Annotated in this window: 58 protein-coding genes and 2 riboswitches (1 of these 60 cut by a window edge); of the genes, 12 read left to right on the forward strand and 46 right to left on the reverse strand. The window is 39.4% G+C overall.

The features are described from left to right. Together C9J29_RS17235 and C9J29_RS17240 are read right to left on the reverse strand one after the other, a co-directional pair. Window positions 1-375, reverse strand: partial view of a D-arabinono-1,4-lactone oxidase gene (locus C9J29_RS17235; protein ID WP_089986327.1) — the beginning only. Its footprint begins 948 nt before the window's first position; the window shows 375 of its 1323 coding nt (coding positions 1-375); its start codon is at window positions 373-375; the stop codon falls past the left edge of the window. After that, the gene (locus C9J29_RS17240; protein WP_089986326.1) at window positions 363-1538 is read right to left on the reverse strand and encodes an amino acid deaminase/aldolase; all 1176 of its coding nucleotides are present in this window, start codon (window positions 1536-1538) and stop codon (window positions 363-365) included. Before C9J29_RS17240 ends, C9J29_RS17235 begins: the two co-directional genes overlap by 13 nt. 785 nt (window positions 1539-2323) lie before the next feature. Between C9J29_RS17240 and C9J29_RS17245 the strand changes: the two genes are divergently transcribed. Further along, on the forward strand, window positions 2324-2581 hold the full coding sequence (locus C9J29_RS17245) for a GlsB/YeaQ/YmgE family stress response membrane protein (protein ID WP_107922510.1): 258 nt from the start codon (window positions 2324-2326) through the stop codon (window positions 2579-2581). A 35-nt stretch (window positions 2582-2616) separates the two neighbouring features. Here the strand turns inward: C9J29_RS17245 and C9J29_RS17250 are convergent, their stop codons facing one another. Next, window positions 2617-3315, reverse strand: coding sequence for a lytic transglycosylase domain-containing protein (locus tag C9J29_RS17250; RefSeq protein ID WP_008180475.1), 699 nt, complete (start codon window positions 3313-3315; stop codon window positions 2617-2619). A gap of 193 nt (window positions 3316-3508) precedes the next feature. Here C9J29_RS17250 and mscL point away from each other — a divergent pair, with 193 nt between their 5' ends. From mscL to C9J29_RS17265, 3 genes are all read left to right on the forward strand, one after another. Then, window positions 3509-3898, forward strand: a complete 390-nt coding sequence (gene mscL, locus C9J29_RS17255; RefSeq protein ID WP_008180473.1) for a large conductance mechanosensitive channel protein MscL — start codon at window positions 3509-3511, stop codon at window positions 3896-3898. A 344-nt stretch (window positions 3899-4242) separates the two neighbouring features. Continuing rightward, entirely contained in the window at window positions 4243-5358 is a 1116-nt protein-coding gene (locus tag C9J29_RS17260; RefSeq protein ID WP_107922511.1) for a methionine biosynthesis PLP-dependent protein, read from the forward strand. Window positions 5359-5360: 2 nt separating this feature from the next. Further along, entirely contained in the window at window positions 5361-6521 is a 1161-nt protein-coding gene (locus C9J29_RS17265) for an aminotransferase class I/II-fold pyridoxal phosphate-dependent enzyme (RefSeq protein WP_089986325.1), read from the forward strand. A 50-nt stretch (window positions 6522-6571) separates the two neighbouring features. Here the strand turns inward: C9J29_RS17265 and C9J29_RS17270 are convergent, their stop codons facing one another. The 15 genes from C9J29_RS17270 to C9J29_RS17340 all read right to left on the reverse strand — a co-directional run bounded on the left by C9J29_RS17270 (window position 6572) and on the right by C9J29_RS17340 (window position 22737). Beyond that, window positions 6572-7003, reverse strand: a complete 432-nt coding sequence (locus C9J29_RS17270; RefSeq protein WP_089986324.1) for an NUDIX hydrolase — start codon at window positions 7001-7003, stop codon at window positions 6572-6574. 258 nt (window positions 7004-7261) lie between these two features. After that, window positions 7262-7600, reverse strand: coding sequence for a cupin domain-containing protein (locus C9J29_RS17275; protein WP_107922512.1), 339 nt, complete (start codon window positions 7598-7600; stop codon window positions 7262-7264). A gap of 20 nt (window positions 7601-7620) precedes the next feature. Then, on the reverse strand, window positions 7621-8157 hold the full coding sequence (locus C9J29_RS17280; protein WP_089986322.1) for a hypothetical protein: 537 nt from the start codon (window positions 8155-8157) through the stop codon (window positions 7621-7623). A gap of 120 nt (window positions 8158-8277) precedes the next feature. Further along, a complete protein-coding gene (locus C9J29_RS17285; protein WP_004231380.1) occupies window positions 8278-8430 on the reverse strand; it encodes a YpzG family protein in 153 nt (50 codons plus the stop codon). Between the two features lie 106 nt (window positions 8431-8536). Beyond that, on the reverse strand, window positions 8537-9715 hold the full coding sequence (locus C9J29_RS17290; protein WP_174804727.1) for an amidohydrolase: 1179 nt from the start codon (window positions 9713-9715) through the stop codon (window positions 8537-8539). 14 nt (window positions 9716-9729) lie between these two features. Beyond that, on the reverse strand, window positions 9730-10917 hold the full coding sequence (locus C9J29_RS17295; protein WP_089986320.1) for a hypothetical protein: 1188 nt from the start codon (window positions 10915-10917) through the stop codon (window positions 9730-9732). A gap of 354 nt (window positions 10918-11271) precedes the next feature. Then, window positions 11272-13245: an AraC family transcriptional regulator gene (locus C9J29_RS17300; RefSeq protein ID WP_164908725.1), complete on the reverse strand. Its 1974-nt coding sequence runs from the start codon at window positions 13243-13245 to the stop codon at window positions 11272-11274. 129 nt (window positions 13246-13374) lie between these two features. After that, window positions 13375-13689, reverse strand: a complete 315-nt coding sequence (locus C9J29_RS17305) for a DUF3784 domain-containing protein (RefSeq protein ID WP_008178323.1) — start codon at window positions 13687-13689, stop codon at window positions 13375-13377. An 11-nt stretch (window positions 13690-13700) separates the two neighbouring features. Next, the gene (locus tag C9J29_RS17310) at window positions 13701-14984 is read right to left on the reverse strand and encodes an alpha/beta hydrolase (RefSeq protein WP_170110036.1); all 1284 of its coding nucleotides are present in this window, start codon (window positions 14982-14984) and stop codon (window positions 13701-13703) included. A gap of 1178 nt (window positions 14985-16162) precedes the next feature. Next, window positions 16163-17545, reverse strand: a complete 1383-nt coding sequence (gene argH, locus C9J29_RS17315) for an argininosuccinate lyase (protein ID WP_008178319.1) — start codon at window positions 17543-17545, stop codon at window positions 16163-16165. An 80-nt stretch (window positions 17546-17625) separates the two neighbouring features. Further along, on the reverse strand, window positions 17626-18819 hold the full coding sequence (locus C9J29_RS17320; protein WP_107922514.1) for an argininosuccinate synthase: 1194 nt from the start codon (window positions 18817-18819) through the stop codon (window positions 17626-17628). A 412-nt stretch (window positions 18820-19231) separates the two neighbouring features. Further along, entirely contained in the window at window positions 19232-20035 is an 804-nt protein-coding gene (locus C9J29_RS17325; RefSeq protein ID WP_090002600.1) for a CPBP family intramembrane glutamic endopeptidase, read from the reverse strand. Between the two features lie 86 nt (window positions 20036-20121). Then, window positions 20122-20916 carry a MerR family transcriptional regulator gene (locus C9J29_RS17330; RefSeq protein WP_107922515.1) on the reverse strand — a complete coding sequence of 265 codons (795 nt, stop codon included), beginning with the start codon at window positions 20914-20916 and terminating at the stop codon, window positions 20122-20124. Between the two features lie 73 nt (window positions 20917-20989). Then, entirely contained in the window at window positions 20990-21739 is a 750-nt protein-coding gene (locus tag C9J29_RS17335) for an SDR family NAD(P)-dependent oxidoreductase (RefSeq protein WP_107922516.1), read from the reverse strand. Window positions 21740-21747: 8 nt separating this feature from the next. Then, window positions 21748-22737, reverse strand: coding sequence for an MBL fold metallo-hydrolase (locus C9J29_RS17340; protein WP_008178313.1), 990 nt, complete (start codon window positions 22735-22737; stop codon window positions 21748-21750). Between the two features lie 346 nt (window positions 22738-23083). On the opposite strand from C9J29_RS17340, the gene proC reads away from it, so the two are divergent. Both proC and namA read left to right on the forward strand, forming a co-directional pair. Beyond that, window positions 23084-23887: a pyrroline-5-carboxylate reductase gene (gene proC / locus C9J29_RS17345; protein WP_107922517.1), complete on the forward strand. Its 804-nt coding sequence runs from the start codon at window positions 23084-23086 to the stop codon at window positions 23885-23887. A gap of 48 nt (window positions 23888-23935) precedes the next feature. After that, window positions 23936-24946 carry an NADPH dehydrogenase NamA gene (gene namA / locus C9J29_RS17350; protein ID WP_008178311.1) on the forward strand — a complete coding sequence of 337 codons (1011 nt, stop codon included), beginning with the start codon at window positions 23936-23938 and terminating at the stop codon, window positions 24944-24946. 49 nt (window positions 24947-24995) lie between these two features. Here namA and C9J29_RS17355 read toward each other — a convergent pair whose 3' ends face one another. Together C9J29_RS17355 and C9J29_RS17360 are read right to left on the reverse strand one after the other, a co-directional pair. Next, a complete protein-coding gene (locus C9J29_RS17355; protein WP_107922518.1) occupies window positions 24996-25274 on the reverse strand; it encodes a YuzB family protein in 279 nt (92 codons plus the stop codon). A gap of 111 nt (window positions 25275-25385) precedes the next feature. Beyond that, window positions 25386-26267 (reverse strand): LysR family transcriptional regulator, encoded by an 882-nt coding sequence (locus tag C9J29_RS17360; RefSeq protein WP_164908726.1) that lies wholly within the window; start codon window positions 26265-26267, stop codon window positions 25386-25388. A 117-nt stretch (window positions 26268-26384) separates the two neighbouring features. Here C9J29_RS17360 and C9J29_RS17365 point away from each other — a divergent pair, with 117 nt between their 5' ends. After that, complete coding sequence (locus tag C9J29_RS17365; RefSeq protein ID WP_107922520.1) at window positions 26385-27410, forward strand: DUF2332 domain-containing protein; 1026 nt, start codon at window positions 26385-26387, stop codon at window positions 27408-27410. A gap of 57 nt (window positions 27411-27467) precedes the next feature. On the opposite strand, the gene C9J29_RS17370 is transcribed toward C9J29_RS17365, so the two are convergent. The 24 genes from C9J29_RS17370 to C9J29_RS17485 form a co-directional block, all read right to left on the reverse strand. Continuing rightward, a complete protein-coding gene (locus C9J29_RS17370) occupies window positions 27468-28034 on the reverse strand; it encodes an NADPH-dependent FMN reductase (RefSeq protein ID WP_008178303.1) in 567 nt (188 codons plus the stop codon). Between the two features lie 13 nt (window positions 28035-28047). Further along, entirely contained in the window at window positions 28048-29103 is a 1056-nt protein-coding gene (locus C9J29_RS17375; RefSeq protein WP_008178301.1) for an LLM class flavin-dependent oxidoreductase, read from the reverse strand. Window positions 29104-29119: 16 nt separating this feature from the next. Beyond that, complete coding sequence (locus C9J29_RS17380) at window positions 29120-30061, reverse strand: ring-cleaving dioxygenase (protein ID WP_089986311.1); 942 nt, start codon at window positions 30059-30061, stop codon at window positions 29120-29122. Window positions 30062-30115: 54 nt separating this feature from the next. Further along, window positions 30116-30520 carry a MarR family winged helix-turn-helix transcriptional regulator gene (locus C9J29_RS17385; RefSeq protein WP_216604582.1) on the reverse strand — a complete coding sequence of 135 codons (405 nt, stop codon included), beginning with the start codon at window positions 30518-30520 and terminating at the stop codon, window positions 30116-30118. Window positions 30521-30657: 137 nt separating this feature from the next. Next, window positions 30658-31278, reverse strand: coding sequence for a sporulation-specific diadenylate cyclase CdaS (cdaS, locus tag C9J29_RS17390; RefSeq protein ID WP_089986309.1), 621 nt, complete (start codon window positions 31276-31278; stop codon window positions 30658-30660). Between the two features lie 226 nt (window positions 31279-31504). Further along, window positions 31505-31735, reverse strand: a complete 231-nt coding sequence (locus C9J29_RS17395) for a hypothetical protein (RefSeq protein WP_008178293.1) — start codon at window positions 31733-31735, stop codon at window positions 31505-31507. Window positions 31736-31879: 144 nt separating this feature from the next. Further along, on the reverse strand, window positions 31880-32812 hold the full coding sequence (gene rnz, locus C9J29_RS17400; protein WP_089986308.1) for a ribonuclease Z: 933 nt from the start codon (window positions 32810-32812) through the stop codon (window positions 31880-31882). Window positions 32813-32909: 97 nt separating this feature from the next. Next, on the reverse strand, window positions 32910-33746 hold the full coding sequence (locus C9J29_RS17405; protein ID WP_008178289.1) for a class I SAM-dependent methyltransferase: 837 nt from the start codon (window positions 33744-33746) through the stop codon (window positions 32910-32912). Next, complete coding sequence (locus C9J29_RS17410) at window positions 33743-35242, reverse strand: cobyric acid synthase (RefSeq protein ID WP_107922521.1); 1500 nt, start codon at window positions 35240-35242, stop codon at window positions 33743-33745. The genes C9J29_RS17405 and C9J29_RS17410 overlap by 4 nt, the downstream gene beginning before the upstream one ends. Window positions 35243-35398: 156 nt before the next feature. Beyond that, window positions 35399-35935: a cob(I)yrinic acid a,c-diamide adenosyltransferase gene (locus C9J29_RS17415; RefSeq protein WP_043990458.1), complete on the reverse strand. Its 537-nt coding sequence runs from the start codon at window positions 35933-35935 to the stop codon at window positions 35399-35401. A 13-nt stretch (window positions 35936-35948) separates the two neighbouring features. Continuing rightward, window positions 35949-36509 (reverse strand): nitroreductase family protein, encoded by a 561-nt coding sequence (locus C9J29_RS17420; protein ID WP_043990457.1) that lies wholly within the window; start codon window positions 36507-36509, stop codon window positions 35949-35951. Between the two features lie 34 nt (window positions 36510-36543). After that, window positions 36544-37311 carry a uroporphyrinogen-III C-methyltransferase gene (cobA, locus tag C9J29_RS17425; RefSeq protein ID WP_107922522.1) on the reverse strand — a complete coding sequence of 256 codons (768 nt, stop codon included), beginning with the start codon at window positions 37309-37311 and terminating at the stop codon, window positions 36544-36546. Beyond that, complete coding sequence (locus C9J29_RS17430; RefSeq protein ID WP_107922523.1) at window positions 37308-37946, reverse strand: precorrin-2 dehydrogenase/sirohydrochlorin ferrochelatase family protein; 639 nt, start codon at window positions 37944-37946, stop codon at window positions 37308-37310. Before C9J29_RS17430 ends, cobA begins: the two co-directional genes overlap by 4 nt. Further along, a complete protein-coding gene (locus C9J29_RS17435) occupies window positions 37939-39306 on the reverse strand; it encodes a cobyrinic acid a,c-diamide synthase CobB (protein ID WP_107922524.1) in 1368 nt (455 codons plus the stop codon). The genes C9J29_RS17430 and C9J29_RS17435 overlap by 8 nt, the downstream gene beginning before the upstream one ends. Window positions 39307-39317: 11 nt before the next feature. Next, window positions 39318-40439 (reverse strand): cobalt-precorrin 5A hydrolase, encoded by a 1122-nt coding sequence (locus C9J29_RS17440; RefSeq protein ID WP_008178277.1) that lies wholly within the window; start codon window positions 40437-40439, stop codon window positions 39318-39320. Further along, the gene (gene cobM / locus C9J29_RS17445) at window positions 40432-41217 is read right to left on the reverse strand and encodes a precorrin-4 C(11)-methyltransferase (protein ID WP_090002593.1); all 786 of its coding nucleotides are present in this window, start codon (window positions 41215-41217) and stop codon (window positions 40432-40434) included. The genes C9J29_RS17440 and cobM overlap by 8 nt, the downstream gene beginning before the upstream one ends. Further along, the gene (gene cobI, locus C9J29_RS17450; RefSeq protein WP_008178274.1) at window positions 41217-41924 is read right to left on the reverse strand and encodes a precorrin-2 C(20)-methyltransferase; all 708 of its coding nucleotides are present in this window, start codon (window positions 41922-41924) and stop codon (window positions 41217-41219) included. The genes cobM and cobI overlap by 1 nt, the downstream gene beginning before the upstream one ends. Continuing rightward, entirely contained in the window at window positions 41917-43137 is a 1221-nt protein-coding gene (gene cbiE, locus C9J29_RS17455; protein WP_107922525.1) for a precorrin-6y C5,15-methyltransferase (decarboxylating) subunit CbiE, read from the reverse strand. Before cbiE ends, cobI begins: the two co-directional genes overlap by 8 nt. Further along, window positions 43094-44227, reverse strand: coding sequence for a cobalt-precorrin-5B (C(1))-methyltransferase (locus C9J29_RS17460; RefSeq protein WP_008178270.1), 1134 nt, complete (start codon window positions 44225-44227; stop codon window positions 43094-43096). Before C9J29_RS17460 ends, cbiE begins: the two co-directional genes overlap by 44 nt. Next, window positions 44227-44886 (reverse strand): precorrin-8X methylmutase, encoded by a 660-nt coding sequence (locus C9J29_RS17465; RefSeq protein WP_008178269.1) that lies wholly within the window; start codon window positions 44884-44886, stop codon window positions 44227-44229. Before C9J29_RS17465 ends, C9J29_RS17460 begins: the two co-directional genes overlap by 1 nt. A 12-nt stretch (window positions 44887-44898) precedes the next feature. Further along, window positions 44899-45660, reverse strand: coding sequence for a precorrin-6A reductase (gene cobK, locus C9J29_RS17470; RefSeq protein WP_089986301.1), 762 nt, complete (start codon window positions 45658-45660; stop codon window positions 44899-44901). Further along, complete coding sequence (locus C9J29_RS17475; RefSeq protein WP_107922526.1) at window positions 45657-46586, reverse strand: sirohydrochlorin chelatase; 930 nt, start codon at window positions 46584-46586, stop codon at window positions 45657-45659. The genes cobK and C9J29_RS17475 overlap by 4 nt, the downstream gene beginning before the upstream one ends. 14 nt (window positions 46587-46600) lie before the next feature. Continuing rightward, on the reverse strand, window positions 46601-48268 hold the full coding sequence (cobJ, locus tag C9J29_RS17480) for a precorrin-3B C(17)-methyltransferase (protein WP_008178263.1): 1668 nt from the start codon (window positions 48266-48268) through the stop codon (window positions 46601-46603). Between the two features lie 4 nt (window positions 48269-48272). Beyond that, window positions 48273-48644 (reverse strand): (2Fe-2S) ferredoxin domain-containing protein, encoded by a 372-nt coding sequence (locus C9J29_RS17485; RefSeq protein ID WP_008178261.1) that lies wholly within the window; start codon window positions 48642-48644, stop codon window positions 48273-48275. A 144-nt stretch (window positions 48645-48788) separates the two neighbouring features. Then, window positions 48789-48970: riboswitch (cobalamin riboswitch) on the reverse strand. Between the two features lie 261 nt (window positions 48971-49231). Continuing rightward, window positions 49232-49416: riboswitch (cobalamin riboswitch) on the forward strand. 144 nt (window positions 49417-49560) lie between these two features. Here C9J29_RS17485 and C9J29_RS17490 point away from each other — a divergent pair. The 5 genes from C9J29_RS17490 to C9J29_RS17510 all read left to right on the forward strand — a co-directional run bounded on the left by C9J29_RS17490 (window position 49561) and on the right by C9J29_RS17510 (window position 55862). Next, the gene (locus C9J29_RS17490; RefSeq protein ID WP_043990468.1) at window positions 49561-50307 is read left to right on the forward strand and encodes an energy-coupling factor ABC transporter permease; all 747 of its coding nucleotides are present in this window, start codon (window positions 49561-49563) and stop codon (window positions 50305-50307) included. Window position 50308: 1 nt separating this feature from the next. After that, window positions 50309-50581, forward strand: coding sequence for an energy-coupling factor ABC transporter substrate-binding protein (locus C9J29_RS17495; protein ID WP_008178258.1), 273 nt, complete (start codon window positions 50309-50311; stop codon window positions 50579-50581). A gap of 5 nt (window positions 50582-50586) precedes the next feature. Then, on the forward strand, window positions 50587-51360 hold the full coding sequence (gene cbiQ / locus C9J29_RS17500; protein ID WP_089986299.1) for a cobalt ECF transporter T component CbiQ: 774 nt from the start codon (window positions 50587-50589) through the stop codon (window positions 51358-51360). Continuing rightward, window positions 51357-52205, forward strand: a complete 849-nt coding sequence (locus C9J29_RS17505) for an energy-coupling factor ABC transporter ATP-binding protein (RefSeq protein WP_089986298.1) — start codon at window positions 51357-51359, stop codon at window positions 52203-52205. The genes cbiQ and C9J29_RS17505 overlap by 4 nt, the downstream gene beginning before the upstream one ends. Window positions 52206-52343: 138 nt before the next feature. After that, a complete protein-coding gene (locus C9J29_RS17510) occupies window positions 52344-55862 on the forward strand; it encodes a S8 family peptidase (RefSeq protein WP_107922527.1) in 3519 nt (1172 codons plus the stop codon). Window positions 55863-55944: 82 nt separating this feature from the next. Here C9J29_RS17510 and C9J29_RS17515 read toward each other — a convergent pair whose 3' ends face one another. Next, the gene (locus C9J29_RS17515; RefSeq protein WP_090002587.1) at window positions 55945-56385 is read right to left on the reverse strand and encodes a GNAT family N-acetyltransferase; all 441 of its coding nucleotides are present in this window, start codon (window positions 56383-56385) and stop codon (window positions 55945-55947) included. 113 nt (window positions 56386-56498) lie between these two features. Continuing rightward, window positions 56499-57593, reverse strand: a complete 1095-nt coding sequence (locus tag C9J29_RS17520) for a glycosyltransferase (protein ID WP_036221761.1) — start codon at window positions 57591-57593, stop codon at window positions 56499-56501. Window positions 57594-57671: the final 78 nt, after the last annotated feature.

Genomic DNA, 57671 nt, shown 5'->3' on the forward strand with positions numbered 1-57671 from the left:
TACGGCACCTGCAATAGTTTGCTCCTGAATATCTCCCATATTAATTAATGCAAATCCATGCTTTGCTAGCATTGGTCCAATTTCATATAAATAGGTTCCAGCCCATAATGTAGCCTCCTGCTTTTCCTCATTCACAGCGATTAACCCGCGCATATTATGTAAGGAAATAGCTATATGCTCCGGCATTGCCACAGCGCTAAACGAGTGTGCTGCACCTGTAACACGAATCGTCTTTGCAGATTCGCGTGCATGTTTAACAATCATTGAAACTTCTTCAATGGAATGCGGTAAATACATTTCACTTGGATAGGAAATAACATTCCCAGCCCAGTTAGTCCATTTTTCTCCATTCTTCCATTTTTCTATAGAAAACATTGTCCATCCCCCCTGTATGTTGTATAAGATCCTACATACTTGTCCCCTCGAACACCATGTAATAATTGGAATCGTTCACAAAGCTCCCCAGCCTTGGCATGTCGAAAATAAATGGTATCGCCAATTTCAATGTTTTTCCCTTTGACCTTAATCGGCGTTTGCACCTCTCCTGCCCCTTCTAAGCTAAGATATGCAAAATTGGTAGGTTCATAGAATACAGGTAACCGATCACTACCGATCGCACCAGAAGCTGTATATCCCCCTCCATGACAAACAACGATATTTTTTTCAGGCTGTCTCGTGACACGTAAGGCGAATCCGGCTGCTTTTTCAAGCTGCAAATGGGTAAATTGATCGAACAGAGCAGGGGCATAAAACGCAGAACCAACCGTAATTTCAGTCACTTCTTTCTGCTGAGTTGTGTAAGTCATACTACCTGAGCCTCCTCCATTAACAAAACGTAAATTTGGAAAATAGGCTTTAATATGAGCGATAGCTAATCGGCGAAATTGAGTGACCTGCTTTTTCGCCTGTGCTTGCATGGCTTCTATTACTCTACCCTTTAATACATTCGCTGGACGATTACCAACACCAGCGATTTGCGCCTCATAGCCCATGGCCCCTACTACTTCAATAGAAGGATTATTTTTTATGGCTTGCAAAAATGGAGTTAACGTCTCAAGGGAATATAATGATGAACGTTTCGTACCAAAGTACAATAATTTGAAATCATTTGATACATTAATATCGATGCAAATTGGGACACGCACACCCATTTCATTCCCTAACTTCGCTAATAGTTGGATATGTTCCTGTCGATCAACCATAAACGTAACGGTTTTCCCCTCTTGAACAAAGTGTAATAATTGACGTATAGCCGTCTCTTCCATCACTGGATAGCCCAGTAATACATCATCAAACTGCTGCTGTAGTAAAAAAATTGTCTCTGCTGCTGTAAAAGTCATAAACCCTACTACATTCACAAGCTGATGTTGAATATAGCGAAGCACCTCAACTGAACGAATCGATTTTGTTGCTAGACGAATTGGTTTTCCCCCACATGCACCCTGTACAATTTGAATATTTTTATCAAGTGCATCAAAATCCAACCACGCAAATGGCCGTTCCAAATGACCAAACGGTTGATCCCATCTTGTTGTCATTTAATCCCTCCCTTTTAAGTACTAAGTATTAGACATGTAATAGAATAATTCCTTTAATCAAAATAAAAACAACCGTGAGCAGTTAACTAACAATGCCTACACGGTTGTTTTTAAAATGGGACAAACATTTCATTCACCTTTCTATTAAATTGGTTACGATGCGTAGAGGAAATCCGCTGCTAGATTTAATAAAACTAACAAATGCAAGCCCGCAATTAGTAAACCTTGACGATTTAATCGTTTCATTACAGCCATATTCATATATAACACGCTCCTTTTTCACATTATATTCTTTTTTAGTTCATTTTTCAAACTATTCAAATAATGGAAAATTACCCATTTAAAAAGACTACCTATTAGCAATGTGCTAAATAAATTTATGCATGGGCGATTGAGGTGATGAATCAAAAAAATTTTTACGAATGAATAGGCTGTTTTTGCAAATAATTTTAGAAAAGGCTCATTCATTTCTTTCGAAAGTAGATGAATGTATTTTAGGTACGATTTGAATGCGCAAACATACTATAGAAGTAAGCGATAATCGGTGTATGTATCATATAAAAGCTGTTATATGTAATGTAGGCATTTTCACAACAATTTATGCAGATGATTTGGCTGTCACTCCAGCTAACGATCAATTGACATGGTGAAAGAGCTGCAAGGTTAAAGACAGCCGGATAAAATCATGTAATTATTACAAAAAAAGATGGCAACGTTTAATCTGCTTCATTCAGGGTATAACTAAGTAATCGCCATTATATCTTAACTTTAAGGAGATGAGAAATATGATTAGTTTCATTTGGTATTTAATCATCGGAGGGATTCTTGGATGGTTAGCAGGCGTAATTTTAGGTAAGGATGTACCTGGTGGTATCATTGGAAATATTATTGCGGGGATTGTCGGTTCTTGGGTCGGTAGTATGGTTTTAGGGAACTGGGGCTGGAGAGTTAGTGATTTCTACGTATTCCCTGCGTTAATCGGTGCTATCGTGCTGATATTTATCGTAAGCCTTATTCTCAAAGGTATGCGTAAAGCAACTTAAATATGCGATGAAGAGCCATCCAATGTGATGGCTCTTTATTTTTCTTGATGTAAAAGAACTGCTGCTTTTAACTCATCGTGATAAGCGTTGTACAATTGATAGTAAGACAACACATCTTCCACATATTCCTCACTGTGATTATATTGAAAAACTGCCTTTTTAATTTCACCTTGTGCAGCACCATATTTCGACAAGTAATTAGCTGCACTAAAAACTGCATCCTCTATGTCATATGGATCAGCAACCCCATCGCCATTTGCATCAACTCCATATCCCCCGTATTTCGCAATGGTCTGCGGGCTCATTAGTTCAGTCTTGGATATATCGCCCTTCCCTAAACCTGAGCAAGTGGGATGCTTCCAGCCAACAAATGTGCAAGGCATAAATTGCATATGCCCCTCTGCACCTGCTGACGATACCATCGTTTTCACTGTCGAAAAACGAGTCTCAATGCGATGATGTGCAGCAAGTAAGGTCCAAGGTACGCCATACTTCTCCTCCGCCGCTATGTATACAGGAATAAATTTTTCAGGAATGCTTATATCAAAATGCTCCTGAATTTCTTCTATCGCCTTTTCCTGAGCAAGCTTTTCAAAAATCGGTAAGGTTTGAAGCTCCTTCCAAGCAAAAAAAGTAAGGACGTATACAGTTATTGCAATTGGAATCAATAATGCTATCATACCCAATTTTGTCGCGGGTGATAACATCGGTTTGTTATTCTTTTTTTTAGCCATAAGTCACACCTAATCTAGTAGTCTACTTCCATATTACCAAATTTTCCGAAATAAGTTGCGAAATTTTTTAAGTCATACAACCTAGCAGCATAGGACATCATTTCCACTACGAAAGCAGTTGAAAGACTTGGGAAAAATATAGTAAAATACAAATTGATTAATTTTATGGATCATAATAGGGAGGAATTTTATTTTGTGGAAAGACTTTAAAGAATTTGCGATGAAAGGCAATATTATCGATTTAGCAGTAGCAGTTGTCATTGGTGGTGCTTTCGGTAAAATTGTAACCTCCTTAGTTGAAAATATCATTATGCCATTAGTTGGTGTGTTAACAGGTGGTATTGATTTAACAGCAAGCTTTGTCTACGGCTCAGGTGACGCCCAAATCAAATTAGGCGTATTTTTACAATCAATTATTGATTTTTTAATTATTGCGTTTGCAATTTTTATGGCTTTACGAATTATGACGAAGCTTACCAATAAAAAGGAAGAAGCAGTCGTGGAAGAACCCACTCCTGAGCTGGATGCCAAGGAAGAGCTTCTAAAAGAAATCCGCGATTTATTAAAAAAGGAACAAGCCTAATATCTATCGCTACTTCGAATCTGTCTCATTTCAATGAGGCAGATTTTTTTTCATTAGCAGAAAAATACTTCCAATGGCTTTTCTTCAAATCCACACTGCTCCCTCAACGATTAATGAACTTACTTCCCAGGGAAGCCGCATTGTCAGACATAGAAATGATCCATCCCCCTTTATAACCTACTATTCCTACGTGATTAACATAAAATAATCTAGCTAATTTTCTGAAATCACCCTTGTTCTTCTTGAATATCCATGTTAAATTGGTAACAATTATTGAGATTACTACTATTAAATGAAAAGCGAATAGTCCCGCTTTACATAATATTGGAGAAAAGAGTGACGTCATGACATTAAACAGAAGCATTGAAACAAAACTTGTACAACTAGGTAATTTAAGTGACCCAACAACGGGAGCGGTTAGTCCACCTATTCATTTATCAACGGCTTATAAACATACTGGGATCGGGGAATCTACAGGCTTTGACTACACACGTACAAAAAATCCAACCCGTGCTCTTTTAGAAGCAGGCTTTGCTGATTTAGAGGGTGGCGATATGGGCTTTGCCTGTAGCTCTGGGATGGCTGCCATCCAATTAGTATTATCTATATTTAAACCAGGCGATGAATTAGTGGTGCCAGATGATTTATACGGCGGTACATATAGACTATTTAACTTCTTCCAAGAGACATATAATATTAAGCCTGTTTATTCAAAATTCGAATCAGTGGAGCAGGTAGAAGCATTAATAAATGAAAATACACGTGCATTATTCATCGAAACACCAACGAATCCGCTTATGCAGGAATTTGATTTACAAGTGTATGCTGAGCTTGCACATAAACACGGTGCTTTGTTAATTGTAGATAATACATTCTATACACCATACTTCCAACGTCCTATTGATTTGGGAGCAGACATTGTGCTTCACTCCGCAACAAAATATATTGGCGGACATAATGATGTCTTAGCTGGGATCGTAGTAGCTAAAGGCACAGAATTAGCTGAACGCATTGGCTTTATTCATAATGGTAGTGGCATGGTGCTTGGTGCTATGGATTCTTGGTTACTTATTCGTGGCTTAAAAACAATGCACCTTCGCTTAAAGCAACATGATGCCAATGCCAAAGCTATTGCTGCTTACTTAGAGGAAGAGGCACTAGTTACAGATGTCCTTTATACAGGAAAAGGTGGTATGCTGTCATTTCGTTTACAAAAACCAGAATGGATTGACCCATTCCTTCGTAACTTAAAGTTAATCACTTTTGCTGAAAGTCTTGGGGGTGTGGAAAGCTTTATTACATATCCAGCTACTCAAACACATGCAGATATGCCTTATGAAGAACGAGTTGAACGTGGCGTTTGTGATCGTTTACTACGCTTCTCAGTTGGTATTGAGGAAGCAGAAGATTTAATTGCAGACTTACAACAAGTATTTGATATCCTAAGAAAAGAGGCATAATGATGAAGCAACATATTGAAACTAGCCTCATTCATGCGGGTGTTCGTGATGGCTACTCAAATAAAAAAGGGGCAGTTAATGTTCCTATGTACCTTTCCTCTACTTTCCACCAAGAGAGTATAGATGAGTTTGGCGAATATGATTATGCGCGTTCCGGTAACCCTACGCGTGATGCTCTAGAAAAAGCGATAGCAGAGCTTGAAGGTGGAGTTCGTGCCCATGCCTTTTCTTCAGGGATTGCTGCGGTTTCAGCCGCCTTAATGCTGTTATCACAGGGCGACCATATCGTCATGACTGAAGATGTTTATGGTGGAACATATCGTTTTGTGACAAAGGTATTACCACGCTTTGGGATTTCCCACACTTTTGTAGATTTCACGGATTTAGCAGCCGTGGAAGCTGCAATAACGCCGGCTACAAAACTGCTTTATATGGAAACACCATCTAATCCAACGTTAGGCATTACCGATATTCGTGGTGTGGTAGAGCTGGCGAAACAACACCGATGTCTCACATTTTTGGATAATACATTTATGACGCCATTACATCAACGTCCGTTAGAACTAGGTGTTGATGTCGTTATTCATAGTGCGACGAAGTTTTTATCGGGGCATTCTGATATTATTGCAGGATTAACAGTCACAGCTGATGAAAAGCTAGGACAGGACTTATACTTTATCCAAAATTCATTTGGCAATATTTTGGGTGTACAGGATTCATTTACACTCTTGCAAAACATTAAAACGACAGATGTCCGTTTTAGCCGTTCTACACAATCTGCTCAAAAAATTGCTGAGTTTTTAGCAACTCATACACTGGTAGAACAAGTCTATTACCCTGGACTATCCTCACATCCAGGTCATGACATCCATCAGCGTCAAAGTACAAGCTCTGGAGCAGTTTTATCTTTCCGCTTACCAAGCTATGCTTCCGCAAAAGCATTAGTCGAGGCAATGAAAATCCCAGTTTTCGCTGTCTCACTTGGTGGTGTGGAATCCATTCTTTCCTATCCGGCAAAGATGAGCCATGCCGCTATGGAGCCTGAGGAACGTGCCAAACGTGGGATCACAGACGGACTTTTACGTTTTTCTGTAGGACTCGAGCATGTAGATGATTTAATAGACGATTTCGCACAGGCTTTAGAGGTCGCTGCAAAGGCTTAATCGAATAAACATTAAAACCGCGCCATTAATGACGCGGTTTTAATGTACGCTCAATTTTTCACCTTAGCCAATAGGCGATATAAATAATCGCCATGCCCCTTTGCTAACAAAGTATCCTGCTCAGCTGATATCCAGTAAAAAGAAAAAAGTAAATCTGCTTCATTCAACCCAGTAGGATAATGTTGCCAGGTTTCCATTGTTTCATCGGAGGTAGTTAAATGATAAAAATAACGTTTCTGTAAAACACCTGATGGATGGTTAAAGTAATCCTGTGCAATGAACCCTTGAACAACAAGTGTTGTTAGGCCTGTCTCCTCCAGCATCTCCCGCTTTACGGCCTCTAACGGTGTTTCCCCTTGTTCAATCGTACCTTTAGGAACTTGAATACCTGCCCCTACTGTATTTTGTTCAAATACGAGAACTTGAATTTGCTCCCCATGCTCTCTTGTAATATAGCCAAATGCTTTTTCAACTACTTCCATGAAGTCTTCCCCCTATCTAATTGTGCTTTACAATAAAGATAAAAATTGGAATTGCAGGTGAAAAGTGTTGACATCTATTATACGTCAGATGCAAGAAAATGACATTACTTTCGTACAAGAAATTACTATTCAAAGCCGGCTTCTAGTCACCTATTTTTGAGGGTCTTATTGGACTATTCTCATCAGAGCAGGAATTGGCATACATTTTTCAGTCTTATGCATTCTGCTATTTGCCCAGTACGCTACCACATGTTTTCTTTATGTAAGATTAATTTGTTCGGCCTGAATAACAAGCGCTGTTAATCCTGTTGTACTGCCAGATTCATGTGCTTGTCCTTGTTGCCAAAGAACGCCATCTCCTGTTTCAATATCGACTCTTTTTCCATCCTCACCACAAACCCAGCCTTCACCCTGAATAACAATCAATAATTGTGGTACAGGTGCTTCATGCATGCCTACCACACCATTTGGCTCAATATAGATAAAGCCTATATTCGTGGGAACTGCCGTTTTCATGATTTTTTGATAATACGCATTTATGGACTCATAAGAGTGAATTTGATTCGCTAAATCTTGAGAAAAATGAAATAGTTGCATTGAATTTAATTCCTTTCACGCTAAGCTAATTCTTCCTGGGCAAATGCTAATAATGTTCCATCCTCTTTTTTGTAATAAAAAACAAATGCATCATAGCCATTTCTTTTTACCGTCTCCCAATCTGTTGTTTCACCATTCATTAACTGTACATTTCCTTGTTCATCGACCTCATAGTCATCCACTTCTTCATCATAATCAATGTTATAAAAAAATGATAAGATAACCTCAGTGGCGGGCATATTATATAGCTGCAGAGGACGGTTGCCGCGTTGTTCTTCTGTATAGTCATCACAAAACAACGCATTATAACCGTGTAGAGTCGCATCAAAAAGCAAAATTTCCTCTGCTGTTAAAGGGTCCTTGGCAACGATTTTAGCAGTCGAACCTGAAATGAATGGTAAAACCTCCCCTTCTAAGGCTAATAAATCACCATAATACCAAATTTCAAATTGCGTATTATTTAAAGTAGAGCAAAGCTGTAATTGTGATTCGACCCCTTCTGGCTGTTGAATCCTTGTTGTGACATGCTGTAAATAAGTAGGAATAAGATTGTTCATAGTTGGCTTCACTCCCCTTTTTATTCAATTCCTTTTCAGTATTATCATACATTAAATTTTACACAAAAAGAAAAGCCCAGAAAATTTCTGGGCTTGATGACACTTACTTTTCTAGCATGATTAAAACTGACGGGCCTTTGCTTCGCTTCGCAAGAGACGGTTATGAAGAGTGATCTCCGTTTCCCCGTTTACTTGCGATTTTGATCGCTTAATCCTTGACCAGTTGCGGTGGATTTTTTGAGATTTGGGGTCTAATTGTTCGAACCTACTCATTTTTCATCCTCCTCATCATTATAGATTTCATAAGTGAAATCTTTTTTATTATGACCAGCTAGGATGGAATTATACAACGACGAAAATAACCGCTTACGTTTTCATATTATTTATTTTCTTGTAGCCAAGTTAACGCATATTGCACATATAATTCTGTTCCAATGCGCAAACCATCTTCGTCAATATCGAAATGGCCATTATGATGTGCCCAGCGTGTATCTTTTTCTGTATTTCCAGAACCTACTAATGCAAAACAGCCTGGCACTTCATCTAAATAAAAGCTGAAATCCTCGCCACCCATCGTTGGGTCGTCTAAATGATAAGCTTCAGTACCAAAATGCTCAATTGCTAAACGTTCAACTAAGTCGGCACTAGCTGTATCGTTGTTGACGGCTTGAGTACCGTATTCATAAATAACCTCAGCTGTTCCACCATAGAGTGTTGCAACTTGATCAGCATAATGGCGAATTTGTGCTTCCATATGCGTACGAACGTCTTGATCGAAGCAACGCACAGTTCCTTCCAAAATAGCGTCTTCGGCAATTACATTGAAACGGGTACCGACATCCATTTTACCAATGGTTAAGACAGCTGGTCGAAGTGGATTGACCGTACGCGATACAACCGTTTGAACATTCAACGCAAAGGTCGAAGCAATCATCACTGCATCGATAGCATCATGTGGCGCTGCAGCATGACCACCCTGACCTTTGAAAGTTACTTTAAAAATATCAGCAGAGGCAAACGCAGGTCCTTTATTGCACTGGATATTTCCTGTGTCTATTTGTGACCAAATATGAATACCGAATGCGTTATCTACACCTTCCATAGCGCCTTGCTCAACCATTGCTTTTGCCCCTGTAGCAACTTCTTCAGCAGGCTGGAAAATAAATCGAACTGTCCCTTCTATTTCGTCACGGACTGCATGTAAAGTTTTAGCGGCAATTAATAGCATGGCTGTATGGGCATCATGACCACATGCATGCATCTTTCCATTTGTTTTAGATCGATATGGAATATCCTCTCGAATTTCATAAACGGATAAGGCATCCATATCCGCTCGTAGGGCAACTGTTTTTCCTTCCTTGTTCCCTTTTAATTCAGCAATAATACCTGTGGGTTCTGTTCGTCTATAAGGAATACCTAGCTTATCTAAATAAGCTGCTACATAATTCGTTGTTTCATATTCCTCCCACGAAAGCTCAGGCTCACTATGTAATTTTTGACGAATTGCCACAAGCTCGCTGTTAAGATCAGCAATGATAGGTTTAATAGTAGTCATGATTACTCTCTCCTTTTTTATAACCAATTGACGAAAATACCCGCTAAAATAACCGATGTTATGGTTACACTAATGAAGCCTCCAACAAGCATAGGTGGCAGCATACGACTGAGCAGCATTTCACGCTCTTTTTCATCCGTCGTCGATGATTTCACCACTTCATTCGTTAAAATATAATCTGCGGGGAAACCATATAGCGCTGTTAAGGAAACTGCAAACGCTAAGTTCGGGCTAACTTTTAATATTTTCCCTGCGATGAACGAGAAAATATACATGCCGACTACAGCTAGGACAATCGAAACAACTAACGGTACAATAATGCGCATTAGCATTTCAGGGGTTGCCTGTTTTAAGCCGTCGAATATAAAGAGCATTAAGCCCATAATGGCAAAGCCAAAGCCATTTGCTTTTTGTAACGGTTGTTTTTCTAAAAAACCAATTGTTGAAGCGAGTACACCAAATACTAAGCACAGTACTAGTGCATTAACTGTCACAATTGGAGCTAATACGGTCGATGTACCGTAGGCCAATAAACCAACAAGCGCTAAACGGAAAAATTTAAAATATTCTGTATTGTAATTTGCAGGTATCTTCCTCAATAATTTAGGCTGTTCAGTAGCAGCGTTTTCTTCTTCCTGCACTTGTGAAATCGTATGTAGCTTACCTTGTTGGTGTTCTTTTAATAAACGTTTTGCTTCACGTTTTAATACAATTGAAGTAATCGGATAGCCTGCAAATCCTTGAATGACATAAATAACAATTGCAAAAACTGCTAAATCCTCTAAGCCAGCTGCCGAGGCACCTTCTGACATGACTAATGCAGCCACAACTCCTCCAACTAATGGTGGAACTGCCACAATCATTGTTTTCAAATCAAAAATCATGGCGCCAATAGTAAATAAAATAGCAATAATTCCTACAATACCGGCCAATGAAATGACAATTGCCTTCCACTGGTTTTTCAATTCCTTGAGTGACAGAAGTGTCCCCATATTGGTAATTAATAAATACATTAACATCGTGGCAACTACTGGACCGATCCCGGCAATACTAACAATATCTTTCGGGAAAAACGTCCAATAGCCAATTAAAAATAATACCGCACAGACGAACACAGATGGAATCCAAGCCTTTGTTCTTGTTGCGACAATATCTCCGATGTAAAGAATAGCAAGTACTATCGTCAGTGCTAACATTTGAGACATATTAAATAATTCTCCTTACCTATTAATTTTTTAATGTCCTCTATAATAATACTTATTATTCTAAAAATTCTATTTTTACAGAAAAGAAGAAAATTAGCCCTTTTTCGAGCATATTCGCGACATTAAATTTTTAATTTACTAAATATTCAGTTTTTTAAATATTGATAAAAAGTAGAACCATGCTTAATAGGCTCTACTTCATTTCATAAATTCTATGCTATTAATATATATAAAATAGTCATACAACATGCATAAATTATTGTCATTAGGACCAATCGCAGCATAGACCCTCCTCTAAAACAAGCCACCGAGGAGGGTTTATGTTTATGCTAAAACAAGTTCAGGTTATGTTGGTCACTGTTTCTTCTCTAATAAAACGTTGACAACTTTCTCTAGCTGAAGATCTAAAGAATATGGATCCTCCATGACGAATTCATCATCGAATTCACCATACATATAGACATTGCCATTTTTCACAGCAGGGGCTCCTTGCCAAATAGGGCTATTCAATATCTCCTCCGCATCTTCTTGCGAATTCACATAGACAAATACATGATCACCTAAATACTCGGGCAGCACCTCTAACGAAATATTTTCAAAGCCTTCTTTCATATTTAATGCTTGTTCTGTAGGAGGTAATTTCAACATCTGATAAATGGTATTACTACCATAATTCCCACCCTCAGCAGCTAACACAAACAAACCTGTAGGGCTTAATTGCACAATTGACACCGTTTCGCCTTCCTTAATGATACCTTCTATTTGTTCTCGAGCATCTTCTACCTTGCGTTCATATCCTTTTATCCATTCCTCCGCTTCTTGCTCTTTACCAAATACTTCAGCAATTCTTCTGAATTTTTCCAAAGGCCCTGCCGTTGAAAGTTCTTCCCAATACGGGATAAAAACTGTCGTTCCTATTTTTTCGTATTGTTCAATATTTTTTTCAATTGATCCAATAATTAAATCTGGCTCTAACATAATGAGTTTTTCCGGGTTCATTGGAAAATTACCTAAATTCTCAATTTTATCGAGTGTTTCTTGCGGAATACCAGATTTTTCTATCCACCCTTCCGTTAACATTCCTTCACGAACCCCGATTGGAATAATGCCTAGCTTTAATAGTTGTCCCATATATTGATCAGCCGCTACACGCTGTGGCTGTGCTGGAATTTCAACATCACCTCTTGGCGTAGAAACAATTCTTGTTTTCCCTTCCTGCATCACTTCTTGTCCACTATTCGCCTTTGTTTCTTGATTGGCAGCTGGTGTGGCTCCATTTGTAGTTGTTGCATTTGAGCATGCAGCTAATAATAATGATAGACACATAAACAACGTCATGGCCGTTACCTTCATGTTTTTAAACTTCGACATTTCGCTTGCTCCCTTTCGTTGATAATGATTTTCAATTTCATCATCAATATACCATTCGATATGATTGGGGAGAATAGCATATCTTCTTCTCCAAAGTGGCAATTCTTCATCTTGGCTTTTTTGTTTCCACGCTCTTTTAAATTGAGCTGGAGAAATGCCCTTATGTCGTTTAAAGCTTCGACTTAATGAATAGCCATCTGGATAACCAACATGATCCGCAATGTCCTGCAATGTCGCATCTGTTTGTACTAGCAATTTTGCTGCTTTATTTATACGTATTACACCCAAATAATGAATCGGGCTAGTATGCATTTTTTCTTTAAATAACTTAGATAAATAACCTACACTACAAGATAATTCCTGAGCCAGCTTTTCAAGTGTCAATGACCTCTGATAATGTTCCTCTATATAACGAACTGCTTCTGTAACTATATCTGGCTTTATAGGGTGAATTCCCTGGGCATGCATTTGTCGTAGTAATTCATAAATATATTGATAAAACAATGCTTTTATATGTAAACGTTTCAGCTCTTTTTCATTGGGTTGTAGCCAAACCGTATTCATTTGCTCCACTTTATCAAGCAGAGTAAGTGGATTAGCTGGTGCGAAAGCATACTGGTATTGAAACGGATTGTCGTTTTCCAACAAAGCTACAATTTCTTGTCGATTTGGTAACGGTAGAGTGGTTTTATAGAAAATAAGAAAATAATCAAATTCCTTCTCTGCTACAATCTGTATACAGACCCCTTTGCCTGCATGAAAGGCATGAAAGGATTGTACCAAATGCCTATTTTTATCGACCCATATTTGAGCATCGCCTCTTTTTGTATACAGAAAGGCATTCATAGGCAATGGATAAGGGCCGAATGCTTCTCCTTGTTCCATCATTGTAAAACGTATATCCATGATTTTAATGTACGCGTGATTCCACAAAAGTATATGGTCGTTTAATTTCATTTAGCTCAAGCACTCCTTCTAGTTTAACCATTGACATGGCTCTAGTTTAACAGAATTCTTGATAAATGATAATGATTCTCACACAAAAAGGACTTGTCATTGTTGCGATCAAGTCCTTCTTTGTATTGTTTATTTTTTGAATCGATTGCCTGTGTTCATATAGATCATTAAAAAAATCGTAAGCACTACAAAAAGAACAAGACCGACAATAAATAACCACTGTGTGTGAAATAGTTCATTTAGCACCCATAAAAGTACACAAAAACAGTAGCCATACATCATCTTCCCCATAAATTTTGCAAGTGCTATTTCGTCATACGTATCTTTTTCGTCTTGTGACATTGTGTTAAAGCCAGCAATTAAAAAAGTTCCTTTCCCCTGTGATAATACAAGGGCAAAGATGAGAAATGGAAGCATGATGATTAAATATACAAAAACACCCACAGTGACTCAGCCTACTTTCCATAAATAAATTGTTGAATCGCTGGTAGTAAATCCTCATGTAGTGGAAGTGTTGGGTCTGCATACGTTGCTAAATTTGCGGCATAGTCTTCTGGTGCCTTTTTCAACACATGGTTCATCCCTTCCATATAAAGAAGCGTTGCATCAGGGTTACCTTTCTTCAATGCCTCTGCATCGACTTCCTTCACTTGTAAATCAGTCGTTCCTTGCACAAGTAGTACAGGACTCTTTACTTTTCCAAGCTCTGTGGCTGGATTATACTTTAACACGGAAATAAGGAAGGGCTGTACAGAAGGACGGAAGACTGCTTGTAATTCGGGCGAAATATTTTCCACTTGCTTTCCTTGCTTTAGAGCTGTCAAAATGTCCTTTGATTCTTTGAATAAATTTGGCGCTAGCTGACTTTTTAATTGCTCCACTAATACTTCATCCATTGGACGTCCAGCACCTGCAATCGAAACAAAGGATGCTACTCCTGTTTTTTGAGCCGCTAATAAACCAATTAATGAGCCTTCACTATGTCCAATGACATGAACACTTGTATAGGCTTTATTAGCCTGCAATGATTGGATGATTTGCACTGCATCTTCAACAAATTGGTCAAACGTCACATCTTCTTCTTTCGTCAAGAGTGCTTGATTATCCCCAATACCCCGTTTATCATAGCGTACAGTTGTGATTCCCTCCTGAGCCAAGCCTTCAGCCATCATTTTTAAACTATTATTTTTACCAGCTAAAACTGAATTACCATCCTTATCTGTCGGTCCAGAGCCAGCGATAATAACTGCGACGGGTGATGGGGATGTCGCATTGGCTTTTTGAAGAGCCACTATGAGGTCACCTTGCTGAACGGGAATCTTTACTGTTTCATAAGTTACTGGTTCCTCTTTATATGCTTGTAAGATAAGTGGGAAGGTCCCACCATTTTGTTGAAATGTAGCTTCTATTTGTTCATTTTTGAAAGTACCATTAATAGCAATTACTGAGCCGTTTAAATGAATGGAAACGCTTACCTGATCACCTGTATAGTTCACACTCTTCAACGGGAAATTAGATATGCCCTGTGCTGGCACGGATAGAGTACCACTATTTTTCTGTAAATCAACAATGATGGGTAGCTGTCCATTCGGTGTTTCAATATTGCCTTCCCATTTTCCAATAAACTGTTCGCTCATGGCACTTTCCCCTTTGGTCTCTTTATTTTCTACAATCTCTTCCTTTTGCCCACAGCCAGCTAAAAGTAAAAGCGTACAGCATAACACAAACAATTTTTTCAATTTAATCTCCCTCTCTATGTTTGGCAGTACTGCCCTACTGATTGTCATGTAACACCATTTTGCAAAATTGACTATCCCACCAATGCCTTATTGTTCTTAGCTTACAAGGATGGATCGTATGTATTGGAATAAAAAATGCCCTTTTCCAAAGGTGAAATGGTGGTGCCAAAAATGCCTACTATTTATTAGCATAATACCCCTACTTCCATTGTTTTAAAATTCACTGGAATAATTTCGCTCTTTAGAGCAATTGCACAGCTATTCCATTAATTGATAGGCTAATGGACATCAAATAGAATCTGTTCTATATAGAGTAGTACAGATTGTTTTCATTGTCAAATGTAGGTATTATTGTAGTTTCTCCACCTCCCCCATTAAAAAGCAGCATAAAAAAGGATCCAGAAAAATTCTGGATCCATGGACACTTATTGCTTCTATTTGATTTTTTACTGGAATGGTTTACGCTTCACCTTAATCTACAGTGAAACAGAACTCTGCTTCACCTTTAGGCTTAAGCTTTAAGAAGCTTCAACCATCCACAGCTGTGGCGGACTTTCCTGAGATTCTTGGTCTTTGGGTGTTTGACTATTACTCATTCTGCATCCTCCCCATCAGGTTAGATTAATAAGTGTTTCCGCTCTTATTATGAACCATTGCCCATTTGTTTATGCATGATGATAATCTTTTCTTTGGCGTACAATCATTTCTTATAAAAATCCCTCTACCATTTTTGTTCATCCAGTATGCAAGCCACGTTGAATATCTATGTTGGTCTTGTGGTGTTACACCATGTACAATTGCTGAGAAGCGACAATTATTAAGTCCTGATCCTGCATAGACACCACCATTCGAAAATTCAATAATCATTTTACGTAAACGATTCTATATCTACTAAAGCTTTGGATACGACCATCCTTGTAGCATCTTCTGCTGTAATCTATTGCTTAATTGTATCAAGTCTTTTAAAAAACGCTCAAGCATTTTGTCCTCTTACCACGTTTTCATACAAAAACCCCAATTCCGCGTCTCCAGAATTGGGGATTGTCCTTCACGTATGTAAGGTACTCTTTTTCACGTCACCCTCTGGCTTTGTTGAAAAAGGATAAGGTTTTCATAGCGCCTCACAGGACAGCTTTAATGAATATCTATGCAAAAGTCACGAGGACATGCACGCAAAATTAATGTTGGACAACTAGACAAGCTTGGGCTTTTTCAATTTGAATTTTGACTTGGTCAAAGCCAGTTCCCCCAAGGGAGTGACGGCGTCGGACAGCTGCTTCTGGCGCTAATACATCATAAATATCCGAATCAATTAGCTCGCTTTCACGCTTCATCTCATCCAATGGTAAATCTAATAAGTAAATGCCTTTTTGAATACATGTGAACACAAGTTTACCTGTCACCTCATGTGCCTCACGGAAAGGCATACCTTTTGTAGCAAGGTAATCAGCTAGCTCTGTTGCGTTCGAGAAGTCAGCATGAACAGCTTGCTGTAAACGTTCCTTATTGACAGTCATCGTACGAACCATACCTTCAAAGATTTTCAGAGAACCAAGAATCGTATGCACTGTATCAAACATGCCTTCTTTATCTTCTTGCATATCTTTGTTGTACGTTAATGGTGTTCCCTTTAAAACCGTTAACAAGCCCATTAGATTTCCATAAACACGCCCTGTTTTGCCTCGAATGAGCTCAGCCATATCAGGATTTTTCTTTTGTGGCATAATGGAAGAACCTGTTGAAAAGGCATCATCCAATTCGATAAATTTAAATTCATCTGTAGACCATAAAATAATTTCCTCAGCAAAGCGCGATAAATGAGCCATTAACAAGGATGCATTGCTTAAAAATTCTACAATAAAGTCACGGTCACTTACAGCATCCATCGAGTTGGCATAAACATCATTAAATCCTAGTAATTCTGCTGATTTTAAACGGTCTATTGGGAATGTTGTCCCTGCCATCGCTCCTGCCCCTAATGGCAAAATATCAATGCGTTTCATGGATTCTGTGAAGCGTTGCTTATCACGCTCTAGCATCCAAAAATAGGCCATTAAATGATGGGCAAAAGAAATTGGCTGAGCTCGTTGTAAATGTGTATAGCCCGGTGCAATCGTTTCAATATGCTCCTCGGCTTGGACTAATAAAGTTTGTTGGAATATAGCAATTAAATCAATCGTTTCCTGGACACGCTTTTTCAAAAAGAGATGCATATCCGTCGCAACTTGGTCATTACGGCTACGTCCTGTATGTAGTTTGCCACCAACAGGACCAATTAAATCAATGAGCATCTTTTCTAAATTTAAGTGTATATCTTCATTAGCAATGCTAAATTCAAGCTCACCTGCTATTGCCTTTTCTTTCAGTTGGGCAAGACCACTAAGTATGGCCTCTACATCAGCTGTTGGTAAAATCCCTGTTGCGCCAAGCATTGTGACATGTGCAACACTACCTTCAAGATCCTCTAGCACAAGTTGTTGATCAAAGCCAATGGATGCACCGAATTCATCTACCCATGCTTCTGCTGATTTTTGGAAACGTCCACCCCAAAGTTTTGTCATGTCAGCTCACCTTTTCCTTTATTACTTTTCAAAAGGTGTAGGTCAAGCACAAATGCCTCACCCCACCCTGCTTATTACGATTACTTTTTATTAACAGCTGAGTTCACTACAGTCGGTAGACCCCATAGTTCGATAAAGCCAACAGCGGAAGCGTGGTTGAATTGATCTTCCTTCGAATATGTGGCTAATTTTTCATTGTATAGTGAATTTGGTGATTTACGTCCTTCTACAATGGCATGCCCTTTGAATAATTTCACACGCACTGTACCATTCACATATTGCTGTGATTGGGCAAGGAATGCCTCAAGTGCATCACGTAATGGAGAGAACCATAGACCATCATAAATTAATTCAGATAGTTTTTTCTCAATAACTGGCTTGAAGTGGGCTAATTCTTTGACAAGTGTTAAATCTTCAAGCTCCTTATGAGCCGTTAACAACACCTTAGCACCAGGAATTTCATAAACCTCACGAGATTTAATACCTACTAAACGATTTTCAACGTGATCGATACGTCCAATGCCATGTGCACCTGCAACTGCGTTTAATTCCTGAATTAAATCAGCAAGCTTCATTTCTTTTCCGTTTAAAGCAATTGGTTTACCAGCCACGAATTCGATTTCCACATACTCTGCTTCATTTGGTGCGTTTTCTACTGAAACCGTTAAGCCATAAGCTTCTTCTGGTGGAGATACCCATGGATCTTCCATAATGCCCGCTTCATTTGCACGACCCCATAAGTTTTGGTCAATTGAAAATGGAGAATCTAATGTTGCAGGAATAGGTACATTATGTTTCATCGCATATTCAATTTCCTCATCACGGCTCCAGCCCCACTCACGCACTGGTGCTAATACCTCTAGATCAGGATTTAATGCTTTAATAGAAACTTCAAAACGAACTTGGTCATTTCCTTTACCTGTGCAACCATGAGCTACAGCATCCGCACCTACTTGGTTCGCAATCTCAACCAATTTTTTCGCGATTAATGGACGAGAAAGAGCTGACACTAATGGATACTTTTGTTCATACCATGTGTGTGCTTGTAATGAAATTAATGCATAGTTTTCAGCAAATTCATCCTTTGCATCCACCATATAAGATTCAATCGCTCCTACTTGTAGAGCTTTGTTTTTTACAAACTCCAGATCTTTCCCTTCACCAACGTCAAGACATACTGCGATAACGTCCCAACCTTGTTCTTTTAACCATGGAATTGCTACCGAAGTATCAAGTCCACCTGAATATGCTAGTACAACCTTTTTATTTGCCATAAAAAATGCGCCTCCATTGCTCTACAGATATGTATTTTTATACATTCAATTAAAAGTTTATACACGAATAGTATCATGTTATAAAAATAAAAACAAGTGTATTTTTATAAATTAATAGTCTTTTATTTTTCTTATAAAAAGTCCGTTTACCCACACATTACTCTCAAGGAAATCAATGATAGATACTCGAAAAAACGCTTTTTCACTATAGACATAAATGTATACTGTATAAATTACAACAAAAAAGAATCCAATGTATAAACTGGATTCTTGTGACACTACTAATGGATAAATAAACGAACTATCCATTTTCATCTTAATCGGTCTTTGGGAGCCAATTGATTCATTGTTTACAAGCGAGAAGCGCTCACCCCCGCGGTAGTGTGGAAATCACCACATTGACTTTATGATGTCATTGGCTAGGTTTATTAGACCAAACCTTCTTTGGATTCATCAGTATAAGTAGAAAGGCTACTATTGAATACAGGATAGCGTTATACATCATTAAAATAATTAAATTCTCGTTTATAATGCCTATAAAAAAATTGAAGAATTGATGGATCATTATAGGAATGATTAAATTTTGATTAATTGTATAGAAGGCTGTCATAATAATGGTCGTAGAAATGATGGAAAGCATAAAGAATATGATGTATTTTAGTAGCTCCAGCCCTGTAAAACCTGTTGTGAACCAAATAGGTAAATGCCAAATTCCCCACCAAAATCCTATGATGATTGCAGATTGTAATGACCCATATTTCTTTTGGAGCTCAAGCAACGCAAAGCCTCTCCACCCTAATTCTTCTCCTATAGGTCCTGATAATAGATTTTTAAAGAAATAATAACTAAGCATTCCCCAGGAGGAAATAGTCAAAATAGCATCAGCTTTAGTATTCTTCATAACAACAAGTAAGATGATCATAAAGATGGTGGCTTGAATAAGCAGAACAGAAAGAATGACAGAAAATCGAAGTTGATTTTTAAATTTTTGTTTCACGAAATGTAAAAAATGCTGCCCTGGATAAATTTTTGAAAATAGTATGGCAAAGGCAAAAGTCGATGACCATGCAGATAGACAGCGTACTATATCGAATACCCATGTTGGAAAGCCTAACATTTTAACGGCTCCTACAAGGCAAAAAAGTGGCAAAAAGATGATATTAGTCAGGATAATGAAACTCGCTACTGGTCTTTTTAGCTTCTTTTTTTTGTTCATATAATAAATCCCCCGTTTCGTTCTGAATACTTTCAGCTTAAACCTGGGGGTTGCTCACAGGTCAATACATATTTCCATCTATCACTCTATTTTATGGGAACATATATTTCTAAAAATATTCGTTCTAGTCCTCCCTCGAAAGTAGCTAGTAATAAGTTAATATAAACGAGACCTAAAAGTTCATAGCCATTTTCTTTGGCTACTCTTCGAATTGTTGCTTCCACTTGGTCGTCTGTATTTTTGCCACCCGTCGACCATCTTCCATCTTCAATGACAGTATATAAACAGGTAGGATGATATAAAACTTGCTCTTGTAACGCTTTCTCGTTTTCTTCTAGCTTTCGCACAATCATAAATTTATCTTCCTGCATGCCTTGTTCATTAAACTGTATTACTCTTCTTAACGATGTCAGGATAACCGCTTTTTTTAAACTGTCTGTATTTTCTTTAAGTGCGTCATATTCTTCATAAGCTGTATAATGGTCTATTACGCCTAACATGGCTAGTGGTTTCATTTCTTTTATCGTAAAGGTACCTAAGTATTGTTGAATTTTTTGGCAATCCTCTTGTGCATTTTGGAGTTTTTTTAACAGTAGGTTTTTATAGGCTATCTCCTCTAACACCTGTTGTTCTTTCTCCTCTAATAGGAGTTGGATTCCCTCAATACTCATGCCTTTTCTTACTTCTTGTATTCGTTTAATTTCAAAATCCAATTCTCGATAAAAATTGACGGTTGTTAAATTATATATATCCAATTGATTGTATGTTCTATAGCCATTCTCACTATTTTGTTGAGGCTTAACCAATTCCTTTTCCTCATAATATTTGATCGTATCTCTAGAAATGCCTAAAAATTTTGCCACTTGTCCAATTGTATACATAATACCCCCCTTTTCTTAGCCAGTATGAAAAAACTGTAGACATGAAAAGTACATGCTTACAGTTAGATGTTCATTATTTTTTATGGAAAAATGATTTCCCTAACAACTCAATGGTTGCAGGTGCCAGTGCATACAGTTTACTTGATAGCCCCATGATTTTGGGGAGGTTGACCTCTCGAACTGGGCGCTCAATTGTTTTAATTGTCGCCTGTGCCACTTCATCAGCTGATAATAAAAATCTACCTAAAGATTCGCGATAGCCACTTTGATCATTGGCCTTGTCTAAAAATGGTGTATCAACCGGACCCGGGTGAATAGCCGTTACTTTTACATGATATGGCGCAAGCTCCATCCGTAGTCCATTTGTAAATCCTACAATCGCATGTTTGGTTGCTGCATAAACACTTGCTTTCGGAGTGGCGACCTTGCCAGCCTGAGACCCAATAAAAATCAAATGCCCTTGATTTTGCTCCATCATCTTGGAAGCTAACCGTTTCGCAAGGTAAATAGGTACACTAATATTCACTTCAATCATTTGTGCAATATCCTCATCCATTAACTTTGGAGCCTCAGCAAATTTTCCAACACCAGCTGATAGGATGGCGACATCAATGGGTGGAAGCTGGGCACAAACAGCGTCGAGTGTATGTAAATGGGTTAAATCAGCTTGAATGACTTTGGCTCCCAAACGTTCTAAAACTTTTAAAGCTACAGCATTGCGGCCTGTGGCATAAACGGTATGACCTTGCGCTACTAGTAACTCCGTTATTTTTAAGCCTACACCACTTGTTGCCCCTGTCACAAAGATCGTCTTACTATTCATATATAGTCCTACTTTCTTTTAAATAAATAGATGCCTTCTTCTGTCTTCGTTGAAGTAATATAATTATTTGCCTCTAAATAATCTAAATGCCCCAACGTTTTGGACAGTGTTAAACCAAGCATATGCTGGAAGATAGCTGGATACAATCGTTTCGTCACTTGCACAACCGTTAATTGATCTTCCCCTAGTAATTCACAAACTTTCATAGATTGCTGATGCTGTCTTTCTAGTCGTTTATCAATTAAGATCGGAATGTCTTGTAGTTCAGCCCCATGTCCTGTATACATCATTTTGACAGGCAATTGGCGTAAAATTTCTAGCGATTCATTATATTGTAATAATGATTTTGTGCGTCCCAATGAATGATCTAATGGTGGCTCAATTAAAGGGTTCGGCGTTATTTTTTCAAGTAATAAATCTCCGCCAATCACATGATGTGTTTGTTCATCCCAAAAAATAAAATGGCTTTGTGCATGCCCTAATGTTTCAATTGCCTTTAATCCTGGATGCCCAGGTACTTCATCTCCATCCGTCAAAATTTGTGTCAATGGACGTTCACCTACAAGCTCTAATTCGCGACGAACATGTACACTTTTAGCAATATACTCTTGTGGTACCCCATGTTCAAATAAACGTTCACTGTAAAATTGCTCGTGATAACGTAAAAACTCCTCGTCATGACGAAGCCACTTATCATTATAGGCATGACCTAAAATTTCAGCATGTGGAAATGCATCGACCCATCCCGCATGATCAGGGTGATGATGGGTGAGCACAACTTGTTCAATATCTCGCATATCGTAGCCTGCGGCGCGAATCCCCCATTTCAGAGCATCATAGGCTTCTACCGTTTTTGGTCCAACATCAAAAATGCTAAGTGCATCACCTTTCACAATAAATGCATTGACATCTCCTACTTCATAAGGTGTTGGTATTTCGATTTTGTATATAGACAAAGTTGTCTCCCCCTTTTTACTCGCTAGTGAATACTGATTCATTCTATTTTACAAGTTTTTTCTGTTTTCGTCATCTTCCTGTTGACAGGTTGCTTATCCATCACTATAATTTTGAATAATCTAATTATTAATGTGCGTTGAAGAAGCCGAGTACGTAATTGGTGAAGGTGTTAGAGAGTGTTACATTTGCTGAGAGTAACATCACCCACTCCCATTACCGAACCTATTTCTGAGCAGTTATGCAAACATAACCGTATCCCTTGCGATAAAAGGGCTAAGAGTTGTGCCAACATTGGCAAACAAAGGTGGTACCGCGGAAACAAAAGCGTTTTCGTCCTTCTAAATAAGGACGAGAGCGCTTTTTTATTTTGAACTGGAGGTTTTATTCATGAAAAAAATTTTATTTATCGGTGCGGGGTCAATGGCAGAGGCATTGATTCAAGGGTGGATAAAGCAAAAGGTATTTTCACCACAGGAAATTTACGTCACCAATCGCTCTGACAAAGAACGTCTACATTTTTTACAAGAAACATATGGCATTCACTGCATGTTTGATCAGGCCATTTTTCGTCAGGCAGATCTAATCATTTTGGCGATGAAGCCAAAAGACGCAATTTCAGCAATGCGTGAGTTAAAACCAAAAATCACAGCACAGTCTGCGATTCTGTCCATTCTAGCAGGTATTGGGATAGGGACGATTACTGAACTTTTAGGGAGCCGTCCAGTCGCACGAGTGATGCCTAACACGTCTGCCACTATCGGTATGTCCGCAAGCGGCATTGCATTTAATAACGAAGTATCTACTGCACAGCGTATTCTTTTTCTCCAGTTATTAGAGGCTGTTGGCTCCGTTATTGAAGTAGAAGAGGATCAATTACATGCAGTCACAGCCCTTTCAGGTAGTGGTCCTGCTTATATTTATTATTTAATGGAAGCGTTCGAGCGTGTAGGAACAGAGGTAGGTCTATCCAAAGATACAGTACGATTGTTGATGACACAAACACTTGCTGGTACTGCTGAAATGCTCAAGCAATCCGTAGATGAGCCGGATGTCCTACGCAAAAAAGTAACAAGCCCTGGCGGGACAACTGAGGCGGGGATTCAAGCGCTAGAGCAATATCAATTTAATGAGGCGATTGAAGCTTGTATTAAAGAAGCAGAAGCACGATCTCGTTCACTTGCAAATGGATAACATTAGGTGCAAAATAAAGTTTATCACTAGGAATTAGGGGGCTTTATTTTGAGTAAATTATTCGAACCTTATCAATTACAATCGATTTCCTTAAAAAACCGTGTTGTCATGGCACCAATGTGTATGTATTCAGCCGAGGATGATGGTATGGTCACACCTTTCCATCAAGTCCATTATGCGACACGGGCAGCTGGGCAAGTAGGATTAATCATTTTAGAAGCTACGGGTGTTGTACCAGAAGGTCGTATCTCCAACAAGGATTTAGGCATTTGGGATGACGCGCATATTGAAGGCTTACGTCAATTAGTAGAGGGCATGAAAGCATATGGGGCTAAAACAGGCATCCAGCTTGGTCATGCTGGACGTAAAGCAGCAATAGATGGCGAAATTTTTGCCCCATCAGCAATTGCCTTTAGTTCAGACTATCAAACACCAACAGCCATGTCTGAAGAGGACATTCATCATGTGATTGAAGCGTTTAAACAAGCGGCTATTCGTGCGGCAAAGGCAGGCTTTGACGTACTAGAAATTCATGGAGCACATGGCTATTTAATCAGTGAGTTTTTATCGCCTGCTACGAACAAACGTGAAGATCAATATGGTGGCTCACAGGAAAATCGCTATCGTATATTGCGCCAAATCATCGATGCTATTCGCAGTGTTTGGGATGGGCCATTATTGGTACGTGTTTCTGCAGAAGATTACGCAGAGGATGGCACTACAATGGAAGATTTCATCGTCTTTAGCCGCTGGATGAAGTCACAAGGAGTAGACCTAGTAGATGTATCAACAGGTGGCGTTGTCCCTGCTGCTATCAATGTTTTTCCAGGTTACCAAGTTTCTCATGCTGAAGCCATCAAACATGGGGCTGATATCCCTACTGGTGCAGTGGGCCTTATTACAACAGCCATTCAAGCCGAAGAAATTTTGCAAAATAATCGTGCAGATTTAATTTTCTTAGCTCGTGTTTTACTCCGTGAGCCGTACTGGCCCCTCCATGCAGCTAAAGAATTAAGCGAAGAACTGCAACCACCCGTACAATATGTTCGTGGTTGGTAATCCTCTTTCCATAACAAAACAGCTTGTGCGTTCACAAGCTGTTTTTTAATTAGAACAGTGGATTTTGTTTGATTTCTTCATCAATAGCCTGTACTAATGCCTCCGCATCATCCGCAGTGACGATTTCTCCGTTCACAATAGCAAAAATACCTTGCTCACAGATTTCACAATGCGATGTACAACCCGATTCCTCGATGTCAATATCATCACGTTCTAGTAAGACATCATATGCATCTGCCGCACCTAGCGATAAATTCGTGATGCAAAACTCAACTCTATTTTTTAATGGCTGTGAATCTTTCTTCTTTTTAAAAAGAGAAAATACCATGTTTATTCCCCCTTACAAACTATCATCTATCATACCATAATGGGACACTTTCTATGAAAACCCTTACAAACATTTCTCTCACATTTCCCTCATTTTTGAACATCATGTGAATTATAAATAATTTCTAGTTAGTAATAGCTCTAGTAAATCATTTGGAACATTTGTCGATTCTTTATAGAACAAGTATACGGGTACATTTGGCAATGAAAAGCCTTCAAACGGTACAATATTAAAACGTCCCTCCATACGTTCCTTTCTTACAATCATACGAGGTAGAAAAGACATCCCTAACCCGTCTTTGATTAGTCTTTTGACGACATAGGATTGGGAAATTGATACTTGCCTCGTCAATATATAGTTTTCTCTTAAATTATGTAAAAGCTCATCCCAAATAGTTGGATGATGATGCGTAAATAATGTATATGTTTGAAATAGCTCTTCATAATCGATGTAAGCCCCTGTTTCATCATCATAAGCATCTAATGGAATTACTAATTCTAACGGGCTTTCAATAAGCAGCTCTTGATGCCAATGGCGATAGCGAGTTGATAATAAAGAGATACCTATATGCGCTTGATGCTGTTGAACTAAATCTTCAATTTTAGCTGAATCCTCCACTAAAATCGAAATTTCCAATGCAGGGTGATCATTGATAAATTGATACAAAACATGCGGTAAAATGGTTTCCACCATTAAAGGAGTCATAGCGATAATAATCTTTTCGTGAATGCCTTTACTCACTAAACGAATACGTTCAATACTTTGCTCCCACTGAAGGACCATTTGCTTTGCCTCTAGTTGAAAAAGCTTCCCAGCTTCAGTTAATTGGACACGGTTTCTTTCACGCTTAAACAATTGAACATGCAAAAATTCTTCTAAATGTTGAATGTGAACGGTGATACTTGGCTGTGAAAGATGAAGTTGTTGTGCCGCTGTTCGAAAATTACAAGTTTGAGCAGCTACAATAAAGGACTGTAACCATTTATACTCCATGTTTCCTCCTCCTTGATTACTATTTTTGATTAAGTTCATTACATATATTTAATTTACTAAATTATACAATAATAATAAACTGACTATTAAATAGATGATGCAAAAGGAGAGATATACATGTCTTATGCCACATTAAGTCGTCAATTTCGAATATTTGCCGAACAGGAATGTGTAGACTCTAGCCCCCTGTATGAACATTTAGCTAATAAAATTGCTGCGGATGAGGAACTATTAGAGATTGCCTCCATGATTCCACCCAATCAACCAGCACCCAATTTATTGTTGGCGTCTGTTCAATATTTATTGGGCTCCTTAAAAGATCCTTTAGCAAAGTATTACACGTCTTTTACGGCAACTCCACATCCCATTCCAGAGGTTTACCCTGTCTTTAAGGCATTTGTAATGGCGCATACAGCACAATTAAAGTCATTGTTTCAAGAAAAACTTGTCCAAACCAATGAAATTCGACGTTGTGCCTATCTCTATCCTATAATGACTGACATTTATCACAAGCATCAACGACCATTAGCCTTCATAGAAATAGGTGCAAGTGCTGGACTCCAGCTTGGTATGGATCACTACAATTATTGCTACAATCATCAATTATCCATCATCAATACGGACAATGGATGTATCATACCTTCAGAAAACCGAGGGGAAACACTTCCTGTGTCTGTGTCTAAGCCACCTGTTGTTTGTCAAAGGATTGGCATTGATTTAAATCCTATTGATCTCCGACAAAAGGAAGACAGTCAATGGCTACAAGCTTTAATCTGGCCTGAACACCATGAACGTCGATTGTTGTTAAATGAAGCTCTCCCTATCTTCGGTCAATTAGATATTCAGTTAATAAAGGGTGATGCAATCCAACTAATAAAAGAGCTTAGTCAAACAATTGAGCAAGAGGCAATGTTAGTCGTTTATCATACACATGTCGCCAACCAACTGCCATTACCATTACGGCATGAATTAATGGAGCAATTAAAGGAGATAAGCATGGAACGACCTCTTTATCATTGCTATAATAATTTATTTGACTTACAGCTACATCAAGATTTTATGCATCTTGGCACCATCGAGCCGATTCGTACAATGGAACGACCAGATGGGCATGCACGCTGGTTTAAATGGGCCAACTGCTAGCATGTACAATAAAAAGAAACGCTGTGCCCTATTGCTACACAGCGTTTCTATTAATCTTTAAAAATCGTATTCAGCATCTTTTTTCGCACGAATTTCTGCAAATGCGTCTGTTACCATTACAGTATCCTCTGCTAACCGTTCAAGACGGAAAAGAACATCATCATTGACAATTTCTTTGCGTAAAAAGTCTTTTTCTTCTATAAATACATAGGTTGGCACAATATGGGCCTTCATGTAAGCAAGAATTGGCTTTAATTGCTGCTCCACCATTAAGTAGTGCTTCGACGTACCTGCTGTGACAACAACACTGACCACTTTGTCGCGAAAGGCATTGACTGGTAATAAGTCAAAGATATTTTTCAATGTTGCTGGAATGGATGCCTGAAATGTTGGCGTACCAATAACAATAGCATCCGCAGCCATGATGGTTTCTGTCACATATTTTGTATCGCCCTCATAGTCAAAATAATTACGTCCATCACTAAAAATTAGTTGATAGTCAGCGAGATCCAGAAGTGTCACTTCATGCTCCGGGTATTTTTTTTGGACCATTTCGACAAATTTATGCATAGCTGTTCTTGTTTTTGAGCCGATAATAGAACCGGCAAGTGCGACAATTTTCATGACTGTTCGCTCCTTATTTTGCTGTATATTTTTTCATTGCAGGAATAATATCATTACCGATCATTTCAATATTTTTCATAATTTTATCGAATGGCACGCCTCCAAAATCAATTTGAGCCATAAATCGTTGCATACCATAAAGCTCATATTGATAAAGTAATTTCTCAATAATTTGCTCCTTGCTTCCGACCATTAACGCATCCCGTGTATCTGTTGCTTGTGCAAATTGCTGCTTTGGATAGCCTCCCCCACGAATCGCTTGGAAACCACCATTTAAATGTGGATACATCCCTTGCAATGCCTCTTTTGTTGTATCGGCTACATAAAACAGGCTTGTTGTGGCAACCGGCAATTCATTTGGATCAAAGCCTTGTCGCTCTGCCGCTTCTCGATATGCATCAACTGATGGCTTAAAGTTTGTAGCCGGCCCACCAAGAGTCGTTAGCATCATGGGAATTCCCATATATCCTGCCTTGATGGCACTTGCAGGTGGACCTCCAACAGCACGCCAAATTGGTAAGGAGCCATTTTTGGGCTGTGGTAAAATTTGAGCGTGATGAAGTGGAGCACGGAACTGTCCTTCCCATGTTACAAGCTCCTCTGCATTGATTTTCATGAGTAGCTCTAATTTCTCTTCAAAAAGTTCTTCATAGTCATGTAAATCTACACCGAGTAAATGGTAGGCACCTACTCGAGAACCGCGACCTGCCACAATTTCTGCGCGACCATCGGATAATAAATCAATAGTTGCAAAATCCTCATATACACGTACAGGATCGGAGACACTCAGTACAGTAGCAGAGCTTGACAGCTTAATTTTTGATGTTGCTTGTGCTATGGCGCCCAACACGACTGTATGTGCCTGCGTTGTAAAATACGATTGATGACTTTCGCCTACTCCAAATACATCAATACCCGCTTGCTCTGCTAATTGGCTAGCTTCAACTAGTTCTTGTAGTCGTTGCTGCGCAGAAATTCGTTCTCCTGTTAGTGGGTTGGGAATATGGTCTCCTAAAGAATACAGCCCAAATTCAAGTCCTTGTGATTGATCAATACGATATTTTTCCATTATGAATTATCTCTCCTTATTCAAGCGGCTCTAAAATCGCTTCAATTTCTGCTCGTTTTTCCTCTAAAAATGGCGGAAGATCTAGCTCTTTTCCTAGTTCATCTACTGTAGAATCCACCGTAAACCCTGGGCCATCTGTCGCCATTTCAAATAGAATTCCGTTACGATCTCTAAAATAAAGACTTTGGAAATAATAACGATCGACGACACCTGTACTAGTCAACCCTAGTTCTTTAATTTTTGTATCCCATTCTTGAAGCTCCTCCACCGTTGCTACACGTATAGCAAGATGGTGAATACTACCTTTACCTGGCTTTTCGCTTGGTCCTTCTAATTCTTTAACAAGAATCTCTCCAAGTACTTCTCCCTCTATCGATTGCAGGACTGTCCCTTGGTCATTTTCTGCAACAACGGTATAGTGAAATAAATCTTGTAGTAAATTCACAGTCCGTTGTAAATAACGCACCGTAATTTCAACTGTACCCATTCCTAAAATGCGATGCTCTTCAGGGATTTCATTGCCTTCCCATGGTTGCCATTGAGTTGGCGTTTCCTGACCATGATGATTTAATAACACCATTCTCAACCCTTCATGATCTTCAAAAAACAAGGCATCTTTCCCTGCATATGTGGTGATGTCACTATGTTCAACCTCAAGCTCTTGAAAGCGACCTTTCCAATAATGTAAACTCTCATAGCTTGGTACAAGTAGACCAATACGTGTTATCGCATTAGTTCCTCGCACTGTGCGGCCAGCAACAGGCATCTCAAAAAATGTTAATTCTGTTCCCGCTGAACCTGTTAAGTCCCCATAAAACAAATGATACATAGATGGGGAGTCTTGATTTACAGTTTTCTTCACACGTCGTAACCCTAAAATTTTTGTGTAAAAATGATTATTTTGTCTTCCATTTTTCGTTAGCATGGAAATATGATGGTGCCCACTTAATTTGTTCATTTGGCTGCTCCTCCTCGAAATCACTTGACTAAGCAAGTGATAGCGTAAAAAAAATTACGCTTGTGGCAATTTTTTTTCCTGACTATGCTTTTCCAGCTTTGTCATGACTTTATATAAAGTTTTCATTTCTTCATCTGTTAATACATCTTCAAAAAATGAGGATTGGAAGTGAAGCTGACTAGGTGTTGCTGCATCAATCATTTGCTCCCCTTTTGCCGTCAACGAAATCGCCTTCGTCTTCCAATTTTGCTTACGCTCAATCAGTCCCTCCTTTTCCAATCTTGCTAGCATGCGAGACATTCCACCTTGTGTGACCGTTACTTTCTCTGCTAGTTGACATTGTGTAATAGGTGCATAGGTTTTTATTTGGATCAGCACATCAAATTGTGCAGTTGTTAAATCAAAACGTTTTAAAAATTCATTGGATAATTGATTACTTTGGGCTGTAAAGCGCATCATGCGAATCCAGGTTAAAGTACCTAATGTATGATTTTTCACGACTTTATCCTCCCTTCTGTTATCACTTTACCACGCAAGTGATAAAGTAGCAAGGAAAATATCTCGAATTTGAGATATTAAATAAATAGGGAATATCCCTATATAATGCCGTGTGTGGTAATAGGATATAAATTGCCTTTAAAAGCAAAAGATATTCTCCCTGTCTCTTCTGATACGACCATAACAAGTGCATCACTAACCTCACTCAATCCCAATGCTGCACGATGTCTTGTGCCTAATTTCTTTTCACCTGTATAGCGCTCGGACAATGGTAATACATTGGCAGCCGATTCAATTTGATTATGATTGACTAATACAGCCCCATCGTGAAGAGGATTGCCCGGGAAAAAAATAGATTCTACTAATGAATGAGTTAAGTCCGCACCTATATGAATACCAGGCTGGACTAGATTCTCCAAAGCGTCTTCCCGCTGGATCACAATTAAACCACCATGTCTTCTCAGCGACATATTTTGTACACTATGCGATAGTTCTGGATACTTTTCAGTAAACGGGGAAAGATAACAATTTAAATAAAACGTGGCTGCTTTCATTTCTATTGCCACAAATTTTTCTTTAATTTTTTCGAAATTGCCAAGGAGACAATTTGTATCTGTATCCATCTGTTGAACACTTTGCTGTAATGACATACTCACTTGGAGAAGCTCATCTTTTAATGTTTCTTTCATTGGTGAAAAATCACAATTTATTGGATTCACAAAAAGCACCTCTCTTTTTTATAAAAGCTTTCCTCTCTTAGTTTCCCTGGAAAAGCTATTTTTATGCGTCACTGAAAGCTAGTGCTATGAAGCGTTCTTGTTTTCTAATAAGAAAGACAAGACAAACTCCTATGATACTAACAACAATACAGACGACTTTCTTCTCCTTGTCAAAAAAACGCGTTACCTGTAGAACTAATTTTCTACAAGTAACACGTATATGTTCTTACATATGTCCAGCCCTAATCTTTCTCACAATACTAAAAGTCGTATATGTAGCAGCTGGTGCCAAGACGACAATAAAAATAATCCAGACAGTTAGATTATTTGTTGCTTTCAAAGTTTCATAATTTGTTATGACAAACATGATGAGACCGAATAGTAATAAATAGCTCAGCACATTTGGGAAGATAACGATTAGTCTTAATAGTGCTGGCGGCATCTTTTGCTGATTCATTTTAACCACACCCCTTTTTTCAATTATACGGGAAATAAGTGATTTATCGTACTATATTTTTCCTTTTAGATACTATAAATGTATAGCATAAAAAATAAAAAACATCTATTAGCTGTCATTCCAATTAATAGATGTTTTCCAATATTAAAGCAATGTATTGTTTTGCCAACTATAAATCGCTTGATCGGAAGTTAGAAACGTTTGCGGGAAAGTTTCCTGAGCCTCTGCCAAAAATGGCGGTAAATCTTGTGGAAGAAAGCGAGCACTTAAATGATTTAGTAGTAAATATTGGGCCCCTGCTTGCTGTGCCACCTTGGCTGCCTCCACATTGGTTGCATGACCATAATTGGCTGCTAAATCCGTAGTTGTGCCGTCAAACGTAGCTTCATGGACAATGATGTCAGCACCCATTGATAGCTGAACAGCTTCCTCACAATATTTTGTGTCGCCTAAAATGGTCAGTGTAAAGCCTTTTTTGGCTGGTGCAACAACATCTTTCGCTTGTATGACATCGCCGTTATCAAGCACGACATCATGCCCTCTTTTCAATTGTCCTAAAAGAGGTCCCTTGGGAACACCTAAGTCCTTGGCTTTCTCGATTAATAATTCTCCAGGTAAATCCTTTTGTTCAATACGATATCCGTAGCATGGAACAACATGGCGCAATTCCTTCGCATATACCGTAAAACAATCATCCTCATATACAATCCCTTCTTGAACTTCTACAAAGTGCAAAGGATATGTTAAATGAGTCTTTGATAAAGAAAAAGTTTGTTCAATCCATTGCTGTAAGCCTGCTGGACCGAAGATCGTTAATGGTTCATCTCCACCTTGAAACGAACGGGAGCTTAAAAAGCCAGGCAATCCGAAAATATGATCACCATGCAGATGCGTAATAAAAATTTTTGACACCTTCCGCGGCTTTAACGACGTGTGTAAAATTTGATGTTGAGTCGCCTCTCCACAATCAAAAAGCCACATTTCGCTTATTTCGTCTAATAGCTTTACCATCAGGGCACTCGTATTTCGTTCTTTGGAAGGCATGCCTGCGCCTGTTCCTAAAAAATGTAGTTGCACAAATGCCACCTCACTTCATGTTTTATCATTTTATTGTACCTTATTGGGCCTCATAAGAAAAACCTTTGGTAAAAGCTTTCTCCAAAGGTTTTGTCGTTTATTTTGGTTGCCAAGAAACAAGGGCTGCATGAAAATCATGACGATAATAATAGCGTCCATCTTTTTCTTCAATAAAAGGTTGCAGCGATTCCTCAATGTGTTCTTGTTGGATATCTGTATTTAATATTTTTTTACTTTGAGTCGTCACTAGCTGTTCATAGCTTTCATAAGCATAGACGCGTTCCAAAGGAATGATTTGACAATCAGCGTAAATATCCATTTCGTATAGTAGATTTAAAAACTCTATATAATCTCTTCGGGGGAATTTGATCGTATAGCCGTACTTTTCATATAATCGTTCATAGTGTGGCTGAATGGGCCCAGTCGTCATCCCTATAATGGCCCGTTTCGTCGCGAGTCGATTCATATGTGCTAAAGCAGCTTTAATTTCATACATACGGTAAAAACAATTGACGCCTAAAACGATATCATGTGGCTCAATCTCATCTTTTTCTAAACGCTCCCATTTTGCATGGACATAGGAAACGTGCTCCTGATGAGGCATACACTGCTGTAAGTACTGCAACATACTTTGGGAGCTATCCACACATGTGAGCTTGTTTACTCTATCTGCTAAAGGAAAGGTGTAATTTCCCCAACCAGGTCCAATTTCTAATACAGAATGTTGGGGTTCAATACTTTTTTGAAGCTCCTGAAAAATGCGTGTAGCATACGGATCCGTTTGCCCCATATTTTTTCGAGCAACAGATTGAGCCCAAAATTGCTCTTCTAGCTGATCATTCAACATTCGCTCAGGCATATGCCCATGCCAGTCTTTCATACCTTCTTGCCATAATGCTTCGAAATTAATGGCTAATGGTCCTTTTCTCGTCATACAGATACCTCTATTGATAATAATTCATATATTTTTTTCATATCAAGATTTGCTCGTACGTGACTAGCTAACATATTGTAAGCATCTTCTCTTCGTTCAGCATCACTTTTTACCTCACGAGGTAAGGCAGCTAATCCTTTTTTTACACGGATGTCATTGATAAGCTGACGGGTATACGTACGATTATGGAATAAACCATGGAAATACGTGCCAATCACCTGTTCATCTTGACTAATAGCGCCATCCTCTCGACCATCCTCAAGCTGTAAAAAAGGTGTAACCTCATCACGTAAAATTTTTGTTCGTCCTAGATGAATTTCATAACCCGTCAATAGATCCTGTCCTCTTGTGCCAGTCATTTGTACCGTTTTTTTATTGCCTACAAAAATAGTTTCCATTGGCAATAAACCAAGACCATAAGCAGATTCACCATTGCCCTCCACTGCATCTGGATCTAATAGCGTCTCACCAAGCATTTGAAAACCACCACAAATTCCAATTATTTTAGTGCCATGCTCCCTTAATCGGGCAATAGCTTGATCGAAGCCATTTGCCTTTAACCAGGCTAAATCATCCATTGTGCTTTTCGTTCCTGGAAGTATGAGCAAATCTGGCGTACCGAGTTCATGTACTTTTCCAATTAATCGAACCCCCACTTCAGGCTCATCAAAAAATGGATCGACATCTGTGAAGTTTGAAATACGTGGTAAACGAATCATCGCCACATCCACAGCAAATTCCCCTGGTTTTGGCTTTTTAAAGCGTAATGATGATAAAGCGAGTGAATCTTCCGCTTCAATATTGACCTCTAAATAAGGGACAACACCTAGCACTGGAATGCCTGTTTCTTGCTCCACCCATGCCAAACCATCATCCAATAACTCACGCATACCTCTAAATTTATTAATAATTAGCCCTTTCACTCGTGCCCGCTCCGCATCATCTAGCAATGCCAGAGTACCAACAATCGAGGCAAAAACCCCACCTCGATCAATATCGGCAACAAGGACAACCGCTGCATCTGCTAAATGTGCCATTCGCATATTTGCAATATCACGATCCTTTAAGTTAATCTCTGCTGGGCTTCCTGCTCCCTCTAAGACAATGACATCATATGTATTTTGAAGCGTACGAACTGATTTTTCGACAATGGGCATCGCTTCCTGGACAAAATTATTGCGATATGTTTTGGCATCCATATTTAAAAAATGCTTTCCATGGACGATGACCTCAGACATCATATCTTGCTTTGGCTTGAGCAAAATAGGGTTCATATCAGTTGTCGCAACAACACGAGCAGCTTCAGCCTGTACTCCTTGTGCACGACCAATTTCCCCACCGTCTTTTGTTACAAATGAATTAAGCGCCATATTTTGCGATTTAAAGGGGACAACTTTAAAGCCATCATCCGAAAATATACGACACAACGCCGTACAAATCATACTTTTTCCAACATCGGAAGCTGTTCCTTGAATCATGATCGATTTTGCTGGCATAATCATTTTTCCTCCGTCATTATTGGTGTCACGCTGTCATATTTCTGTTCCACGAGACACGATTATTTGCCTTCGCTCTGGTAGTAATCACACTTATCCAACATGCGTTGCTCACCTAACTCAGAGTAATTCATCCACCCTGAAGGTGAAGGTGCTTTAAAATTCAAGCCCCTTCACAGCTGGAATACCTTCATCATAATAATGCTTAGTAGCGTCAATTGTAGAAACTAAATCAGCCATTGCTAGCAACGCAGGATTGGCACTTCTGCCTGTCACCACTAAATGCATAGTCGATGGACGTTGCTGAATTGCTTCGATAACTTCTGCCAGTGGAAGAACATCATCAATTGGAAACTTACTTATAGCTAATGCATTGTTTAGCTCATCTAGCACTAATAAATCAATACTGTCATCCTGTAGAGCAGCCTTCGTTTTTTTCCATGCCTTTGCTAAGGCTGCACGATGCTCCTCAGGTGTTTTGGTCCAAGTGAAGCCAATGCCCATTTGTTCCATTTCCACTCCTAGCTTACGCAAGGCAATTTGCTCTCCGTACGTACGCTCAGGTGATTTAATAAATTGCATATAGCGCACATTTAACCCACGACCAACCGCACGTAAAGTAACACCTAGAGATGCTGTCGTCTTGCCCTTTCCTTCACCTGTATATACTAAAAACAAGCCTTTTCTTGCCATGCTGTTAGCCTCCTTACAGCCAAGTTGTTTTTTCTTCAAATGGTGTACGCTTCTTGTCGTTAAGCTCTTGTTCTTCTGGGTAACCGATAAAAATCGTCCCTACCACTTTCTGTGCTTCACTTGCACCGATAAACGAATGCATGCGCGGATCATGAACAAGCCCAACACCACGTGTACGCCAAACAAAGCCAAGACCTAGCTCCTCGGCTGTTAGCCACATGGACATAATGGCACTGCAAACAGCAAAAACATTGTCCTCTGTCGCATCGGTATCACCCTCCACAACATCTGCTGTCACAACTATTGCGACAGGGGTTGTTTGTACAACCTTTAATGAGCTTTCCACTAAATTCGGCTTTGTTGGGAAGCGTTCCTGTAAATAAGCACTCGCCATTGCCTCATAACGCTCCATTGCTTCACCTTGAATGACGTAGAAATGCCAAGGCTCTCTCATTCTGTCATTAGGGGCAAATGTAGCTGCTTGTAAAATTTGCTCAATTTTCTCTTTTTCTACTAGCTGCGTTGTGTAATTTCGAATAGCTCGACGCTTTTTTAGTGCTTCGATAATTGTCATATTGCTTCCTCCTTCTGCTCTCCCAATGTGATGATTATGAGAAAGCAAGTCCCTGCTCTTCAAACCATTGAATTTTTTCACGTACATTGACGACATCACCAACTACAATCATGGAAGGATTATGATATCCTTCCCGTTCAATAATGTGCGCAATTTCATCTAGTTTTCCTGTTATAGTTCGTTGTTGAGCAGTCGTTCCCCATTCAATAACCGCTACAGGTGTTGTGGCTTTACGTCCATTGTCGATAAGTTTTCGAGCTATGTAGGCAATATTGCCAACGCTCATATAAAAAGCGACAGTATCAATTCCAGTAGCTAATGCTGGCCAATTCAAAAAATCCTGTCCTTTTTCTTCTCGGCCATGCCCCGTGACGAGGGCAAAGCTAGTGGCAAAGTCTCTATGTGTCACAGGAATCCCCGCATAAGCAGGAGCCGCAATCCCTGCTGTTATACCTGGCACAATTTCATAGGCAATGCCATGATTTTTTAAGATTTCAGCCTCTTCTGCACCACGGCCAAAGACAAAGGGATCGCCACCTTTAAGACGTGTGACAATTTTTCCTTGCTGCGCCTTCTCCACAAGTAATGCATTAATTTCATCCTGAATGAGGTGGTGCTTTCCTGGTAATTTCCCACAATAAACGAGCTCCGCTTCCTTTTTTGCGAAGTCTAGCAATGCTGGATTCACAAGACGGTCATACGCAATAATATCAGCCTTTTGGATACATTCCAGACCATAGACCGTAATGAGCTTTGGATCTCCAGGTCCTGCGCCAACGATATAAACTATTCCATCCTTCATTGCTTTTCTCCCATCAATAGTTGTTGTAAATAAGCTTCACGTCTATCCATCTCACCTTGACGTGTCCATTCAAGGATGTTTGGCTCTAGCAACGCCTGTAACGCCGCACGTCTTTGTGGGCCTTTATCAAACTTGGCAGCAACCATTAAACGAGCTTGCTGCAAAAAGCATACGTAATCCTCATAGGCATCATCAAATTGATCCTCTAACTCTGCTTTAATTTTACGAGCTAGCCCGGGACTTGCTCCTGATGTCGAGACAGTTAACACGAAAGGACCACGACGAACTGTCGCGGGGGTAATAAAATCACTTTCACTTTGTCTATCTGTTCGATTCATTAATTGCCAATGCTGTGCCGCCTCTTGCACGGCTTCGTTAACTGCCGTCACATTTGTGGCAGCAATAATAAGGATTGCATCATCCAAATCACGTGGTTCAAACTCTTTTCGTTTCCAGGTAATTTGCCCCAATTCGGCTAGTGGCTGTAAATCTTCATGTAAGGCCGGACTAACAATGACGACATTCGCCTTCACTGGTAAAAGGGATGCCACCTTTTGTGTAGCTACGTGACCACCCCCTACGATTACAACCGTTTTATATTCTAGATTCATATGAATAGGAAAATAATTAGTCATTATTCTTCACCTTCTTGCAAGCTGTTAACCAATTGTCAACTAGCTTTGGGTTTGATACAAAATGAAAATGCGTATAACCAGCCACCAAATTCCCTACTTGATAGCCTTCTTGCTTTTTGCCAAAGCGTCCAATCGTTTCGTAGGCCGGTGTGTGATGGGAGCCACTGTATTTTGAATAGTGGAATTCATGTCCCTTCGCCTGTTCCTCTGAACCGATTAAGAAATTACCTGCCGTACCAAAAATTTCACGATAGCCAAGCGCTGCTAGTTTTTTTTGCATCGCTACTTCCCCTGGGATTACACCTATCATGCCATAACGCTCCCCATGGCTATCTGTAATAGCTTCTGTTAAATACATAAAGCCCCCACATTCAGCCAATGTCGGTAGACCTTTGTTGATGGCTTCCCGTATAGATTGTTTGGCAATCGTATTTGCCGCAAGTGTCTGCGCAAATTCTTCAGGAAAGCCACCCCCTATATATAACCCATCCGCCTCTGCTGGTACTGGCTCATTGTCGAGTGGTGAGAAAAATTGTAATGTCGCACCTTTCGCCCGTAATAACGCCAAATTTTCTTCATAATAAAAATTAAATGCCGCATCTTTTGCTACAGCGAGACAAATATTTTGTGTAGGCTCCTCTGTAAATAATTTGCCTGTTTCCTGAAGTACAGGTGCCTTTGTTATGCGGAGTAATTGCTCTATGTCAATCGTCTCAGCCATTAGGTCTCCTAGCTTGTCAAAAAATGAATGAAGCTCTCCTCTTTCAATAGCAGGGACTAATCCTAAATGACGACTTGGAATATCAATCCCTTCCTCGCGCTTTAAGTAGCCGATTACAGGAATCCCACATTCTTGTTCAATAGCAGCCTTGGCAATTTCATAATGGCCAACACTACCAACTTGATTTGCTATTACACCCACGATATTTGGTTTATCTGATAATAATTGAAATCCTTTGACAACTGCCGCAACACTTCTAGCCATACTTGCACAATTCACGATTAAAATAACTGGACTTTCTGTTACTACACTAATATCAGCGGCAGAGCCAGCATCTGATAATGGACTTTTACCATCATAAAAGCCCATGACACCCTCGATAATAGAGACGTCTGCATCCCTACTGGCGCGAGCTACAATATCACATACTGCTTCATGCGAGAACATCCAACTATCAATATTGCGTGATACTCTACCTGTTACGGCTGTATGATAGGTTGGATCGATATAATCAGGTCCACATTTAAAGCCCTGCACGACTTTCCCATTATTTTGTAGAGCCTTCATCAGTCCAATAGTAAAAGTAGTTTTACCTACACCACTGCCTGTCCCAGCTAGTACAAAGCGATTTGTTTGCATGGACTTCCTCCTTAAAATAGGTATCTAGCAACTGAAATCGTAGCATTACCTGATTTTTTCTTTTCTAAGATGAGTGATTTGACTTGAGCATAACGCATAGCTGCAGGTTCACTGACACCATATGCCCCTGTATATTTAAAGACTGTTTCTGAAGGTGATGGGAATTCAATTTCGTTTAATTCTGTCGGTGAGTAGGTAACGAACTCCCAATCATATTTTTTTGTAATATCCAGGAAGCATTGCTCATCTTTCTTCAGATCAATTGTACAAAGTGCCTTCACACTTTTTTTCGAAAGCTTAAGCTCTGCCAAGGTTTCATCAATGACTTGTTCAATCTCCTCAATAGATGTACCACGATTACAGCCCATGCCTAGGATAATTGATTTTGGTCGATAAATGACACCATTTTCAAGCAAAACCTCTTCTTCTCGTTCGATTATACGGTCCGTTATTAATAATGTTGCATGAGGTTTAGCCTCTATGGCCGTCCGTGTAGATGGATAAATTTTAATTTGCTCTGGCATTGGTGTATCACGCATCCACCAATCTCGCTCACCAGTTTCCTGTACAATAGCCACATGTTCCTCATTGACGACAGAAGCACTGACAGGCGTTAATTTATCGGCACTATCCCAAACCCAGCCAAAACGTGCACCAAATAGATCGACTGGAATAGTCTTTTGCACATCGGAGGCTGTTGTAATAATAGGGTTGGCACCAAGAGCTGCCGCTACCTCATGTGTTAGTTCATTGGCACCGCCAAGATGTCCTGACAAGACACTTATTACGTTTTCGCCTCGATCATCAATAACTACAACACCCGGATCAGTCTTTTTATCCTTTAAAATGGGTGCGATCATTCGGACAACTGCACCTAAAGAAATAATTAAAATCAAACCTTTGTATTGTTTAAATAGAGTCGGCAAAAGCAAACGCACTGTTCCAGTAAACAGTTGAATATGCTTTTCCTCCTCATCGCCCTGTTCAAATTTACTCATATAATACAAATCACTTGCTGCAAACGTTTGTTGGAGTCGACGTCCTATTTGAACACCATGCTTTGTAATCGCTACAACCGCATATGCATGGCGCTGATCAACTTCTGGTAATATCCCCTCTTGTAACTCAATCACTTGTCTTCACACCTTTTCTAAAGCCGTGTGTAAAGGTTGCATCATATAATTTCGAGCGATATTGATCCTTATCATGAATATCAGGGTCTAGCGCCCAGCCTGCTAGAATCATTGCATGCTTACGAATGCCATTCACGCGCATCGCTTCATCTAATTCGATTAATGTCGTACGAACAATTTTTTGATCTGGCCAAGAAGCACGTTGAATCACCGCTACGGGTGTGTCATCAGCCCAGCCAGCACTTTGTAGTTCTTTGACAATTTTCTTTGTGAGCGTCGCACTTAAGAATAGAGCAATTGTACAATGATGGCTTGCTAAATCACGTAATTTTTCAAATTCTGGTACAGGGGTGCGCCCTTCAGCACGAGTTAAAATTAAAGTTTGTGTTAAATCAGGAATCGTTAGCTCAGCCCCAATTGCCGCTGCTGATGCAAAAACAGAGCTAACCCCTGGAATAACTTCGTAGCCAATGCCTTGCTTTTTTAAGAGTGCTACTTGTTCCATAATCGCTCCATACATGGCCGGATCACCTGTATGCATGCGAGCTACTATTTTCCCACCATGGACCCGATCAGCCATCACAGCGACCATTTCCTCTAAATGCATACCAGCGGTACGAATAATTTCCGCATCTGGTCGAGCTTTCGCAATGAGATCTTCACTCACTAATGAATCTGTATACATAACAACATCTGCTGTTTGTAACATATGTAAGCCTTTAACTGTAATTAAATCTGGATCACCGGGACCCGCGCCTACTATATAGATCTTCTTCATTATTTACGCACCACCATTAATGTTAAATATTCTAAATCGACACCATCCAACTCGCGTACATCCCAAATTACTTCTTCGTCAGATGTTACCTTTGTCACAACAGATGCTTTATCTAGTAAATCTAAATCACGTAGTACCTGTAGCATTAAATCAATTACTTTTGCTACTTTAATAAAGACCACAGCATCATGACTTTCAATAGCTTCACGCATTGCCTCATAATCATCATAGGCAGGAATGATCGCGACACGGTCATCACCATCAGCTAATGCAATACCAAGTCGAGAAGCGGAGCCATTAAATGAGGATATCCCCGGAACCGTACGAATTTCTACATCTGGATGCATGTCCTGCATTAACTTCATCATATGGATAAACGTACTATATAATAACGGATCACCTTCTGTAACGAAGGCTACATCCTTACCCTCCTGTAATTTTTCATATACAAGCTCGACTGACTTTGTCCATTCACGCTCAAGGACAGCTTCGTCCTTCGTCATAGGAAATACAAGACCAAGCATATCTTTTTCCTCTGGATTAATATAAACATCTACAATACGATGGGCATAGCTCTTACTGCCTCTAAGTTTTTTTGGATAGGCAATAACAGGTGACTCTTGAATCACACGAAACGCCTTCACTGTAATTAATTCTGGATCGCCAGGACCTACGCCCAAGCCATATAAAACACCTAAATTAGTCATGATTTTCTTCCTTTCGATAAGCCGAAATAATATATATTGGATTTAATGGCACAAAGCGTGTCATATCTAAGATCGGTTTGCTACGCGCAAGCTGTGCCTGTAAAATATCAACCGCAAAATCACAAGCCTTAAACGCTTCCACTGCTTTATATAAATTTTCAATTGTCGCAGCATTTAAAACAATTCGACCATTTGGTTTTAAGCGATTACAGCACAATTGTAGTAATTCGACCATTTCACCACCAGTACCACCGATAAAAATGGCATCAGGGTCTGGGAAATGATCGAGTCCCTCTGGAGCTTTACTATGAATTGCTGTTATATCCACACGGAATTTTTGCTGATTGTGTAGACAGTTCTCTAAATCAGGTGCATTTTTTTCAACGGCGTATACTTCCCCCTCAGGTGCAAGCTTCCCCGCTTCAATGGCCATAGATCCTGTACATGTACCAATATCCCAAATAACACTATCCTGTTGAAGTTGCATCGCCTGTAAGCTTAAGACACGAATTTCTTTCTTAGTAATGAGTCCTTTATCTGGTTTTCGTTGTGAAAACTCTTCATCATCAATACCGAGTGTGTAGCGTTTTGGTTCAACAGTTTGTTGTAAAATAACTACGTTTAAAGGGGAAAAATGTGCATTCTCCATTTCATCTAGCGAATACCAATCACATTTTTCATCTTCACCCTGTAGATTTTCGGCTACAAATGCACGATATTCGGTCATACCAAAATGCTTTAAATAACGTGCGAGCGCATTTGGGCTATTTTCAGCATCTGTTAACAGAGCTATTTTCTTTTTCCCATCGATGCGCTGTGCCAAGCCTTTCATAGGTCGTCCATGAATACTTGTAACATAAGCATCCTGCCAGCTTTCTCCCATTTTCGCGAAGGCTAGCTGTACGGAGCTCATATATGGATAAACCTCCAAATCTAGCTTTTTCGCTAAATAGCCCCCAACGCCGTAAAACAATGGATCTCCTGATGCGAGAATAATCGTATTTCTTGTTTCCTCTGACAATCTCTCAACAAGTGCTGAAAGACCTCCTTTGATCATGATTTTTTCCCCTGTAAAACGCGGGAAAAAATCAAGCACGCGCTCACCACCTACAAGTACCTCACAGTCTTCAATCCACTGGCGGTATTGTGGGAATAAGCTTGCTAATCCGTTATCCCCGATCCCAATTAATTTCATCGATCGATGCAATGTCATCAGCCCTTCCTAATAATTGTCCCTGCATCGAATAAATCGATGTGGAAAGCGTTAAACCGCCCTTTATATGATGAATGGAGGAATAGCAGCAGGCCTCACACAAACGATGGAAAAATGATTCATATCCCTTTTCCATCATAATTTCACCTACTTGCGACGCTGTGTTGGCCTCTCGTATTTCGGCTATTGTGTCTGCATCTGCCCCTACATCTTCTGCAAGTTGTGCTAAAAAGTTAAAATCAATCGGAGCACTTTTGGAATGCACCATCATTACCCCTTGTGCCACCTTTGAAAATTTCCCCATCATCCCGACAAGGGACACTTGTTTAATACCAAGTCGCTTACAATGCTTTAAAGTAAAGCCAACAAAATCACCCATTTCAACAAAAGCTTCTTCAGGTAAATCGGGATATTGCTTCATCCCAAATTTTTCACTGCGACCACCTGTTGTCACTACTAAATGCTCACAGCCAGCCTCTTTAGCGACGCTAATGGCCTGTACAATACTAGCCATATACGCAGAACTTGAAAAAGGCACGACGGTTCCCCTTGTGCCTAAAATCGAGATGCCTCCAAGTATACCAAGACGACCATTTAACGTTTTTTTCGCAATCTCCTCACCCTTAGGGACGGAAATCACTACGTTAACCCCTCGTGTAATTTGAAATTCGTCCAATACTCCTTGAACAGTGCTGTGAATCATTTTCCGTGGGACAGGGTTAATGGCTGCCTCTCCAACAGGCACTGGTAAGCCGGGCTTTGTGACACGCCCGACTCCAATCCCACCATCTAAATGAATACCAGGTGTCTCTGCCCAGCTCACAGTACCGACGATGAGTGCCTGATGTGTGGCATCTGGGTCATCACCAGCATCTTTAATCGTTTCACAGCTGACGGCATTGTTTTCAAATAGGCATTTTTCAATGGTAAAGGTCGCATCCCTACCTATTGGCAAATGAATCGTGCTTGTTTCTTGCTCTTCATTTGTAATAAGGGCGAGTAAAGCGGCCTTTGTTACTGCAGTTGCACAGGCTCCTGTTGTATAACCGTGACGCATGTCCTTAGGATCCTTTTTTGGCTTCCGCTCCATTATTTTTTCGCCTGTTCATCCGCTAAAAGTGAAATGGCATTTAATGCGGCAACCGTCACTGTACTACCGCCTTTCCGACCAACATTTGTAATGTACGGAATACCTTCAAGTTTTAGCAGCTCTTCTTTCGATTCAGCCGCAGACACGAAACCTACAGGCATACCAATAATTAAATCTGGTTTTGCTAAGCCTTCCTTAATTAAACGAATCAATTCTAGTAATGCAGTTGGGGCATTACCAATGGCATAAATACCGCCCTCATGCAATTTTGAGGCTTTTTGCATCGATATAATGGCACGCGTTGTATTTTGCTTTTTCGCTTCTACAGATACATCCTCATCCGCAATATAGCAATGTAAATCGCCACCATGTTTTTGGAAACGTTTTTTACCAGAGCCACTTTCAATCATTTGCACATCCGCAATTACATGACGCCCTGCCAGAATAGACTTAACACCTGCTTCAAGTGCTCCTGGTGTAATAATAACGCTACGACCTAGCTCAAAGTCAGCAGATGCATGGATAATACGGCGCACAACCTTCCATTCATCTTCTGAAAAGTCATGCTCCCCCATTTCCTCCGCGATAATCGAGAAACTGTAATCGTAAATTTTATCTGGGTCTACTGTTAATGGTTTGAAATCTGTTTTAAAATCCATTGTTATTGCCTCCTAAAGTGTATGTTGTACAGCCTGTAACACTTCTTCAAAAGTGGAATATTGCTGGCCATATTTAATATTGGGTCTTGCAATAAGAATTGTTTCTATAGAACAAGCAAGGGCTGCCTCTAGCTTCTCGTCTACTGAGCCGACTTTGCCACTTTCTTTGGTAATCATTAAGGTCACTCCATATTGACGGAATAATGCTTCATTTAATTCCTTTGAAAATGGGCCTTGAATGGCTACAATATCTCGCTGTGCCACACCGAGCGCCTCACATTTTTCCATATTGTCAAGTCGTGGGAGCATACGAGCAATGACTCTTGTATTTTCTAAGCCTTGTAAGACTTTCGTAAATGTAGCAAGCGTTTTACTACCTGTTGTCAGCATAATAACACCACGCTTTTCTGCTGCTAACTGAGCTGCTTCTTCATAATCCTTCACGACTGTTATAAGTGGGTGTACATAATGTTCATGAGCACGTTCATAGCGAATATAAGGAACTTGCGCTTTTTCAGCTGCTGCCATGGCATTTTTCGATGCCTCTTCTGCAAATGGATGAGAGGCATCTACCACCAATTGAAAGCCTTGTTCCGATATAATAGTCGCCATTTCTTCCGCTGTAAGTCGCCCTATTAAATGAGGTAAGCCAGCGTCAGCAAGACTAGAGGCTGCCGATTCCGTCACAACGGTGGCAGTTACAGCATGTCCCGTCCTTTGCAGTTCAAGGCCTAGATTCCTTGCATCACTCGTCCCTGCTAACATGAAAATCATTTTACTGGCTCCTCTTCATGATGATGATGGTGATCGTGATCGTGTCCATGATCATGGTCGTGGTCGTGGTCGTGGTGGTGATCATGGTCGTGATCATGATGGTGATGATGATGTGCATGCCCATGAATAGCAGCGTAAGCCCGATATTCTTCAAGATCTTTCATACCTGTTGATGTACCATTCACCGCTTGCTCAATACGTTCTAATAGAACATTTTGTAAACGTTCATGGTAGCCAAAGTAGTTGGCAATTTGAATCTCACATGCTGGAAATTGCTCATTGTATTTCTCACACATAACATGCATACGCTCCATTAAAATACCCGTGAATAAAAAGTAAGGAAGCATAATAATTTTTTTAGCACCTAGTTTGACACAGCGTTCAATGCCTTCTTCAACACGAGGGTCCGTTACGCCCATAAAGGCACTTTCTACGTATTTAACAGGTAGTTTTTCCCATAGTAATCGTGTAATTTTATAGAAATCTCCATTTGCATAAGGATCACTACCTCCTCGAGCAATTAATAAAATGGCTGTGTCTTCCTGTTCTTGTTCAGTATCAAATCCAATTTCAACTAAACGATCCTGTAATATCGCAAATATTTCTTCATGAATGCCAATTGTTTGACCATATGTGAATGTGATATTCGGATAATGCTCACGAGCATGCTCGATTTCTGCCGGAATATGTAGCTTAGAATGACCTGCATGAAGTAAAATAATCGGGATGACATGTACCTCTGAAGCACTCTTTTTCACACAGTTTGTAATACCTTCTTCGATGTTAGGAGAAGCAAATTCAAGGAAGCATGTTTCCACTAAATATTGTTCATCAATGCGAGATTTCATTTGCTCGATAAATGTACGCACCTCATCATTTCCTGCTGCTAAACGGCTCCCATGGCCAACAAATAATATAGCTTTCATCTCTTTTCTCCTCACTAGTCGCCGCACGGAGCTGGCTCTATTTTTATTTTGGAAGACATATCTTGATACGTAAAATGCAATATCTTTTTCACCCGCTTGAAGTATTTAAATAGACGCTCGTTTGGATGCGCATTTGCTTTATATTCTTCAATAATATCTGTAATTAAAGGGATTAATTGATCAGGCTCCAAACCTTCTACAACAGGCTGTGCTGCATGAGCCGTACGCCCGACTGGTTTCGCTCCAATAAAGACATCAAATTTACTTTTGCGATAGACAATCCCAATATCATCAAACACGGCTCGATAACAAGCCATTCCACAGCCATTGAAGCCAATATTTAATGTTTTCGGTAATGACATACCGCCAAGCTTTTCTTGAATTTCCTCCGCATATGGAATGGAATCTGCTTTTTCACCGTAGCAAAAATCACAAGCCTTCAACGATAACACATCACCAATTGGTGCTAATAAAAAGCCTACTTCCTGTAATTTCTCAGTGATACGTTCAGGCGTTGTTGTAGGTATTTTTAAATGGATTTGATGATCTGGTGTATATTCCATTGATCCTTCTTCTCCTACTACCTCTGCTAACGTCATCATTTGCTGTGGTGTGAAAAATTTATTAGCCACGCCAGGGCTCACTGCTAATTCAAAAATGGATTCTATTTTTTGTTGTACAAGCTTTGGAGTAACCTTGATAGCACTTGTTCCCTTTACCATTGCAAGTGCCGCTGTAGCCATTTCAAGTGCTGTTTTTTTCGGCTTTGGCATAACGGCTATACTGGGTTTATTCATTCTCCCTGCATTAGGGTCTGCCGCAAAGTCATTTCGTGCTGTTCCTGTCTCTTGATTCATCGCCCATGGCTCATTTTCTTCCCGTAAGCGTTGATGAGGACGTAATGGCTGTTTTTCCTCACCAAGTGTATATTTACGTTGGTAGCCTCGCGGTGTAATCATTTTATTATCATAGAAGAACGTAGATGAGTTTCCGATAATAACTGTTGTCAGCATACCAATATCATGTTCCAGCATTTCTGCCAATGTCGTCATCGTCACTTCCTGACGTTCTCGATAGGCACTTTTTACAAGCCCTACTGGTGTGTCAGGAGAACGATATTCTAAAAGAATTCGTTGCGCTTCGACAATTTGTCTTGTACGGCGACCACTTTTAGGATTGTATAAAGCAATAACAAAATCGGCCATAGCTGCGGCTTCCACACGCTTCGCAATTAAATTCCACGGAGTGAGATGGTCACTCAAACTAATGGTACAAGCATCATGCATAATGGGTGCACCAAGTAAACTAGCACATGAATTGATAGCTGAAATACCTGGGACAATCTCCACTTCAATACCAGTTGCCTCTGTCCAGCCTAGCTCAATTAATACTTCATACACCAATCCCGCCATACCATAAACGCCTGCATCTCCACTCGAAATGACCGAAACAATACTTCCTGCCTCTGCTTGACGAACGGCCTCCTGAGCACGTGACACTTCCTCTGTCATACCTGTACTGACAATGGATTTTGCGCTGACTAAATCTTGAATCAGTTCAACATAGGTTTTATAGCCTATGATCATGTCACTTTGTTGTAAAGCCTCTACTGCACGTGTCGTAATATGCTTAAAGTCTCCAGGCCCAAAGCCTACTACGAAAATTTTCCCTTTTTGCGCCATGTTTTTACCCCTCTTTCACCTTTTCAATCCCTTTAATGGCTGTTGTTTGCGCTGTTCGCTGTAATGTCCCTTCTCGAAGTGTAAAAACATGATCGTTATATAAGGATTCATGATGCAAATCCTGTACAAGTGTTCTAGCATGCTCCGTTGACGGTACACGATACCAATTCCCCTGAGGGTAAGCAATCACAACACAAGCATCCTTGCATCGTCCATTACAGCGCGTTCTTGTCGTATGTATTTCTTTATCTAGTGCGTTACGCTGTATTTCATCTCGTATAGCTTGGGTAATTTCCTCCCCATCCTTGTTCATACAGCTACTGCCATTGCAAATAAAGAGATGTGTTTTCATCCCCTCTAAATTCCACGTTGTCATCTTATATCTCCCCTCATTTGCTTTTGGAAAAAAGAAAAAACCTTTACTCTGCCGAAGAGTAAAGGTTTGTAGAAGCCAAATAAAAACGAATAGATTGAAAGACAGATCCTCGCTTTTGCTTCAACTTCTCCCTCCGAAAAGTTTGCATGCACAATCTGATAAGCAGGTTTCCTGACTTAAGCTTCATTTTACTGTCGCACCTTCCCTAGTTTGCACAGGTGGCATTGCGATTTCATCAGCTATTACAGTAGCGGGGGCTGTATTGGACTTTCACCAATTTCCCTATTATCTCGAGTTCTTCGAGCACTTATCGACGTTTTATATGAAATTTTTAATCGTATACATAATAGAAAACTGTCTTAATCATATCTTATTATTTTAAAATTTCAATATTTCTTTAAAAAATCATGACAAATTTATCAATTTCATAGGAGGGGTGAAAGCTATTAAAAATTTGAATTTGCCTTCTTTAATCCTAAAAAACGTTAGTTATCAGAATTTTCGACATTGATATTCTATTTTTAATTTTTTATAAAAAAAGTATAGCATAATTATGGAAATTCGTGATACACTTTGTCGTGAAATCTCACAACTTACTATTTTTCGGTGTAAAATGCTCGTCATTTTGCTTAAAAGGGAAGCCGGTTTAAGTCCGGCGCGGTCCCGCCACTGTAATAGGGAGCTTTATAGAAAATGTCACTGTCCAATGGATGGGAAGACCTATAAAGTGTTGAACTAGAGCCAGGAGACCTGCCGAACATAAGTGATCGTTTCAGCCTACGAGGATAGGTGTGCGGCTTAGCAGATGAAAATGTTATTTGCTTTTTTAGCTATGCACTTTTCCAACAACGGAAAAGTGCTTTTTTATTACGCACGCTACATTCTAAAAATCTATTTACAGTTTGGAGGAAAAAAATTGAAGCTGTCTTGGTGGAAACTTAGTTATTTTCTATTGGCTTTTTTAATGGTGCCAAAGCGTGCCTTCGCCATGCATATCATGGAAGGTTTTTTACCAATCGAATGGGCTATTTTTTGGTGGGTAATCTCCATCCCATTTATTATTTTAGGATTGCGCTCTATTCGTAAAACAATTGATGAAAACCCTGAAACAAAAATGATTCTGGGGCTGTCCGGTGCGTTTGCCTTTGTCCTATCAGCCTTAAAAATCCCTTCAGTTACAGGGAGCTGCTCACATCCAACAGGAGTAGGTCTCGGAACAGTATTATTTGGACCGTTAGCCATGAGTGTCATCGGGACAATTGTTTTATTATTTCAATCTTTACTTTTAGCTCATGGTGGGATCACAACATTAGGGGCTAATGCATTTTCGATGGCTATTGTAGGACCGTTTATCGCCTACTTTGTATTTAAAGGGGCAAAACAATTGGGGTTATCGTTTTCATTAGCTGTTTTCTTTGCGGCCATGCTTGGGGATTTAGGTACATATGTGGTGACTTCCATTCAATTAGCACTAGCCTTCCCATCTGAAGTTGGAGGCTTTATGGCTTCCTTTACAAAGTTCGCAAGTATTTTTGCCTTAACACAAATCCCATTAGCTGTGAGTGAAGGAATATTAACAGTTATTGTCATGAACTTCTTGAAAAAATATAATATTAGCGAATTAAAATCTTTACGTGTTTTCTCTACAAAGGAGGCGCACTAATATGAAACGAAATTTATTACTTTTAGCAATCGTCGTACTATTGGCGATTATCCCTCTTTTCGTCCAAAAAGGAGCAGAATTTGGAGGAGCCGACGGTGAAGCAGAAGCAGCCATTGGGGAGATCAATGCAGAATATGAGCCATGGTTTGATAGTTTGTGGGAACCACCTAGTGGTGAAATTGAAAGCTTATTATTCGTGCTACAAGCAGCTATTGGTGCTGGTTTTATCGGCTACTTTATTGGCTATATGCGTGGCAAGCATAAAGAAGGTTAAGGATTATGTTACTCATTGATAAGTATGCGTATCTCAATAAGCTAGCGTTCGTTCATCCGCTAGAAAAAATGATATTTTCATTAGGACTACTTTTATTCACGCTTATTATGAGAGATGAACGACTTTCACTCATTACATTTTTTGTAATGAGTGCTTTTATCATTTGGGGCGCGAAAATTCCACTAAACTATTATGCGAAGCTATTATTACTACCTGGTTTTTTCTTATTCACAAGTCTCTTATCAATCATCATTTCGATAGCTCCAGCAGCGCATACATTACCAGCCCATATGGGGGCATTTACGTATATGAACTGGACAATTTTTATTGGGAGAGCCAGTATCGCTACCGCCCAGCAACTATTCTTTATTGTACTTGGCAGTATAAGTTGCTTATATTTTTTAGTTTTAACGACATCTGTACAAGGAATTTGTTATGTGCTTCGACAATGGCGGCTACCTACTTTATTAGTTGAGCTAGTAGAACTCACCTATCGTTTTATTTTTATTTTTTTAGAAAGCATGCAAAAAATTCATTTGGCCCAGCAAGCCCGGCTTGGCTACCACTCACCCATGCAATGGTTACGTTCAGTGTCTATGCTAATTGCCGCGTTGTTTATTGAAATGTTTCAGCGCAGTCGAGAGCTTAATCATGCCATGCTGGCGCGTGGTGGTGAAACGGTTTATTGGCATGAAACGGGCGCCTATAGCAAAAAAAACTGGCTTGGTATAACGGCTATTTTTTTATTCCTCATCGTATACGGAGGGTACTTCTCATGACAGCATTTTATTTTAAACTAAACAACCTGTCATATGCCTATGCAGATGGTACGAAGGCTTTGACAGATATTACATTAAACATTCCAAAAGGGAAAAAAATCGCTATACTCGGTCATAATGGAGCAGGAAAATCCACTTTATTTCAGCACCTTAATGGTATTTTGAAACCAACAGCTGGGACCATTTCATTTGATGGAGAAAAACTTCAATATAATAGAAAGGCATTAAAGGCTCTTCGCCAACAGGTTGGAATCGTCTTTCAAGATGCTGATAATCAGCTTTTTTCAGGAACTGTTAAGCAAGATATAGCCTATGGTCCAATGAATCTAGGATGGCCTACGGAAAAAATTGAAGAAAAAATAGCATGGGCTGTTGCACAAACTGAAGTGACAGAGCTACTAGATAAACCCATCCACTTTTTAAGCGTAGGGCAGAAAAAGCGTGTGGCCATGGCAGGTGTATTAGCGATGGAACCGACTGTCCTTTTATTAGATGAACCAACAGCGGGTCTTGATAGCTATTACGCTACACAAGTTTTTCAATACTTAGCCAAAGTAGAAGACCATGAAAAAACGATTATCCTTGCGACTCACGACATTGCCCTTGCCTATGAATGGGCCGATCAAATTATGGTCATGGAGGCAGGAAAAATTATTTATAATGGTGACCCTGTCGCCTTATTTTATGAAGAAGAATTGCTAAAACGGGCACATCTTGAACGACCATGGGTATTTGACATGGCTTTGGCTCTACAAAAAAAGAAATTATGGCACGAAAATATTTCAATTCCTCGCTCTAAGCATGACTTACTGCAATTGATCGAACAGCTATATGTAGAGGCGTAATGGTATCATCCATAAAAAGTAACGGACAGTTCGTTTTTAAATCGCAGAGAAAAATTTTCCTCATTTGCGAAACTTTTCTAACGTTTAACCGTATTAGTATAGTCGAGACATATTATAGAACATCAAGGAGAGATACAATTGAAAAGTTGGTTTAAAAAATCAGTCGCTGTCGCAGCATCCGCTGCATTAATGGTTCCTGTCGCTTCAGCTTTTGCTGAGGAGACACCACAACAAAGTGCGAAGAACGTATTAGCAAGCAATTCACAACATGCAGGTAAGAATCTTACAAATGAAGACAAATGGATGAGTAAGGATACGATTATTATCAAGCATTCTGGCCTTGATAAAAACGTACATAAAAAAATCGGATCTAAGGTCATCCGCTCCATTCCTTCATTAGGCTATGATGTGATTCAACTTAACAAAGGTGTATCCATAGAAAAAGCCGTCTCTTACTATTTAAAGCAGCAAGGGATTTCAAGTGTATCCCCTAGTTATGTCTATCATTCTTTCAACAAAGAAACTGACCCAAAGAAACAAGATATGTATCATCTAAGCCTCTTGCAAATGGATCAGGCTCTAGCATTAGCTGGGGAACATGACGTAACAGTAGCTGTCATCGATTCTGGTGTTGATTTTAAACATCCCGATCTAAAATCTCAAGTACTCACACCTTATAATGCAGCTGCACCGGCAAATACATCTTATCCAGGTGATCATGGAACACATGTTGCTGGGATTATTGCCGCAGCTAAAGACAATGGCATTGGTGGACATGGAATTAATCCACAAGCGAAGCTACTACCTATTGATGTCTTTAACGGAAAAGAAGGAGCAAATGATTTTATCATTGCACAAGGTATTCTGTACGCCATTGAGCAAGGTGTTGATGTCATTAATATGAGTTTAGGAGGCTATGGTGAATCACCACTTATGCAGGATGCTGTTCAAAAAGCTATTGATAGTGGCATTACGATTGTCGCAGCGGCTGGTAATGAGTCGACGGATGAATATTCCTTCCCTGCTTCCTATGAAGGTGTAATTAGTGTTGGTTCCACGAATGATCGTAATAAGCTATCAAGCTATTCCAATTATGGTCCCTCTGTCGATGTCGTGGCTCCTGGCGAAGACATCTACAGTACTGTACACGATGACAAAAAAGGATCATCTTTTGTTAAGTTTAGTGGTACTTCCATGGCATCTCCCGTAGTGGCAGGCATCGTGTCCCTACTTAAATCAAAGCATCCGAATTTAAAGCCACATGAAATTGAAGCAATTCTTGAAATAACAGCACAAGATTTAGGTAAAAAGGGTTATGATCTTACTTATGGTCATGGGCTTGTCGATCCAGTGAAAGCCTTACAGTTCGATTTAAATAAATTACCTAAACATTATTCTGAATCTAAAGAAGAGCGTATCAAAAATGCCAAAGTTCTTGCTAAAAATACATTAAATATTGAACAAGGTGTTTTCGAACAGCAAGACGAGAAAAAATGGTACAAGGTTGAGTTAGAGGCAAATGAGTATGCTCAGCTAACATTAAAAGGCGCTGATCAATACGACTATGCCTTCGATTTATACTTTTACCCTACTAATGAACAAGGTGAAGTAGAGCCTATTAAAGTTAATGATGTTCGTGTAGGAAAAAAAGAAGGTCACCTTTTTAAAGCAGACCAAAAAGGAACGCTGTTAATTGGTGTGAAAGATCATAATGGTAGTTATAGCTTAAAAGGGAAATCTACTTATATCTTTACAGCACAAACTGCGAAAAACTCGAATTTGCCAATTGATGCTTTAAATAAGTCTTCAATGCAGCCTATTAAAAAATTCCCATATAATACGGCAGGTAAAAACTATACCCTACTGTCCAAAGATCAACAAAAGGATCAAGATTATTTTACGTTTTCAGTAACAAAACCAACAACATTGAAGTTTGATTTATCTGGAATTCCAGGTGTTACTGCCTCTATGGATCTTTACTTAAAAGAGGATTTCAATCCGATCCCACCAGAAGAGATAAAGCAAGCTAAAAAAGAGGAAATTGAAGAAGAGGAAGCCTTCCCTATTCAAAGTTCCTACGGTGCAGCTAAAGGTGAAGCCGTTAGCATGATTATCGATGCTGTTCCAGATCAAGAATACATTTTAAGTGTATCTAATGAAAGTAATAGCGAGTTTTCAATGGAGATGTTTTTCAGTGGTGGCATTGAAAAAGAGGAAACAGTCAGTGAGTCTATGATTCCATACACATTAAAAGGTGAGGTTGTTACACTTCCACCCGATGAGGATGGACTACCTTTAGAGGAAGCCATGTACGACGAAAACATCTCTCTCGACCAATTACCAATAACGCCAAGTACAACAAAAAAGCGAAATGAAATTGAAGGCATGATGAGTATGCTCATGAATTCCTTTACAACGGACAATTTAGAAAATGTTGATCCGATTATTAAGCAAGCTATTCGCTTCAACATTGGTGAGGATCAAAAAGCTTATTTCCAAACAGAATATGATGAGGACTACTTCTTATTTAAAACAAAGGAAGATGCCCTTTATAGTTTTAGCTTTAACAAAGGTGCTGGCCAAATGCCTGCTGGTACTGTCTTTGAATACGATGAAAAAGCAAATGAACTAATTCCTGTTTCGTCCTTAACCAATGATTTGGGCTTACTTTCATTGCTTCTTGGCTCAGCCGGCAATGAAAACGATGCAAAAGTGATGGCATTGAAAAAGGACAAAACATATGTAGTAGCCGTTGTAAATGCTGGGGAACGTTCTATTGAGCCATATACGTTGAAAACAAGTAAAATCGGTGATATTCCAAAAGATTATAATCCTGATAATTATGAAGAAGCAAAAGCTCTAAAAATTCAACCAGGTACAACTTATAAAGATCATCTAATTTACCAAGACGATGAGGATTACTATTATTATAAGCAAAACGGTAATGATGAAATTATGAGTTTATTAATTTCCTCTGTTCCATTTACCAATGAACAATTAAATCAATTGCCAAAAGAGTTACAGAAGGACTTGAAATTTGCAGGATCGATTATTGAAGATACAAATGGCAATATGAAAATTGACCCGAAAGAAATGGAGACCGCCATTCCATTTGGATTGAGCGATAATATTCTTGAGATACTCCTTGGCATGGTAGGAACGACAGACGTAAATACATCCTTTAAGGCTAAAAAGGATCGTGGTTACTTTATTCAAGTCAATAGCACAGGGCTTGGCCAACTGTCCATTCAGCCCTACACATTGACGATGTTCGACCATAAACGAGCAGATGAAGATGCAGATTCCCAATTAGTGAATGGTGTACCAACCAAACCATTAGCCCTTAAGAAAGAAGACGACAAATGGATAGCTACTCAATATTTAAATGCGGGTATACCATTTGGTGATAAGGATTACTTTGAATTTAACAACGTCCAAAAACGTGATATCTTCTTCTCACTTCAAACAGAAAAAGCACTAGATGGTGTGATTCGAGTGATAGATGCAAACGGAAAAACAGTCAAAACTTTAGATCTTTACGGAGCTGGAGATGCTGAGGTAGGTACAATTGAACTGGATGCAGGTAAATACTATATTGAAGTTAGTGAATATTATGGCCAAGCAAGTACACAGCCATATACGTTAGAAATTAAATAATATCAATAAAATCCCCTAGATAACGGAATATCTAGGGGATTTTTATACATATAAGCATTTTTATTCTAAACTAAAATGCTTATTACATAAAATATTTGACATAATTACAGTATTCATCTTGCTTCATATGAAGCTTTTCATACAGCTTACGCGCATTCACATTATCTGCTGCTGTTTGCAGTGTCACATAACGAGCATACTGTTGCTCACAATATTGAAAAACTTTTTCCATCAATGCCTTGCCCACCCCTAGGCCCCTAGCATCTTCCGTGACATAAATATCGTTCAAAATATAGGCACGCTGTAACGCTATGGAAGAAAACGTTGGATATAATTGTGTAAATCCAACCACCTTGCCGTCTACTTGCGCCATAAAAATGACCGACTCTTTGAGGGCCAATCGTAATTGTAAAAATGCCTTAGCGCTACTTACGTCCGATTCAATTCCATAAAACTGACGATATTCATCAAATAGCTTTGTTAACTCTTCTAGTTCGTTCATCGTTGCTTGCAATATTTCCATTCTTGTCTCCCCTTGTGTCTTCCCATGATTGTTTCTACCATTATAAAGCTAGTTTCATTATATAGGAAAAAATGGCACAAAGAAAAGAATACTCCTCTCCATCGAGAGAAGTTCTACTTTTTTTCATTTAAGTATGCAGCGACATCTTTCACGATATGCTGCCAGTTTAATTCCTTCCGCGCATCGGCTTGTAGCTGAAGACAAGTATTTTCTAACAATGCTTCCTGATGTGCGACTTGCTGCAACGTCCGAGCAATACTTTCCCAATCATGTGTTGGATGAATACGGCCAAAGCGTTGTTGTTGGGTAATATCAGCAGCCCCATCCACATCGGTTGTCACAATATAACAACCGTTTTTAGCAGCCTCTGCAAAAACATGTGCAAAGCATTCAACTGTGGATGTTAAGCAAAAGATTTTTGCCTTGCGATACTCCTCCTCTAGCTGCATCTTGTCTGAGATTGGCCCTACCATTGTGACTTGCGCAGGGTAAGGATGACTGTCCAGTAATTGTTTTATTTCCTGCTGAAACGATTCAGACATAGGTCCTACCAAACGAAGCTCCCAGTCTGTCAGCTGTGCTGCTAGAAAGGCTTTTATTGTAAAAATGGTCTGCTTCTCTGGTGCATCTAATCGGCCCACTGATAGAATTTTATTTTCTTTCTCATGAAATTGCACGGGCTCTGTGTGAAAATACTCATAAAAGCCATTTGGGATATGTTGAACATCTAATTGTGAAAACTCTCGAATGTCAGTTTGAATCGATACACATTCGGAGGTCAGAAGATCACAAAGCTGTAGCAATTCTAGAAAGTATGGATAGGTTTTTAATCGACTTAACCAAAATCGATTAACATCTAACTTCATATAAACTTTGCCATTAGGATTAAACTGCTTATATGTTTGAAGAATGGAAAGATAGGATGGGTATGGTCCTATAGCAAATACAAGATCAATGTTCTTGGCATGCTTCACTAAATAAGCATTCATATTGGCAACATAATCAATCCCAATTGGAACCTGCTCAAATTTAACAGCCGGAAAAGATTGTTGCAGAAGGGTTTCATTCATCTCTGTCGTCACTATACTAACTTCATAGCCTAAATACTCCCCTAGTAAAATAGGCACAAGACATAGATCTTTGAAAATGTGTGCATCGGAAAGTTTAGCTGATTCCACGCTACAAATAAATGCGATCCTTTTTGTCATCGAATCCCTCTTTCTTAAAAAGCGCTCTTTCCTAGTTTATGCCCACACCTGTCAAACGTGTATAACTTAGTAAAATGT

This window comes from Lysinibacillus fusiformis (assembly GCF_003049525.1).
Lineage (GTDB): Bacteria > Bacillota > Bacilli > Bacillales_A > Planococcaceae > Lysinibacillus > Lysinibacillus fusiformis.

Excerpts from the sequence above, each read along its gene's own strand:
- C9J29_RS17240 (WP_089986326.1), bottom strand. The coding sequence starts at position 1,538 with ATGACAACAAGATGGGATCAACCGTTTGGTCATTTGGAACGGCCATTT.
- C9J29_RS17245 (WP_107922510.1), top strand. The coding sequence starts at position 2,324 with ATGATTAGTTTCATTTGGTATTTAATCATCGGAGGGATTCTTGGATGG.
- C9J29_RS17250 (WP_008180475.1), bottom strand. The coding sequence starts at position 3,315 with ATGGCTAAAAAAAAGAATAACAAACCGATGTTATCACCCGCGACAAAA.
- C9J29_RS17260 (WP_107922511.1), top strand. The coding sequence starts at position 4,243 with ATGACATTAAACAGAAGCATTGAAACAAAACTTGTACAACTAGGTAAT.
- C9J29_RS17265 (WP_089986325.1), top strand. The coding sequence starts at position 5,361 with ATGAAGCAACATATTGAAACTAGCCTCATTCATGCGGGTGTTCGTGAT.
- C9J29_RS17270 (WP_089986324.1), bottom strand. The coding sequence starts at position 7,003 with ATGGAAGTAGTTGAAAAAGCATTTGGCTATATTACAAGAGAGCATGGG.
- C9J29_RS17275 (WP_107922512.1), bottom strand. The coding sequence starts at position 7,600 with ATGCAACTATTTCATTTTTCTCAAGATTTAGCGAATCAAATTCACTCT.
- C9J29_RS17280 (WP_089986322.1), bottom strand. The coding sequence starts at position 8,157 with ATGAACAATCTTATTCCTACTTATTTACAGCATGTCACAACAAGGATT.
- C9J29_RS17285 (WP_004231380.1), bottom strand. The coding sequence starts at position 8,430 with ATGAGTAGGTTCGAACAATTAGACCCCAAATCTCAAAAAATCCACCGC.
- C9J29_RS17295 (WP_089986320.1), bottom strand. The coding sequence starts at position 10,917 with ATGTCTCAAATGTTAGCACTGACGATAGTACTTGCTATTCTTTACATC.
- C9J29_RS17300 (WP_164908725.1), bottom strand. The coding sequence starts at position 13,245 with ATGAAATTAAACGACCATATACTTTTGTGGAATCACGCGTACATTAAA.
- argH (WP_008178319.1), bottom strand. The coding sequence starts at position 17,545 with ATGACAAAACTTTGGGGTGGACGTTTCCAAAAATCAGCAGAAGCATGG.
- C9J29_RS17320 (WP_107922514.1), bottom strand. The coding sequence starts at position 18,819 with ATGGCAAATAAAAAGGTTGTACTAGCATATTCAGGTGGACTTGATACT.
- C9J29_RS17325 (WP_090002600.1), bottom strand. The coding sequence starts at position 20,035 with ATGAACAAAAAAAAGAAGCTAAAAAGACCAGTAGCGAGTTTCATTATC.
- C9J29_RS17330 (WP_107922515.1), bottom strand. The coding sequence starts at position 20,916 with ATGTATACAATTGGACAAGTGGCAAAATTTTTAGGCATTTCTAGAGAT.
- C9J29_RS17335 (WP_107922516.1), bottom strand. The coding sequence starts at position 21,739 with ATGAATAGTAAGACGATCTTTGTGACAGGGGCAACAAGTGGTGTAGGC.
- C9J29_RS17340 (WP_008178313.1), bottom strand. The coding sequence starts at position 22,737 with ATGAATCAGTATTCACTAGCGAGTAAAAAGGGGGAGACAACTTTGTCT.
- proC (WP_107922517.1), top strand. The coding sequence starts at position 23,084 with ATGAAAAAAATTTTATTTATCGGTGCGGGGTCAATGGCAGAGGCATTG.
- C9J29_RS17355 (WP_107922518.1), bottom strand. The coding sequence starts at position 25,274 with ATGGTATTTTCTCTTTTTAAAAAGAAGAAAGATTCACAGCCATTAAAA.
- C9J29_RS17360 (WP_164908726.1), bottom strand. The coding sequence starts at position 26,267 with ATGGAGTATAAATGGTTACAGTCCTTTATTGTAGCTGCTCAAACTTGT.
- C9J29_RS17365 (WP_107922520.1), top strand. The coding sequence starts at position 26,385 with ATGTCTTATGCCACATTAAGTCGTCAATTTCGAATATTTGCCGAACAG.
- C9J29_RS17370 (WP_008178303.1), bottom strand. The coding sequence starts at position 28,034 with ATGAAAATTGTCGCACTTGCCGGTTCTATTATCGGCTCAAAAACAAGA.
- C9J29_RS17375 (WP_008178301.1), bottom strand. The coding sequence starts at position 29,103 with ATGGAAAAATATCGTATTGATCAATCACAAGGACTTGAATTTGGGCTG.
- C9J29_RS17380 (WP_089986311.1), bottom strand. The coding sequence starts at position 30,061 with ATGAACAAATTAAGTGGGCACCATCATATTTCCATGCTAACGAAAAAT.
- C9J29_RS17385 (WP_216604582.1), bottom strand. The coding sequence starts at position 30,520 with ATGATGCGCTTTACAGCCCAAAGTAATCAATTATCCAATGAATTTTTA.
- C9J29_RS17395 (WP_008178293.1), bottom strand. The coding sequence starts at position 31,735 with ATGAATCAGCAAAAGATGCCGCCAGCACTATTAAGACTAATCGTTATC.
- C9J29_RS17405 (WP_008178289.1), bottom strand. The coding sequence starts at position 33,746 with ATGACGAGAAAAGGACCATTAGCCATTAATTTCGAAGCATTATGGCAA.
- C9J29_RS17410 (WP_107922521.1), bottom strand. The coding sequence starts at position 35,242 with ATGCCAGCAAAATCGATCATGATTCAAGGAACAGCTTCCGATGTTGGA.
- C9J29_RS17415 (WP_043990458.1), bottom strand. The coding sequence starts at position 35,935 with ATGGCAAGAAAAGGCTTGTTTTTAGTATATACAGGTGAAGGAAAGGGC.
- C9J29_RS17420 (WP_043990457.1), bottom strand. The coding sequence starts at position 36,509 with ATGACAATTATCGAAGCACTAAAAAAGCGTCGAGCTATTCGAAATTAC.
- cobA (WP_107922522.1), bottom strand. The coding sequence starts at position 37,311 with ATGAAGGATGGAATAGTTTATATCGTTGGCGCAGGACCTGGAGATCCA.
- C9J29_RS17430 (WP_107922523.1), bottom strand. The coding sequence starts at position 37,946 with ATGACTAATTATTTTCCTATTCATATGAATCTAGAATATAAAACGGTT.
- C9J29_RS17435 (WP_107922524.1), bottom strand. The coding sequence starts at position 39,306 with ATGCAAACAAATCGCTTTGTACTAGCTGGGACAGGCAGTGGTGTAGGT.
- cobM (WP_090002593.1), bottom strand. The coding sequence starts at position 41,217 with ATGAAGAAGATCTATATAGTAGGCGCGGGTCCCGGTGATCCAGATTTA.
- cobI (WP_008178274.1), bottom strand. The coding sequence starts at position 41,924 with ATGACTAATTTAGGTGTTTTATATGGCTTGGGCGTAGGTCCTGGCGAT.
- cbiE (WP_107922525.1), bottom strand. The coding sequence starts at position 43,137 with ATGACATTGCATCGATCGATGAAATTAATTGGGATCGGGGATAACGGA.
- C9J29_RS17460 (WP_008178270.1), bottom strand. The coding sequence starts at position 44,227 with ATGGAGCGGAAGCCAAAAAAGGATCCTAAGGACATGCGTCACGGTTAT.
- C9J29_RS17465 (WP_008178269.1), bottom strand. The coding sequence starts at position 44,886 with ATGGATTTTAAAACAGATTTCAAACCATTAACAGTAGACCCAGATAAA.
- cobK (WP_089986301.1), bottom strand. The coding sequence starts at position 45,660 with ATGATTTTCATGTTAGCAGGGACGAGTGATGCAAGGAATCTAGGCCTT.
- C9J29_RS17475 (WP_107922526.1), bottom strand. The coding sequence starts at position 46,586 with ATGAAAGCTATATTATTTGTTGGCCATGGGAGCCGTTTAGCAGCAGGA.
- cobJ (WP_008178263.1), bottom strand. The coding sequence starts at position 48,268 with ATGGCGCAAAAAGGGAAAATTTTCGTAGTAGGCTTTGGGCCTGGAGAC.
- C9J29_RS17485 (WP_008178261.1), bottom strand. The coding sequence starts at position 48,644 with ATGACAACGTGGAATTTAGAGGGGATGAAAACACATCTCTTTATTTGC.
- C9J29_RS17495 (WP_008178258.1), top strand. The coding sequence starts at position 50,309 with ATGAAACGAAATTTATTACTTTTAGCAATCGTCGTACTATTGGCGATT.
- cbiQ (WP_089986299.1), top strand. The coding sequence starts at position 50,587 with ATGTTACTCATTGATAAGTATGCGTATCTCAATAAGCTAGCGTTCGTT.
- C9J29_RS17505 (WP_089986298.1), top strand. The coding sequence starts at position 51,357 with ATGACAGCATTTTATTTTAAACTAAACAACCTGTCATATGCCTATGCA.
- C9J29_RS17515 (WP_090002587.1), bottom strand. The coding sequence starts at position 56,385 with ATGGAAATATTGCAAGCAACGATGAACGAACTAGAAGAGTTAACAAAG.
- C9J29_RS17520 (WP_036221761.1), bottom strand. The coding sequence starts at position 57,593 with ATGACAAAAAGGATCGCATTTATTTGTAGCGTGGAATCAGCTAAACTT.